Source organism: Ideonella sp. (assembly GCF_035254525.1).
GTDB lineage: Bacteria > Pseudomonadota > Gammaproteobacteria > Burkholderiales > Burkholderiaceae_C > Ideonella.
In genome coordinates this window covers 1-56,521 of sequence record NZ_DATFAN010000119.1, presented here as the reverse complement: position 1 = coordinate 56,521, position 56,521 = coordinate 1, and the positions used below count along the sequence as shown (strand labels likewise).

The following is a 56,521-nucleotide window of genomic DNA, read 5'->3' as shown; positions in this document are numbered from 1 at the left end:
CAGCGCGATCCCGATGATCAACGCGAGGCCCAGCGCCGCGCCTTCGCGCCCACCCCGCGCGCCGCGCGCCCAGCGCGCCAGCACGCCCAGCCCGTAGGCGCCCGCGAAGTACGCGGCGTAGGCGTCCAGCGAGGGCTCGAGGTTCCACCACAGCAGCGACAGCAGCACCAGCGCGACCAGCACCGCCGTCGCGGTCGACGCGCGCCGCGCCGTGTGGCCCGGCAGGCCGCGCAGTGCCGCGGCCAGCACCACCAGCAGCGCGAAGAGCTGGAAATCGACTGCCACGTACCAGAAGCCGGCCGACAGCGAATCGAAGCCCATCACGTCCTGCATCAGCGCAATGTGCGCCGCGAGCTGGCCCGGCTCGGGCGCGGCAGGGATCGTCGGGTGATCGATCAGGCCCCGCGCCGCCCAGGCCGCGACGATCACCGCCATCACCGCCAGCAGGTAGGGCCGCGCGAGCCGCTGGTAGCGCCGCCACACCTGGCCCGGCACGTCGCGCCAGCCGACCTTGGGTGGCAGCCCGGGCGACGGCCACAGCGAATTGGCGGCGAGGAAACCGCCGACGACGAGAAACACCTGCACGACCAGGCGCGCGTGTTGCGCCAGCAGATCGAGCAACTCGGGCGCGAGCGAGCGCGCCACGTCGCACATCGGGCCGTACAGGGCCAGGTGATGCCAGACGATCAACTGCGACGCCAGCGCCTTGGCCAGGTCGATCCAGGCCGACGGCAGCAGCGCATCGCGATGGCGCGGCAGCGTGGCCGGAATGAATTGGGGCCGGGCGCTGCCTTGCGCCGCGGCGTCGGTAATCGGTAATCTCACAACAGGGCTTTGGATGGGCGGGCAGGGCCGCTCGGCGGCGCGGAACATACCATCGTCACCGACGGACATCCGCAACTCCTTGCAACGGAGATCTCATGGACCAGCCTGTCCACTCGCTCGCGCAACTCTTCGCCCAGCTCGGGCTGCCGGACGATGCCGTGTCGATCGAGCGCTTCGTGGCTCACCATGCGCCCTTGCCAGGCGACGTGATTCTGCCTGACGCGCCGTTCTGGACCGAATCGCAGGCCGCCTTCCTGCGCAGCGCCTGGAAGAGCGATGCCGACTGGGTCGAACTGGTCGACACGCTGGACGCGATGCTGCGCCAGCCGCCACGCGCCGCGGCCTGAGTTCAACCCGGCGGAAGCGGCAAGGCGGTTTCGTACTTCACTTCCCGCAACACGACGTTGGTGCGGATGCTGGACACGCCCTTGAGCTTGAACAGGCGCTCCTGCAGGAAGCGATCGTAGGCCTTCATGTCGGGCACCACCACCTTGATCACGTAGTCGGCTTCGCCGGTGATGCTGGCGCACTCCATGATCTCCGGGCTCGCGAGCGCGAGGCGCTCGAAATCCTCCACCGCACCGTCGGTGTGGCGCACCAGCGAGACGTGGGCCCAGACGCAGATCGCCAGGCCGAGCTTCTCGCGGTCCATCAACACCACCTCGCGGCGGATCACCCCGCTTTGCTCCAGCTCCTTCAGCCGGCGCCAGACCGGCGTGGCCGACATGCCGACGGCCTCGGCCAGCTGCTGTGCACTCTGGTGGCCCTTGCGCTGCAGGACATCAATCAGCCGGCGCGTCGTGCGGTCGAGTTCGATCATTTCGATTTTCTGCTTTCGCGGAAACAAACAAGCTCAAGAATAGTCGAATCGGCGTCGATGGGGAACGACACGTTTCCAGTTGATGGGGAGAATCGACGCCACCATTTGCCCTTCATCAAGCGCCGCCATGAACACCGCTGCCGCCTTGCGCCAACCGCTGCGTGACTACGCGCTGACCGACAACCTGGCCGCTTCACGCGGCACCGTCTTCCTCACCGGCACCCAGGCGCTGGTGCGCCTGCCGCTGATGCAGAAGCGCCTGGACGAAGCAGCGGGCCTGCACACCGCCGGCTTCGTCTCGGGCTACCGCGGCAGCCCGCTGGGCATGGTCGACCAGCAGATGTGGAAGGCCAAGAAGTTTCTCGCCGCGGCCAGCGTGCAGTTCCTGCCCGCGATCAACGAGGACCTGGCCGCCACCGCCTGCCTGGGCACGCAGCGCGTGGCGCTGGACGCGCAGCGCACCGTCGACGGCGTGTTCGCGCTGTGGTACGGCAAGGGCCCGGGCGTGGACCGCTCGGGCGACGCGCTCAAGCACGGCAACGTCTATGGCTCGAGCGCCCAGGGCGGCGTGCTGGTGGTGGCCGGCGACGACCACGGCTGCGTGAGCTCGTCGATGCCGCACCAGAGCGACGTGGCGATGCAGGCCTGGAGCATGCCGGTGCTGCACCCGGCCAACGTGGCCGAGTACCTGGAGTTCGGCCTGTACGGTTGGGCGCTGTCGCGCTTCTCGGGCGCCTGGGTCGGCTTCAAGGCCATCTCCGAGGTCGTCGAGTCGGGCATGACGGTGGACCTCGACGACGTGCCGCTGGATTTCGTGATGCCGGTGGATGCCCAGCCGCCCGCCTCGGTGGGCAGCCTGCATGTGCGCGCGGTCGACCTGCCCTCGCTGGGGCTGGAGGAGCGCCTGGCCGCCAAGCTCGACGCGGTGCGCGCCTTCGCCCGCGTGAACTCGGTCGACAAGCACATCGTGTCCAGCCCGGCGGCGACGCTGGGCATCATCACCGTCGGCAAGGCGCACTACGACTTCATGGAAGTGCTGCGCCGGCTCGACCTGGACCCGAACGCACTGGCCGCCGCCGGCGTGCGCGTCTACAAGGTGGGGCTGGTGTTCCCGTTGGAGCCCACGCGCATGCTGGACTTCGCGCGCGGGCTCGAAGAGATCCTGGTGATCGAGGAGAAGGCGCCGGTGGTCGAGCGCCAGCTCAAGGAGCTGCTCTACGGCCTGCCCGACAGTCAGCGGCCGCGCATCGCCGGCAAGACCACCCCCGACGGCGAGCCGCTGCTCTCGGCGCTGGGCGAGCTGCGCCCGTCGCGCATCATGCCCACCGTGGCCGACTGGCTGGCCCGCTTGAACCCGGCGCTGGACCGGCGCGAGCGCGTGGTCGACTTCTTGATGCCCGCACTGCTGCACAACGAGGCCGACGCCGTGCGCCGCCAGCCCTACTTCTGCTCCGGCTGCCCGCACAACTCGAGCACCAAGGTGCCCGAAGGCTCGCGCGCGCTGGCCGGCATCGGCTGCCACTTCATGGCCAGCTGGATGGAGCGCGGCACCTCGGGCCTGATCCAGATGGGCGCCGAAGGCGTCGACTGGGCGGCGCACTCGCGCTTCACCAAGGAAAAGCACGTCTTCCAGAACCTGGGCGACGGCACCTACTTCCACTCCGGCCTGCTGGCCATCCGCCAGGCGATCGCCGCGGGCACCAACATCACCTACAAGCTGCTGTACAACGACGCGGTGGCGATGACCGGCGGCCAGCCGGTGGATGGCCACATCAGCGTGCCCGAGATCGCGCGCCAGGTCGAGGCCGAAGGCGCCAAGCGCGTGGTGATCGTCTCCGACGAGATCGACAAGTACGACGGCCACCACGGCGAGTTCCCAGCCGGCACCACCTTCCACGACCGCGGCGACATGGACGCCGTGCAGCGCGAGCTGCGCGAGGTCGAGGGCGTCACGCTGCTGATCTACGACCAGACCTGCGCGGCCGAGAAGCGCCGCAGGCGCAAGAAGGGCGAGTTCCCCGACCCGCCTCGGCGCGTGTTCATCAACGAGGCGGTGTGCGAAGGCTGTGGCGACTGCGGCCAGGCCTCCAACTGCCTGAGCGTGATTCCGGTGGAGACCGACTGGGGCCGCAAGCGCCAGATCGAGCAAAGCTCGTGCAACAAGGATTTCTCCTGCCTGAACGGCTTCTGCCCGAGCTTCGTGACCATCGAGGGCGCGGTGCTGAAGAAGAAGGCCGGCGCCAAGTTCACGGCCGAGGACCTGGCGCGTGAGATCGCACGCATCGGCTCACCCGCGCCGTGGGCCTGGACGGGCCCCTTCGACATGCTGGTCACCGGCGTGGGCGGCACGGGTGTCGTGACGGTCGGCGCGCTGATCACGATGGCCGCGCACCTGGAAGGCAAGCAAAGCTCGGTGCTGGACTTCATGGGCTTTGCGCAAAAAGGCGGTGCGGTGCTGAGCTTCGTGCGCGTGGCGCCGACGCCGGACCTGCTGAACCAGGTGCGCATCGATACCCAGCAGGCTGACGTGCTGCTGGCCTGCGACATGGTGGTGGGCGCCTCGGCCGATGCGCTGGGCACGGTCAAGCACGGCCGCACCGTCGTGCTGGCCAACACCCACGAGCTGGCCACCGCCGCCTTCGTGCGCAACCCCGACGCGAGCCTGCAGGCGCAGGCGCTGCTGGCCAAGCTGCGCCACGCCGCCGGTGACGAGCGCGTGAGCATGCTCGATGCCCAGGCGCTGGCCCAGGCGCTGATGGGCGACACGATGCCCAGCAACATCGTGATGCTCGGCGCCGCGTTCCAGCGCGGGCTGGTGCCGGTCAGCGAAGCAGCGCTGCTGCGCGCGATCGAGCTCAACGGCGTGGCGATCGAAGGCAACAAGATCGCCTTCGCGCTCGGGCGCATCGCGGCGGCGGACCCGGCGGCGATCGACCGGCTGGCGGGCAAGCCGGCGCAGGCCGCGCCGGTCAAGGAGCGGCTGTTCGGCCCCGGCGCACTGGTCGAGCGGCGCACGCAGTTCCTGACCGAGTACCAGAACGCCGCGCTGGCCCAGCGTTACCTGGAGCTTGTGCAGGCGGTGCACGTGCGCGAGGTGGCGATGGGCCACGTGGACGGCACGCCGCTGACCGAGGCCGTGGCGCGCCAGTTCGCGCGGCTGCTGGCGGTCAAGGACGAGTACGAGGTGGCGCGGCTGTACACCGACGGGCGTTTCCAGGCGGCGCTGGCCGAACAGTTCGAGAACGCCGGATCTTTGCGCTTCCACATGGCCCCGCCGCTGCTGGCGCGCCGTGGGCCGGACGGCAAGCCGCGCAAGATGAGCTTCGGGCCGTGGATGCTGACGGCGTTCAAGCTGCTGGCCAAGGCGCGCCGCGTGCGCGGCAGCTGGCTCGACCCCTTCGGCCACACCGAAGAGCGCCGCATGGAGCGCCAGCTGGCCGATGACTACGAGCAGCTCGTGCGCGACAAGCTGCTGCCGAGCTTGAGCCACGCCAACCACGCCGCCGCCGTGGCGCTGGCCAGGCTGCCCGAGCGCATCCGCGGGTATGGGCATGTGAAGCTGGCCAACGTGGTCACCGCGCGCGCTCAGGCGCAGGATCTGCTGGCGCGCTTCGCCGCCGGCCAAGCGCCCGCCGTCGCGGCGCCCGCCGAGCGCAAGGTGATCTCGATCGCGGCGCTGTGAAGCGACGCTAGAAAGGCCCGCTCGCGAGCCATTGCTCGATCTGCGGCTTGCGGTCGTTGCCCCAGAAGGGCTCGCCGTCGATCACGAAGTGCGGCGCGCCGAACACGCCGGCGGCAATGGCCTCGTCGTTGGCGCGCTTCAGGCGCTCCTTCCACATCGGGTTGTTCCAGGCCTGCTCGGCCGCCTCGGGGTCCAGCCCCGCCTCGCCGGCCAGTGCCTTCAGCGCAGCCGGTTCGTTCAGCGGCACGCCGCGGGTGAAGAAGGCACGGAAGCCCGCCCGCGCCCAGGCCGCGGCGGCCGTCTCACCCTCGCTGTCCTTCAGCCACCAGAACACGCGGGCCGCGTTCTGCGTCGGGATCGGGAAGGGATCGGGCTGCACATAGGGCACGCGCTCGAAGCGCGCCGAGCGCTGGAAGTCGCGCATCGCATAGTCGCGCTTGATCGGGTACGACACCGGGCTTTTCAGCTCGGCCGCCGAGAAGGTCACGCCGAGCAGGATCGCCCGACGCTGCACCGTGCGGCCGTGGCGCGCGGCCATCGCGTCGATCCATTCGTTGGCGATGTAGGAGTACGGCGAAGAGAAGTCGAAGTAGAAGTCGATCGGCGCTTTCATGCGGGCGACGATACGCTGAAACACTGGGCGCTGGCACCGGCTTGACCCCGATCACCCGGCCCCGGCGGCATAGCCCGTAGCATGCGCCGATGGCGTTGGAGACGATCGTGCTCGTGCTGGCATTGGCGGCGGCCGCCGCCACCCGGCCGTGGCGCGTGCTGGCCGGTGGCGCCCCCCCCTGGCCGTGGCTGGCCTGGTGGGCCGTGTTGCCCCTGCTGTGGTGTGCCGACACGCTGGTCCACATGCCGATCGCGCAGCCGCTGTCGGGCGCCTGCCTGCTGATGCTGATGGCCGGCTGGCCGCTCGCCATGCTGGCGCTGGTGCCGGTGGCGTTGATCGCGGCGGGGCTGGGCGATTTGGCGCCGGCCGAGGCGCTGCACCGCATGGTGTGGCTCGGCATCGTGCCCGCCACGCTGGCGCTGGGGCTGGGTGCTGCGATCCGGCGCTGGCTGCCGCACCATCTGTTCGTCTACATCCTCGGCCGCGGCTTCTTTGCAAGCCTGCTGGCGCTGGCCATCTCGGGCTGGCTGGCGCTGGCCTGGCACGGCTCACCGGCCGGCACGCTGGTCGCCGACCTCGCAGTCGGCCGCTGGCTGGCGGCCTGGGGCGACGCCTTCCTGACCGGCATGATGGTGGCCATCTTCGTCGCGCTGCGCCCCGAGTGGCTGGCCACCTACTCCGACCGGCTGTACCTGCCGCGCGACTGAGGTCGCCCCCTCCTCCCCGGCGATCTCGCGCATGCAATGATCCCGCCGCGGCGGCTTGCCACGCGGCGAAAATCGGCGCTTCGCCACTCGGCGCCCCAGCGCCTGCAGCCCATCCTCATGCCCGCGGACGACTTTGCGTCGCTGTTCGACTTCCTGCCGATCGGCGCCTACCGCGCAGCGCCGGGGCGCCGTCTCGTGCGCGCGAACCCCGCGCTGGTGAAGCTGAACGGCTGCGCCAGCGAGGCCGAGATGCTGGCCCTGGCCAACGACAGCGGCCAGGCCTGGTACGTGCAGCCGGGCCGCCGGGCCGAATTCGGCGCGCAGCTCGCGCACGACGGGCGCGTCGACGGCTTCGTCTCCGAGGTCGTCAGCCACAAGACCGGCGAGCGGCGCTGGGTCAGCGAGTGTGCACACGAGGTGCGGGCCGAGGACGGCACGCTGTGCTACTACGAAGGCACGATCGAGGACATCACCGAGCGCGTGCAGGCCGAGCAGGTGCTGGCCAGGAGCCGCGAGCGCGACGCGATGTGGAAGCTCGCGCTCGAAGCCACCGGCGACGGCGTGTGGGACTGGTACGTGCAGACCGGCGAGGAGATCTACTCGCGCCGGCTGCGCGAGATGTACGGCTGGGCCGACGACGAGATCGACGACCTGTCCATCGAACTGGACCGCCGCACCCACCCCGATGACATCGCCGGCATGCTGCAGGCGCGCGAAGACCATTTCAGCGGCCGCGCGCCGAGCTACACCAACGAGCACCGCGTGCAGTGCAAGGATGGCAGCTGGAAGTGGATCCTGACGCGCGGCATGGTGATCGCCCGCGACGAGGCCGGCCGGCCGCTGCGCATGATCGGCACCCACACCGATATCACCGAGCGCAAGCAGGCCGAGGCGCTGCGCCAGTCGCGCGACCGCGCCGAGGCCGCCAACCGCGCGCAGACCGAATTCCTCTCGCGCGTCAGCCACGAGCTGCGCACGCCGCTGAACGCGATCCTGGGCTTCTCGCAACTGCTCGAGATGGACAGCATGCTCGCGCCGCGGCACTTGGCCTGGACCCACGCCATCCTGCGAAGCGGCAACCACCTGCTGGCGCTGGTCGACGACGTGCTCGACCTGTCGAGCGTGCAGACGGGCCAGCTGCGCGTCGACGCGCGGCCGGTCGACCTGCTGGCGCTGATCGACGAATGCTGGGTGATGCTCGCCGGCCGCGCGGCCCAGGCCGGCCTGGTGTTCGAGCCCCACATCGACCGCACGCAGCCCTGGATGGTGCAGGCCGACCCGACGCGGCTGCGCCAGGTCCTGACCAACCTGCTGTCGAACGCGGTCAAGTACAACCGGCTGCACGGCACGCTGCGGCTCGAAGCCGAGCACCAGGCGGGCGACGGCGGCGCGATCGCCTTGCGGGTGATCGACACCGGCCGCGGCCTGGACCCCGACCAGCGTGCCCGCCTGTTCACCCCCTTCGATCGCCTGGGCGTGCAGCGCAGCGGCATCGAGGGCACGGGCCTGGGGCTGGCGCTGTCGCAGCAGTTGGCCCGGGCGATGGGTGGCGCGATCGAGGTCGAGAGCGAGCCGGGTCAGGGCTCTTGCTTCACGCTGGTGCTGCCGGCCGCCGATTGAGTGCCGGGCGGCCGCGTTCGTGCCAACGCTCAGGCCAGCGCGCGCCCGATCAGGATCTTCTGGACTTCCGAGGTGCCTTCGTAGATCTGGCACACCCGCACGTCGCGGTAGATGCGCTCGACCGGAAAGTCGCTGACGTAGCCGTAGCCGCCATGCACCTGGATCGCCGCCGAGCAGACCTTCTCGGCCATCTCGCTGGCGAACAGCTTGGCCATCGCGGCCTCCTTCAGGCAGGGCCGGCCTGCGTCCTTCAGGCTGGCGGCGTGCCAGATGAGCTGGCGCGCCGCCTCGATCTGCGTGGCCATGTCGGCCAGCTTGTGCTGCACCGCCTGGTGCTCGAAGATCGGCTGGCCGAAGGCCACGCGCTCCTTCGCGTACTTCAGCGCCGCCTCGAAGGCCGCGCGCGCCATGCCGACCGATTGGCTCGCGATGCCGATGCGCCCGCCCTCAAGCCCCGACAGCGCGATCTTCAGGCCCTGGCCTTCGTCGCCGAGACGGTTGGCGGCCGGGATGCGGCAGTTCTCGAACAGGATCTGCGCCGTGTCCGAGCTGTGCTGGCCCATCTTGTCCTCGATGCGGGCCACCGTGTAGCCGGGGGTGTCGGTCGGCACGACGAAGGCGCTGATGCCCTTCTTGCCGGCCGCCTTGTCGGTCACCGCCATCACGATCGCCACGTCACCGTTCTTGCCGCTGGTGATGAACTGCTTGACGCCGTTGAGCACGTAGTGGTCGCCATCGGGCACGGCTGTCGTGCGCAGGCCGCCGGCCTCCGAGCCGACGTGCGGCTCGGTCAGGCAGAAGGCGCCCAGCATCTCGCCGCGCGCCAGCGGCTTGAGGAAACGCTGCTTCTGATCCTCGTTGGCGAAGGCCATCAGGATCGAGCAGACGGGGCAGTTGTTGACGCTGACCACCGTCGAGGTGCCGCCGTCGCCGGCGGCGATCTCCTCGAGGATGAGGGCCAGCGCGAGGTAGTCCAGCCCCGCGCCGTCGTACTCGGTCGGCACCGCGACGCCATAGCAGCCGAGCTCGGCCAGGCCCTTCAATTCGGCCGCGGGAAAGTGGTGCTCCTTGTCCCAGCGCGCGGCATGCGGCGCGATCTGGTCTTGCACGAAGGCGCGCACGGCGTCCTGCACCGCGCGGTGGTCGTCGTTCAGCAGCATCGAAGGTCTCCGGTTCGAGTTCTCACCAGGCCAGCGCCTGGCCGTCGTAGTTCAGGAAGCGGCCGTTGTCGGCCGGGGTCAGGGCGGCGAGCGTCGCGCGCAAACCGCGCACGCTGTCGGCCACGTCGAGGTCGGCGCCGGTGCCGCCCATGTCGGTGCGCACCCAGCCCGGGTGCAGCGCGACGCAGATCGCTCTGCCGGCGAGCGCGATCGACGCATCCTTCAGCACCGAGTTGAGGGCCGCCTTCGACGCGCGGTAGAGCCAGCCGCTGGTGCTGGTGCGCAGCCCCATCGAGCCCATGCGCGACGAGATCACGCCGAGCCGGGCGCCCTCGGCCAGCGCATCGGCCAGCTGCGGGATCACGCGCATGGGGCCCAGCACGTTGGTGTGCATCACGCGGTCGAAGTCTTGCTCGGTCGGGGTCTGCAGCGCGCTGGTGCTCGGGCCGTAGACGCCGGCGCTGACGACGACCGTGTCGAGCGCCTCGCCGTCGAGCTGCCAGGCCAGGCCCGAGACGCTGGCCGTGTCGGCCACGTCCAGCCGCAGCACGCGCGCGCCGAGCGCGCGCAGGCGCGCCAGCGCCGCGTCGTCGCGAGCGGTGGCGAAGACACGGCCGCCCTCGTCGAGGCACTGCTTGGTCAGCTCGAATCCGATGCCGCGCGAGGCGCCGATGATCAGGGTGGTTGTCATGCCTGCACCTCGGCCTGCGCGAGCCGCGCCGCGAGCCCGACGAAGAGCAACCCGCCCGCGGCGTTGAGCGCGCGCGCCAGCCGCGGCGAGCCGCCGAGCCGCCGCAGGGATGCGGTCAGCGCGACAAGAACGACGAGGAAGAGCATGCCCTGCACGATCGACCAGGTACCCAGGGCCAGGAAGGCCAGCGTCTTGTGCTCGGCGTCCGGCACGATGAACTGCGGCAGGAAGGCGAGAAAGAACAACGCCACCTTCGGGTTCAGCACGTTGGTCAGCACGCCCTGGCGGTAGACCTGCGACCAGGAGGCCCGGGCCAGCGGCGGTGCGCTGGCGGGCGCCGCGGCGGTGCTGCGCAAGGCATCGCGCAGCATGCCCAAGCCGAGCCAGACGAGGTAGGCCGCGCCAGCCCACTTGACGAGCGAGAAGGCCCAGGCCGACACCGCCATCAGCGCCGCCAGGCCGAAGGCCGCCGCCAGCGTGTGCACGACGCAGCCCGAGCACACGCCCAACGTCGCCGCCAGCCCGGCCCGCCAGCCACCGGTCAGCGTGCGGCCCACGGTGTAGAGCATGTCCACGCCCGGCGTCGCGTTGAGCACGAACACCGTCAGCGTGAACAGCGCCAGGTCATGGATGCCAAGGCCGTCCATGCCGGGCCCTTACAGCAGTTCGACCGCCAGCGCGGTGGCTTCGCCGCCGCCGATGCACAGCGACGCGACACCGCGCTTCTTGCCTTGCTTGCGCAAGGCGCCCAGCAGCGTGACGACGATGCGCGCGCCCGAGGCGCCGATCGGGTGGCCCAGCGCGCACGCGCCGCCGTGCACGTTGACGATCTCGTGCGGCAGCTTGAACTCGGCCATCGCCGCCATCGTGACGGCGGCAAAGGCCTCATTGACCTCCCACAGGTCGACCTGGTTCGCGCTCCAGCCGGCCTTGGCCAGCGCCTTCTGGATCGCGCCGGCCGGCGCCGTGCTGAACCACTCGGGCGCCTGTGCGTGCACGGCGTGCGAGACGATGCGGGCGATCGGCTTGGCGCCGAACTTCGCCGCCGTGGACTCGCGCATCAGCATCAGCGCGGCCGCGCCGTCGGAGATGCTCGACGAGGTGGCGGCGGTGATCAGGCCATCCTTCTTGAACGCGGGCTTCAGGCCGGCGATCTTGTCGAGCTTGGCCTTGAAGGGCTGCTCGTCGAACTTGATCACGGTGTCGCCGGCCTTGCCGGCCAGCGTGACCGGCGCGGTCTCCCAGGCGAAGCTGCCGTCCTCGTTGGCCTGCTTGGCACGCTGCGTCGACGCGATCGCGAACTGGTCCATCGCCTCGCGGCTGAACTGGTACTTGGCGACGCAGGATTCGGCGAACACGCCCATCGCCTTGCCCCGCTCGTAGGCGTCTTCCAGGCCGTCCATGGCCATGTGGTCGTACATCTGCGTCGCACCGTACTTCACGCCCTTGCGCGCGAACATCAGGTGCGGCGCGTTGGTCATGCTCTCCATGCCGCCGGCGACCATCACCTCGGCCGAGCCGGCGGCGAGCATGTCGTGCGCGAACATCATCGAGCGCATGGCCGAGCCGCACATCTTGCTCATCGTGACGGCGCCGGTCGAATCCGGCAGGCCGGCGCGGCGCATGGCCTGGCGTGCCGGCGCCTGGCCCTGGCCGGCCATCAGGCAGTTGCCCATCAGCACCTCGTCGACCGCGTCGCCCGGCACGCCGGCACGCTCGACGGCCGCCTTGATCGCGACGCCGCCGAGTTCCCAGGCGGCCAGCGAGGAGAAGTCGCCGAGCAGGCCGCCGATGGGCGTGCGCGCGGCGGAAACGATGACGATGGATTCAGCCATGGTGGACTCCTTTGCAGTTCAACAAATCGCGCGGCAGCTCAGAAGTGCGCGCTGGGGAGGGCCGGGCCGCGGCGCTGCGCGGCGAAGCGCTTGGCCGGGTCGTACGGAAACACGTCGAGCACATGGCCGGCGGCGATGCGCTGCTTGTGGCTTTGCCAGAACTCGGGGTCCAGCAGGTCGGCGTGGTGCTTCATGAAGACCTCGCGCACCCCCGGGTTGCCGAGCAGGAAGGGGCCGAAGGTCTCGGGAAACACATCGTGCTTGCCCACCGAGTACCAGACCTCGCCCGACATCTCGTCTTCCTCGTTGCGCGGGGTCGGCACGCGGCGGAAGTTGCAGTCGGTGACGTACTCGATCTCGTCGTAGTCGTAGAACACGACCTTGCCGTGGCGGGTGACGCCGAAGTTCTTCCACAGCATGTCGCCGGGGAAGATGTTGGCGGCCACCAGGTCCTTGATCGCATTGCCGTACTCGATCACCGCATGCTCGGTCTGCTGCGGCGTTGCGTCCTGCAGGAAGATGTTCAGCGGGATCATGCGCCGCTCGATGTAGACATGGCTGAGGATCACCTCGGCGTGGCCGTCGCCGTCGCGGTCGGAGATCTCGAGCAGGCTCGGGCAGTACGTCCGAAGCTCGTCGATCAGCTCGTCCTCGAAGCGTGAGCGCGGGAAGGCGACGTTGCTGAACTCCAGCGTGTCGGCCATGCGCCCGACGCGGTCGTGCTGCTTGACGAGGAGGTACTTGCCCTGGATCTGCTCGCGCGAGGTGTCCTTCTGGGGAGGATAGTAGTCCTTGATGACCTTGAAGACGAACGGAAAGCTCGGCAGGTCGAACACCAGCATCACCATGCCCTTGATGCCCGGCGCGATGCGGAAGCGGTCCGAGCTGTGGCGCAGGTGATAGAGGAAATCGCGGTAGAAGATGTTCTTGCCCTGCTTCTGCAGCCCGATGGCGTTGTAGAGCTCCCAGCGGGGCTTGCGCGGCATCATCGAGCGCAGGAACTGCACATAGGCCGAGGGCACTTCCATCTCGACCAGGAAGTAGGCCCGCGCAAAGCTGAACAGCAGCAGCAGGTCGTCCTCGCCGAACAGCGCCGCGTCGATCGCGAGCTGGCCGGCGGGCGTGTGCAGGATCGGCAGCGCGAACGGCAGCTCGGAGAAGCCGTTGACGATCTTGCCGACCGCGTAGGCGCCCTTGTTGCGGTAAAAGAGGCTGGACAGCACCTGGATCTGGAAGTTCGCGCGCGGCCGGAAATCGCCCAGCGCCTTGAACACCGCCGCCAGCACCTGGTCGACATCACGCCCCAGGTCCTCGAACTCGCGCGCGAGCTGGAAGTTGGTGATCATGCGCAGCACGGCGTCGCGCAAGGTCTCGCGCGTCGGGTAGTAGCAGCGGTAGGTCGGCGTCGCGGCGGGCTCGTCGTTCTCGATGTACTCGGTCGAGACCGCCGGCCGCACGAAGATGAAGTCGTTGTGGAAGTAGCTGCGGTGCAGGATCTTCGTCGTCACCGAGTTGAAGAAGGTCTCGGCCAGCTCGGGCTGGTGGTGGTTGGTCAGCAGGCCGATGTAGTGCAGCTTGACCTGCTGCCAGACCTCCATCGACAGCGAGGACGCCTTGAACTCGGTCTGCAGCCGCTCGGCGTTCTCTTCGACACGGCGGTCGTAGAACTCGATGCGCTCGCGCTGCGCACGCTGCTGGCCGTGCCAGTCGGCCTGCTCGAAGCGCAGCTTGGCCGTGTGGCTGGCTTCGCGGAACAGGCGGTAGTGCTTGTTGAAGCCCTCGAGCATCGCCGTGGCGATGTCGAACGCGCGGGTGTCGGTGAGCTGCTGGGGAAACATCAGCGCGTCTCGGTCGCGTAGCGCGCATGGATGCCGGCCAGCGCGGCGGCATAGGCCTCGTCCACGTCGCCCGGGCCGGCCACCGTCATGCGCAGGTCGTCGATGAGGCCGTTGTGCAGGCCGTAGACCCAGCCGTGCACGACCACCGTCTGGCTGCGCGCCCAGGCGTCCTGCACGACCGTCGTCATGCAGACGTTGCGCGCCTGCTCGAGCACGTTCAGCTCGACCAGCGCATCGACTTGGGCGTCAGGCGCGACGCCATCGAGCCAGGCGCGGTGCTGGTGCCGCACGTCCTGCACGTGGCGAAGCCAGTTGTCGACCAGGCCCAGCCGGCTGTTGTGCAGCGCCGCCTTGACACCGCCGCAGTTCGAATGGCCGACGACGATGATGTGCTGCACCTTCAGCCCGTCGACCGCGAACTGGATCACCGACAGCGCGTTCAGATCGGAGTGCACCAGCACGTTGGCGACGTTGCGATGCACGAACAGCTCGCCCGGCAGCAGGCCGACCAGCTCGTTGGCCGGCACCCGGCTGTCGGCACAGCCGATCCACAGGTACTGCGGCGTCTGCTGGTTCAGCAGCCGGGTGAAGAAGCCCGGCTCGCGCGCCTCGGTGGCCTCGGCCCAGCGTCGGTTGTTGTCGAACAGTTCGTTCAGTTCAGTGGACATGGCAGGTCGGCAACGGCGGTGATGCGCCAGTGTAGGGAGCGGGTCGGGGGCTAGGCTGCGCGAGCAGGGCGACGCGGCCGGCTGCGCGGCGCCGGCGCGGCCTTGGCGCTGGCGCCAATCAGTGCGCGGCAGCGGGCCTCGTGCTGCTCGATCTCGGCCAGGGTGACCTGGATGTCGTCCAGCTGCTGCTCGAGCTGGCGGCGATGCTCCGCCAGCACAAGCAGGAAGGCCTCGAGTTGCGGCCGCTCGTCGCTGCCGGACTCGTACATGTCGACCAGCTGCTTGACCTCCTGCAGCGACAGGCCGAGCCGTTTGCCGCGCAGCGTCAGCTTGAGCCGGGTGCGGTCGCGGTGGGTGTAGACGCGGTTGCGGCCGGCGCGGGCGGGCTCGAGCAGGCCCACATCCTCATAGAAGCGGATCGCGCGCGGGGTGATGTCGAATTCCTGGGCGAGCTCGGTGATCGTGAATGTCGGCGCGGCGGGGTCCGCCGCTGCCAGGGCCGCCTTCGGGCGCGCAGGAGCACTCATGGGTAGACTTGACGTTAACGTAAACGTCAGTCTACGCGAGCCGCGGCCCGCCTCCCCCATGAGCAATCCCCACGAGAGCCAGTTGAACTACCCGCTGGGCGACCGGCTGCCCGCCTTCGGCGAGGTGATCGAGGTCGCGCCGGGCGTGCGCTGGCTGCGCACCGGCCTGCCCTTCGCGCTGGACCACATCAACCTGTGGCTGCTGCGCGACCGCGACGGGGCCGGCCGCGAGGGCTGGGCCATCGTCGACTGCGGCATCGCGGCCGACGCGACCCGCGCCGCGTGGGAGCAGGTCTTCGCCAGCGGGCTGGACGGCCTGCCGGTGCTGCGCGTGCTGGTGACCCACATGCACCCAGACCACATCGGGCTGGCCGACTGGCTGTGCGAGCGCTGGAACTGCCGTCTCTGGGTCAGCGCGACCGACTGGAACGCCGCGCGCATGGCCAGCCAGCAGACCACCGGCTACGGTGGCGACAGCGCCGCGCGCTTCTTCGCCAGCCACGGCCTGACCGACCCCGATGCGCTCGACAAGGTGCGTGCCCGGCGCAACTACTACGCCTCGATGGTGCCGTCGGTGCCGGGGGCGTTCCGCCGCCTGATGGACGGCCAGCGCATCCGCATCGGCGATGTCGAGTGGCAGGCCATCGCCGGCTACGGCCATGCGCCCGAGCACATCGCCCTGTTCGCGCCGTCGCTCGAGGTGCTGATTTCGGGCGACATGGTGCTGCCGCGCATCTCGACCAACGTCAGCGTGATCGACCTCGAACCCGAGGCCGACCCGCTGCCGCTGTACCTCGAATCGATTTCGCGCCTGACGGCCTTGCCCGCCGACACCCTGGTGCTGCCCTCGCACGGCAAGCCCTTCAAAGGCCTGCACGAGCGCATTGCGCAGTTGCTGGCCCACCACGACGAGCGGCTGGCCGAGGCGCTGGCCGCGTGTGCCGAGCGGCCGACGAGCGCGGCGGACCTGCTGCCGGTGCTGTTCAAGCGAACGCTTGACCTGCATCAGACGACCTTCGCGATGGGCGAGGCCATCGCCCACCTGCATGCGCTGCAAAGCCAGGGCCGCGTGCGCGCCGAGGCCGGCGCCGACGGGGTGTGGCGGTTCTCCCCCCTGGCCTGAACGCTGAACGCCGAGCGCCGAGCGCGCGGGCAAGGCACCAATAAGAAGGCCGGTCGGCATGACTGCCGACCGGCCCCACGGGTTTTGCGGCATCCCCGCCCGATCCTCCCTGGACCGTCCCTGCTCGCCTCGTGATGACAGCGAATAGCAGGACTGTGCCTGTGAAGCGGCGGTCAGACCATCCCCCTTTGGGGGGAACCACAGTGGAATCGATGCTGCCAGTGCCACGAATCGGCACCGTTTTGGGGCTCGCCCCGAGCCGCTCAGGCAAACACCGGCAGCACCGGGTCGCGCAGCGCGGCCTTGCGGTCTTCGAGGTCGGGGATGACCGAGCGGACCACGTCCCAGAACGCCGCGCTGTGGTTCATTTCGCGCAGGTGCGCCAACTCGTGCGCGACGACGTAGTCGATCACCGGCAGCCCGAAATGGACCAGGCGCCAGTTGAGGTGGATCGAGCCGTCCGCCGAGGCGCTGCCCCAGCGGGTCTGGGCGGAGCTCAGCCGCAGGCGCTTGACGCGCACGCCCAGGCGGCCGGCGAATTCGTTGCAGCGCTCCTCGAAGAGGCGGCGCGCCTGCCGCTGCAGCCAGCTCTGCACCACATCGCAGATCTGCGCCGGCGCCGCCGATTGCGGCAGGCCGATGTGCAGCGTGAGCTTCGGCACGCCAGGCAGGGCCTGGGCGTCGGTGTTCAGCACCGCGCCGGCCACCCGTGGGTCGAGCACCAGGATCACCGTCTCGCCGAGGAACGGCAGGCTCGCGCCGTCGCGCCACTCGACACGCGCCGCCTCGACACGGCGCTGGCGCTCGCGCTGCTCGGCCAGCTTGCGCAGGATCCAGCCCGACTTCTCGCGCAGCGCGGCTTCGATCTCGCCCTGGCCGACCCAACGTGGTGCACTGACCGCCAGCCCCTCCGGGCCAACGGTGAAGCCGATCGACTTGCGGCGTGCCCGGCGCAACAGGTAGGCGACCTGGCACTCGCCGAGGCGGATCTCACGGTCGGCGCGCGGGTGGCGGTGCATCAACGGGGCGGGCGGCGCGGCGGCAGGCGCCTCGGCCGGCGCGGCGTCTCGCGCGGGCGACGGTGGGCGCACGGCGGCGGACCCGGGAGGCTGCGCGGCGCCCCCGGATGGCGGAGGTGGCGGCGCGTCGAACAGCGACAGCTGTTCGGGTGGTGAGGCGTCGGGCCGGCGCGGCATGAGCGCGCATTTTAGGGGCGGCGCGGCGCCGCTTTCAGCACCGTCCGGAGCGCTCAGTACGCCTCGGGGTCGAGCCGGCGCATCTCGGCCTCGATCCAGGCCTCGACCTCACGCATCAATTCGTCGGGCTGGCGGCCCTGCACGGGGATCGGCTGGCCGATCGAGACGTCGATCACGCCCGGGCGCAGCAGAAAGCTCTTGCGCGGCCAGCAGCGCGCCGAGGTCACGGCGATCGGCACGATCGGCGTGCCGGCGCTGATCGCCAGGCGCGACGCGCCGGTCTTGTAGGTGCCCTGCTGGCCGCGCGGGGTGCGCGTGCCCTCGGGGAACATGATGACCCAGCTGCCCTGGGCCATGTAGCGCTTGCCCTGCTCGGCGACCTTGCTCCACGCTTCGGTGCGCCGGCTGCGGTCGATGTGGATCATGTCCAGGCTGCCGATCGCCCAGCCGAAAAACGGGATCCACAGCAGCTCGCGCTTGAACACGTAGCACAGCGGGTGGGGCATCAACATCGGGAAGGCAAAGGTCTCCCAGGTCGACTGGTGCTTCGGCGCGAGCAGCACCGCAGCGCGCGCGTCGGCCGCGGTGGGCACGTTGTCCATGCCGTGGACCTGCCAACACACGCCGCAGATCACGCGCGCGCCCCAGATGGCGACGGCGAGCCAGCGGGCGCAGACCCAGTACAGCGGCGTGCCGCGCACGAAGACCGACATCAGCACGACGAAGCTCGCCCAGGGCACCACCGTCACGGCCAACCAGAGGAAGAACAGCGCCGAGCGCAGGATCCAGCCGAGGCGTTGCATGGACAAGCAGAACCGGGGCGTCAGACGGCGAAGCGCGCGGCCAGTTCCTGGTGCAGCAGATAGCTGGCGAAGGCGGGCAGGTCGTCGTGCACGACGGTGCCCGGCACGCTGGCGAGCCACTGCGCCAGCTCGCCGTCACCCACCAGGCTCGCGCGGCCGGTGCGCACGAGGTGCGGCGGGCAGCCCGCCGCGCGCGCGGCCTGCAGATCGCGCAGCGTGTCGGCCACCATCGGCACCTGGGCCAGGGAGGTGCCATAGCGCTCGGCGATGTCGAGCATCATGCCCGGCAGCGGCTTGCGGCAGTCGCAGTTCTCTTCCCGCGTGTGCGGGCAGAAGAACACCGCGTCGAGCCGGCCACCCTTGGCCGCCAGCATCTTCATCATCTGCAGGTGCACGGCATTGACCGCGGCCATGTCGATCATGCCGCGGCCGATGCCGGCCTGGTTGGTCGCGACCACGACGTGCCAGCCGGCGTGGTTGAGCCTGGCCACCGCCTCCAGCGCGCCGGGGATCGGCTCCCACTCGGCCGGCTCCTTGACGTGGTCCTCTCGGAACCGGTTCAGGATGCCGTCGCGGCCGAGGATGACGAGCTTGGGGGCTTGCATGGCCTTGGGCACCGGGTCAGGCCGCCAGGCGCGACAGGTCGGCCACGCGGTTCATCGCCGCGTGCAGCCGGCCCAGCAGCGCCAGGCGGTTGGCGCGCAGCGCGGGGTCGTCGGCGTTGACCATCACGCCGTCGAAGAAGGCATCGACCGGGGACTTCAGCGCAGCGAGCTCGCGCAGCGAGCCGGTGTAGTCGCCGCGGGCGAACAGCGCGTCCGAGCCTGGCTGCACGGCCCCGAGCGCATCGGCCAGCGCGCGTTCGGCGGCTTCGCCGAGCAGGCGGTCCTGCACCTCGGTGGGCAGCTCGCCCTCGACCTTTTTCAGGATGTTGCCCACGCGCTTGTTGGCCGCGGCCAGCGAGGCCGCTTCCGGCAGCGAGGCGAAGGCGCGCACGGCCTCGAGCCGCTTCTTCACGTCGGCCAGGCGCTGGGGCGCGAGCGCCAGCACCGCGTCGACCTCCTGTGCCGAGTAGCCCTGCTCGCGCAACTGGCCGCCCAGGCGCTCGGCGAAGAAGGCCTGCAGCGCGGCGCTCGGATCCTGGATCAGCGGGCCGAAGACCGGCACCGCGGCGGCGATCAGCGCATCGAGCGACAGCGGCAGCTCGCGCTCGACCAGCATGCGGATCACGCCCAGCGCGTGGCGGCGCAGCGCGAACGGGTCCTTGTCGCCGGTGGGCAGCTGGCCGATGCCGAACAGGCCGACCAGCGTTTCCAGCTTGTCGGCCAGCGCGACCACCAGGCCGACGTCGTTGCGCGGCAGCTCGTCGCCGGCGAAGCGCGGCTTGTAGTGGTCTTCGATCGCGAAGGCGATCGCCTCCGGCTCGCCGTCGTGGCGGGCGTAGTAGCCGCCCATGATGCCCTGCAGCTCGGGGAACTCGCCGACCATGTCGGTCAGCAGGTCGGCCTTGGCCAGCAGGGCGGCGCGGTCGGCCTGCGCCGCAAGCGCCTCGCCACCGAGTTGCCCCGCGATCGCACGCGCGATCGCCATCACCCGCTGCACGCGCTCGCCCTGCGAACCGAGCTTGCCGTGGTAGACCACCTTGGCCAGCCCCAGCACGCGCGACTCGAGCGACTTCTTGCGGTCCTGGTCGAAGAAGAACTTCGCGTCGGCCAGGCGCGGGCGCACCACACGCTCGTTGCCGCCGACCACCGCGCTCGCGTCGGCCGGCCGGATGTTGCTGACGACGAGGAACTTATGGGTCAGCCTGCCTTGCGCGTCGAGCAGCGGGAAGTACTTCTGGTTTGCCTTCATCGTCAGGATGAGGCACTCCTGCGGCACGCCGAGGAACTCGGGCTCGAAGCGGCAGGTCAGCACGTTCGGCCGCTCGACCAGCGCGGTGACCTCGTCCAGCAGCGCCTCGTCGGCGATCGGTTGCAGGCCTTCGGCGGCGGCCGCGGCGTTCAGCTGGCGCACGATCTCGGCGCGGCGCTCGGCAAAACCGGCGATCACCGCGCCCTGCTCGGCCAGCTGCTCGGCGTAGCGCTCAGCGTGGGTGATCTCGACCTCCGGCACCGCCGCCTCGAAACGGTGGCCCAGCGTGCTGCGGCCGGCATTGAGGCCGAGCGCGTAGACACGCACGACCGCGTCGCCATGCAGTGCAACCAGCCCGTGCGCGGGGCGGACGAACTTCACGTCGCTCCAGCCATCGGCCAGCTGGTAGGTCATGACCTTGGGGATCGGCAGCTTGGCAATCGTCTCGTCGAGCGCCTTCTGCAGGCCTTCCTCCAGCGTCACGCCCTCGACCACGATGTCGAGGAACAGCGCCTCGGCCTTGCCGTCGGGCTGGCGCCTGAGCTGCGGCAGCACCTCGGCGCCCAGGCCCAGCCCGAGCAGCTTCTTCAGCAGCGCGGGCGTCGGCTCACCGGCGGCTGTCAGCGCCACCGACACCGGCATCAGCTTCTGCTGCACGGCGCGGTCGGCCGCCTTGGTGGCGACAGTCTTGACCTGCACGCCCAGGCGGCGCGGCGAGGCGAAGGGCGTCACCACCGCGTCGGACGGGGCCAGGCCTTGCGCCTGCAGGCTCGCGGCCAGCGTGCCGGCGAAGGCCTCGCCCAGCTTCTTCAGCGCCTTGGGCGGCAGCTCTTCGACGAAAAGTTCAACGAGGAGGGTTCGTGCGGTCATGGTTCAGGCCGCCTTCTTCTGCGCCGACTTCTCGGCAAGCTGGGCGGCGACCTCGTCGGCCCAGGCGCGCGGCGCGAGCGGGAAGCCCAGCCGGGCGCGGCTGTCGAGGTAGGCCTGCGCCACCGCGCGGGCCAGGTTGCGGATGCGGCCGATGTAGGCGGCGCGCTCGGTCACGCTGATCGCGCCGCGCGCGTCCAGCAGGTTGAAGGTGTGCGCGGCCTTCAGCAGCTGTTCGTAAGCCGGCAGCGCGAGTTGCTGGCTCATCAGGTACTGGCTCTGCTTCTCGTGCGCCCCGAAGGCGTGCAGCAGGAACTCCACATCGGAGTGCTCGAAGTTGTAGGTGCTCTGCTCGATCTCGTTCTGCAGGAACACGTCGCCGTACTTGATGCCGGGCGCGTACTGCAGGTCGTAGACGTTCTCGACGCCCTGCAGGTACATCGCCAGCCGCTCCAGGCCGTAGGTGATCTCGCCGGTGGCGGGCTTGCAGTCGATGCCGCCGACCTGCTGGAAGTAGGTGAACTGCGTGACCTCCATGCCGTTGAGCCAGACCTCCCAGCCCAGGCCCCAGCAGCCGAGCGTGGGGTTCTCCCAGTCGTCCTCGACGAAACGCACGTCGTTCTTCTTGAGGTCGAAGCCAAGCGCCTCGAGCGAGCCGAGGTAGAGCTCGAGGATGTTCGCCGGCGCGGGCTTGAGCACCACCTGGTACTGGTAGTAGTGCTGCAGGCGGTTCGGGTTCTGGCCATAGCGGCCGTCCTTGGGCCGGCGGCTGGGCTGCACGTAGGCGGCCTTCCAGGGCTCGGGGCCGAGCGCGCGCAGGAAGGTGGCGGTGTGGCTGGTGCCGGCGCCCACCTCCATGTCGTAGGGCTGCAGCAGCGCGCAGCCCTGGGCGTCCCAGTAGTCCTGCAGGCGAAGGATGAGTTGCTGAAAGGTGAGCATGGTGCGAAGGGGGGGCGCGCGCAGCGGGCGGCGCCCCGGGGGTCGACCGACGATTCTACGGTTGCAGGGGCGGTTCACCCCCTCGATCGCAGCCCCACGACTGCAGGGCCGCAGCACCCAGTGAGCGGGATGCACGGCGCAGGGCGGCTTTCCGATCATCGGCTCACCCTGCGGCCCGCTGCCGCAGGGGCCTACCCACCGCTTCATCACCCAGAGGAGATCCCCTCATGAAACTCGCACATGCCCTGATCCCCGCGCTGCTGCTGTCGCTGGCCGCCGGTGCCGCGTCGGCCAAGGTCCTGGCCAGCGCCACGCGCTCGAACAACTTCACCTACAACGTCGACAACACGCCGGTGCCGCTGAACGACGGCGGCAGCACCTCGATCGTGTTCAACGTCGCCAAGGCCGGCACCTACGCGCTGACCTACTCGGCCGAGTGCTCGGCCGACAACGGCGCGGCGACGAACTCCGGCTGGGTCCACCTGGACATCGAGGTCAACGCCGCGATCGTCGCGCCGACGGTCGGCAGCTCCGACGCGTTCTGCTCGCCCGACAACGTGGCCGGCTCCAGCGGCTGGGTACGGCCGTCGATCACCGTGCCGGTGCGGCTGGTGGCCGGCAACAACACGGTGCGCATCCTGGGCCGCTTCGTCGCGCCGGTGACCCTCGGCTGGCTGGGCGATTCGGCGCTGGTGATCCAGTAAGGGCGCGCTGTCAGCCGCCCGGGCCGCGCCGGCGCCACGGCGCGGCCCGCGCGGCGACCGCGGCCATCACGCAGGCGAGTGCGACCGCCCACAGCGGCCACAACCCGGCGGCCCCGAGCCAGCGGGCGTACGGCGTGGCGCCTCGCCGTCCCTCGACCGCGACGTCGAGCGTGGCCTGCGTCTCGGCCGGCAGCCGGGCCGTGACCACGCCGCGGTGGTCGACCACCGCGGTCGAGCCGGTGTTGGTCGCCCGCACCAGCGGCCGCTGGAACTCGAGCGCGCGCAGGCGCGAGAACTGCAGGTCCTGGTCCTGCACCATCCAGCGGCCGAACCAGGCCAGGTTGCTGACATTGACGAGGATGGTCGCCGCCTGCGGCCCTTCGCCGACGCTGGCCGCCATGTCTTCGCCGAACAGGTTCTCGTAGCAGACCAGCGGACGCAGCCGCTGTGCGCCGACCGTGAACGGCGCTTCGCGGTGACCGCGCGCCTGGTCGCCCAGCGGGATCTGCATCAGGTCGACGAACCAGCGAAAGCCCGGCGGCACGAACTCGCCGAAGGGCAGCAGGTGGCGCTTGCCATAGGTGTAGCCGTCGCCGCCGGCGGGCGAAACGCCGACCACCGAATTGACGTAGCCGTCGTTGTCGTTGCCGAGAAAGGTGCCGATCAGCGCCGCGCGGCCGCCCGCGCGAAACGGCGCGGTGAGCTGCTGCCAGTAGCCTTCGTCGAGCCGGTCCCTGGGCACCGGCAGCACCGACTCGGGCGTGACGACCAGCTGGCCGCGGGCGGCATGCAGCTGCACCTGCAGCGCGGCCATGTCGGCGGCGATCCGGTCCGGGTCGAATTTCAGATCCTGCGGCACGTTGGGCTGCAGCAGGCTCATGTGCAGCGTGCCGGTGGACACGGTGAACTCGCGCGGCGCCAGCGCCGGCAGACCGGGCAGCAACAGCGCCAGAGCCAGCAGCGCCCAGGGGCGGCCCGCCCCGGCCACCGGGCGCAGGCAGGCGGCCAGCGTGGCGGCCAGCAGCGCGGCGACCGCGCCGATGCCGTAGACGCCGATCCACGGCGCCAGCCCGGCCAGCGGGCCGCTGCTGTGCGCGTAACCCGAGGCGATCCACGGAAAGCCGGTCAGCCACTGCGCACGTGCCAGCTCGGCCAACAGCCAGGCCCCTGTGAACGCGAGCGCCGTCGCCGTCGGCGAGGTGGGCCGGCACCAGGCGACCAGGGCCATCGCCCCGGCCAGGTACAGCGACAGCGCGGCAGCCAGCAGCGCCACCGCCGGCGCCGCCAGCAGCGCCGGCATGCCGCCGTATTCGTGCATGCTGATGTAGAGCCACCACAGGCCCGAACTCAGCCACGCGAAGCCGAACACGAAGCCGCGCCAGGCGGCCAGGCGCGGCGCGGCGCCCTGCACGCCGGCCGCCAGCAGCGCGACCGCCAGGATCTGCAAGGGCCACCATTCGAGCGGCGCGAACGACGCCGTGTGCAGCGCGCCACCGGCCAGCAGTGCCGGCGTCCAGAACCCCAGCCGCTTCACGCTTCGGTGTCGGAGGCAGCCAACGGCTTCGGCAGTCGCTGGACCTTGAACCAGCGCACCGCGCCACCGCGCGTCAGCATCACCGAGAAGCGCAGGTTGGCCACCTCGACCGACTCGCCGCGGCGCGGCACCCGGCCCAGCTCATGGGCGATCAGGCCGCCGATGGTGTCGAAGTCCTGGTCGGGCAGGGCAATGCCGAAGGCCTCGTTGACCGAGCCGATCGAGGCGTCACCGGCCACGCGGTGCGTGCCGTCGGCCAGCGTGTAGACGGCGTCGGCGGCGTCGGCCACGTCGAATTCGTCCTCGATCTCGCCGACGATCTCTTCCAGCACATCCTCGATCGTCAGCAGCCCTGCCGTGTTGCCGAACTCGTCGATCACGATCGCGAGGTGGTTGCGGTTGGTGCGGAAATCGCGCAGCAGCTCGTTCAGGCCCTTGCTCTCGGGCACGAAGACCGCCGGGCGCAGCAGCGTGCGCAGGTTGAGCTCGGGTGCACGCTGCAGCTTGAGCAGGTCCTTCGCGAGCAGGATGCCGATGATGTTGTCGCGCGAGCCCTCGGTGACCGGAAAGCGCGAGTGGCCGGTGTCGATCACCAGGGCCAGCAGCTCGTCGTAGGGGGCGTCGATGTCGAGCAGGTCCATCCGCGGCGCGGCGACCATCACGTCGCCGGCCACCATGTCGGCCATGCGCAGCACGCCTTCGAGCATCGCGCGCGACTGCGGCTCGATCAGCTCGCGATGCTCGGCCTCGGCGAGCGTCTCGATCAGCTCGTCCTTGGAATCCGGGCCGGGCGAGATGAACTCGACCAGGCGCTCGAACAGCGTTCGCCTCTCCGACCGCTCGTGCGTGTCGCCGGGGTCGCCCCGGTGGGCATGGGCGCTTCTTCTCGGCGCCGCGGGGGGGCGGGGTGGCTGGGGTTCGGACACGAGGGTGCCGGCAATGATGGGGAAACAAGGATACCCGAAGCCCCCGGCCCCGGACCCCTGGCACGCCCGCCCGGCCGGCGCGGACGGCCAGATCTTGAATGCGGCGGGCACACCCCCATATCGCGCCCATGGCAGCCCATGCCCTGGCGCTTGACAGGCTATGGTCGCTGCGACAGAGTCCATGCCCCGACCGCCGGCCCCGGCGGCCGCGGCGCTTTCAAGCCGCCCTTGCCTGCCCCACCATGTCCCTGATCCCCGCCACCATCCTCACCGGCTTCCTCGGTTCCGGCAAAACCACCCTGCTCAAGCGGGTGCTGACCGAAGCCCATGGCCAGAAGATCGCCGTCATCGAGAACGAATTCGGCGAAGAGAACATCGATACCGACATCCTGGTCACCGAGAGCAAGGAGCAGGTGATCCAGATGAGCAACGGCTGCGTCTGCTGCACGATCCGCGAGGATCTGCGCTCGACGCTGGCCGACCTGGCCGCCCGCCGCCGCAAGGGCGAGCTCGACTTCGAGCGGGTGGTCATCGAGACCACGGGCCTGGCCGACCCCGGCCCGGTCGCGCAGACCTTCTTCATGGACGACGAGGTGGCCGAAAGCTACCTGCTCGATTCCATCCTGACGCTGGTCGACGCCAAGCACGCCGACGACCAGCTCGACACCCGCCAGGAAGCCCGCCGCCAGGTGGGCTTCGCCGACCAGATCTTCATCAGCAAGACCGACCTGGTCGACGAGGTGGTGGTGGACGACCTGGTGCACCGCCTGAAGCACATGAACCCGCGCGCGCCCCAGCGCCGGGTCAACTTCGGCGACGTGCCGCTGTCGTCGGTGTTCGACCTGAAGGGCTTCAACCTCAACGCCAAGCTCGACATCGACCCCGAGTTCCTCAGCGAGCAGGGGCACGATCATGATCATGACCACGATCACGATCACGAGCATGGCGAGCACTGCGACCACCCGCACCACCACCATCACGACGACGATGTGAAATCGTTCGTCTTTCGTGCCGACAAGCCCCTGAACCCGGCCAAGCTGGAGGATTTTCTCGGCGCGATCGTGCAGGTCTACGGGCCCAAGATGCTGCGCTACAAAGGCGTGCTGCACCTCAAGGGCAGCGACCGCAAGGTCATCTTCCAGGGCGTGCACCAGCTGATGGGCAGCGATCTGGGCCCGAAATGGGCACCTGGCGAGAAAAAGACCAGCAAGATGGTCTTCATCGGCATCGATCTGCCGAAAGACATCCTGCTGCAGGGCCTGGAGGGCTGCCTCGCCTGAAAAAGACGGGCTTGCGAAGGCATCGCATGGCTACAATCCGCGCGCCCGAAACGTGGCGGTTGCACCACAAGCAGCCCCTCTCAAGGGGTATAACCGCCATATCCCATGCCATGTGGTGAGGAGACGGACCGTGAGCAAGACACCGGCGAAAAGCGCCGCCCCCGAGAAGGAGAGCGCGAAAAAGCCCGCCGCTGCATCCAAGCCTGCCGCCAAGGCGGCTCCGACCAAGGCCCCGACCGTGAAATCCGCCGCTGACGCACCCGCCAAGCCCGCCCCCAGCAAGGCGGCGCAGTCCAAGATAGCCGCTGAGGCCCCCGTCCCGGTTCGAGCGCACGCCCCGACCCCCTCCACCGCCAGCTTTACCGACCGCTTCGCCCCGGCGAAGCCGACGACCAAGACCTACCCCGAACCGATGAATGCTGTGAAGACCGCCGCCAAGGCGGACCCGAAGCTCGCCAACGCCTGGAAGACCAAGGCGGGGCGCGACCTGACCGAGGCCGAGCTGCTGGCGATGCCGGAGTCCGAGTACATGAACGAGAAGCAGCTGGAGTTCTTCCGCAGCCGCCTGCAGGAGCAGAAGGACGCGCTGCTGTCGAACGCCGGCGAGACGACCGAGCACCTGCGCGAAGACACCTCCATCGTGCCCGACCCGGCCGACCGCGCGACGATCGAGGAAGAGCATGCGCTGGAGCTGCGCACCCGCGACCGCGAGCGCAAGCTGCTGAAGAAGATCTCCCAGTCGCTCGCCCGCATCGAGGCCGGCGACTACGGCTATTGCGACGAGACCGGCGAGCCGATCGGTCTGGGCCGCTTGCTGGCCCGCCCGACCGCCACGCTTTCGCTCGAGGCGCAGCAGCGCCGCGAGATGAAGCAGAAGATGTTCGGCGACTGAAGTCGCGAGCCCCCACGCCCATGTCGAACGGCAACGACGGCGGTGAAGGCATCCTGCGCCGCGTCGTGCGCACGATCGCCGGGCCCGCGCGCGAGTTGATCCAGCGCGCCGAGGACAGCCGCCTCAGCCAGTTCGCCGATTCCGATCGGGCCGAACTGAAGGCGATGATCGAGCGCAAGCGGCGCAACGATTTCGTGCGCAAGCGCGAGCTCGACATGCTGCGCCGCATCCGGCGCGAGGGTCTGACGCCCGAGCAGGCCGCGGCGCTGGCCAACTCCAACCTCGACGATGTCGATGGGCGTTCGAGCCGCCCGTCCGCGCTGGCCGAAGGCACGGTCAAGGCCAAGATCGACGCGATCGAAAAGCAGATGGTCGGTATCGCGCCGCCGTCTTCGCGGCCGCTGTCGCTGCCGCCCGTCCCGGCGGCCGTGTCGAGCCGGCCGGCACGCCTGCGTGTGCCGCCCCCGGTGCTGACCCAGTCGCTCGATTCGGGCGCGACGGTGCCGCTGGATCTTCGCCCCGATGCGCCGGCGGCCACCAAGGCGCCACCGGCCGCGGTCGTGGTGGAGCCCGCAGCGGCGCCCGCCGTGCCGGCCGCCCCCTTGCCGGCGCCCGCGCCCGTTCCCGCACCGCCTGCGGCGCGCGAGCTGCCGCCACTGGCCTTCGACCTCGAGCCCTTCACGCCCGCGCCGGCCCCCGGCCCCGCACCGAGCGTCCCGAAGGCATCGGCGGCGGCCGTCCCGACCGCGCCGGCGCCGGCCGCTTCCCCCGCTGTGCGCCCGGCGGCGGCGCGTTTGCCGGCCGCCGACCTGCCCGAGGTCGAGGTGCTGGAGATCCAGCACGACCCCGAGTTGGATGAAGCGGTCATCGCGTTCGCCAACGCCGATTTCACGCACAGCGAACGGGTGTTGGTGCAGATGACCGGCGCGGGCGGTCCGCGACAGCATCACGAGGACACCTGGCTCGTGCTGTTCGACCTGTACCGTGCCACCGGCCAGCAGCAGCGCTTCGAGGCGCTGTCGCTCGCCTTCGCCGAGCAGTGCGGGCGCTCGCCGCCGCAGTGGTATTCGCTGCCGCGGCTGCTGTCCGATGCGACCGCGCCGCAGCGCGCCGCCGGCGCCGACAACGGCCAGGTCGGCTGGGTCTGCCCGGCACGGCTGGACAGCGACGGCCTGTCGTTACTCGCTTCCCAGTTGCTGCAACTGCCGCAGCCATGGGTGCTCGACTGGACGCAGCTGAAGCGCATCGAACCCGACGCCGCGGCCGCGCTGCGCGACCAGTTCCAGCGCTGGGCCAGCGAAAAGCTCGCGATGCGCTGGCTGGCCGCGGACAAGCTGTTCGAGGTGCTGCAGGAGGCGGCGCCGGTCGGCGTGCGCGATGCCGACCCGGCGTTCTGGCTGGCGCGGCTCGATGCACTTCGCCTGGTCAACCGGCCCGACCAGTTCGACGACGTGGCGATCGACTACTGCGTCACCTACGAGGTCTCGCCGCCGAGCTGGGAAGCCACCCGCTGCACGGTGCGCGTCAGCGGCCCGTCGGCCAACACCCGCTCGGCGATCCTGTCCTCGGTCGGCGATGCGGTCACCTCGCTGATGGACGACGGCCACGGCGAGGTCGAGGTCACGACGCTCGAGATCTCCGGCCAGCTCGCCGGCGACCAGGGCCCGCTGATCAGGCACCTCGACCAGCGGCTGGGCGACTCCAAGGTGCTGCGCATTTCCTGTGCGCTGCTGATCCGCGTCGATTTCGTCGCCGCCGGCGACCTGCTGAACTGGGTGATCGCCAAGCGCGCCGAAGGCCGCCAGATCACCTTCTTCGACGTGAACCGCCTGGTCGCGCTGATGTTCGGTGCGATGGGCATCAACGAGCACGTGTCGACCCAGCTCCGACAGAGCTGACGCGGCCGCGGGCCGTGGCATGCTGCGGCCTTTCTCGTCTCTCTTGCTTTTCCCGATGGACTCCTACCACGGCACGACGATCATCAGCGTGCGCCGCCAATTGCCCGACGGCCGCTGGCAGGTCGCGCTCGGCGGCGACGGCCAGGTGACGCTGGGCAACACCGTCGTCAAGGCCAGCGCGCGCAAGGTGCGCCGGCTGCATCACGACAAGGTGCTGGCCGGCTTCGCCGGGGCGACGGCCGACGCCTTCACCCTCTTCGAACGATTCGAGTCGAAGCTCGAGAAGCACTCGGGGCACCTGGTGCGCGCGGCGATCGAGCTGACACGCGACTGGCGCACCGACAAGGTCTTGCGCAACCTCGAGGCCATGCTGGCCGTGGCCGACCGTGACGCGTCCTTGATCATCACCGGCAACGGCGACGTGCTCGAGCCCGAGTACGGCCTGGTCGCCATCGGCTCCGGCGGCCCCTACGCCCAGGCGGCCGCCCGCGCGCTGCTGGCGCACAGCGAGATGAGCGCGCCCGACATCGTCAAGCGCTCGCTGGAAATCGCCGGCGACATCTGCATCTACACGAACCAGAACCACACGATCGAGGTATTGGAATGAGCATGACCCCGAGAGAGATCGTCTCGGAGCTCGACCGCCACATCGTCGGCCAGAACGAGGCCAAGCGCGCCGTCGCGATCGCGCTGCGCAACCGCTGGCGGCGCCAGCAGGTCGAACCCGGCCTGCGGGCCGAGATCACGCCGAAGAACATCCTGATGATCGGGCCGACCGGCGTCGGCAAGACCGAGATCGCGCGCCGCCTGGCCCGCCTGGTCGACGCGCCGTTCATCAAGGTCGAGGCCACCAAGTTCACCGAGGTGGGCTACGTGGGCAAGGATGTCGACTCGATCGTGCGCGACCTGGTCGAGGTCGCTATCAAGCAAGAGCGGGCGGCGGCGCTGGCCCGGGGCCGGCTGCGCGCCGAGGAGGCCGCCGAGGAGCGTGTGCTCGACGTGCTGGTGCCGCCGCCACGCCACGGCGAGGCCGCCGGGGTCGACAACACCGCGCGCCAGGTGATGCGCAAGCGCCTGCGCGAAGGCGCGCTGGCCGACCGGGAGATCGAGCTGGAGATTGCCGAGGGCCGGCCCGGCATGGAGATCATGACCCCGCCCGGCATGGAGGAGATGGCCGAGCAGTTGAAGGGCCTGTTCTCGCAGATGGGCCAGCCGCGCAAGGCCACGCGCAAGCTGCGCATCGCCGAGGCCTTGAAGGTGCTGACCGACGAGGAAGCGGCCAAGCTCGTCAACGACGAGGACCTGCGCACCACGGCGCTGGCCAACGCCGAACAGAACGGCATCGTCTTCATCGACGAGATCGACAAGGTCGCCACCCGGGCCAACACCCAGGGCGCCGATGTCTCGCGCCAGGGCGTGCAGCGCGACCTGCTGCCGCTGGTCGAGGGCACGACGGTCAACACCAAGCACGGCCTGGTCAAGACCGACCACATCCTGTTCATCGCCTCGGGCGCGTTCCACCTGTCCAAGCCCAGCGACCTGATCCCCGAGCTGCAGGGGCGCTTCCCGATCCGCGTCGAGCTGCAGGCGCTGTCGGTGGGTGATTTCGAAGCCATCCTCGGCAGCACGCAGGCCAACCTGATCCAGCAGTACCAGGCGTTGCTGGCCACCGAAGGCGTCACGTTGACGATCGCGCCCGATGCGGTGCACCGCCTGGCCGAGATCGCCTACGAGGTCAACGAGCGCACCGAGAACATCGGGGCGCGCCGGCTGGCCACGGTGCTAGAGCGCCTGCTCGACGAGCTGAGCTTCGATGCGCCGCAACGCAGCGGCGAGACCGTGACGATCGACGCCGCGGCGGTGTCAGCCAAGCTCGGCGAGCTCGCCCGCAACGAGGATCTGTCGCGCTACATCCTGTGACAACCGGCGCTCCGCAGGAGCCGCCGCTTCAAGTGGCGTGCGCGGACCCGGCTTCGCCGGTCCGCTGCGCGAGCCCCCTCGGGGGGCAGCGACCGGAAGGGAGCGTGGGGGCCCTATAACGCCAGCCGATGCGACTGGATCTGCAGCAGGCCGTCGAAGATCAGCGAGTCGATCAGCTCGTGCGGGTGGTCGATGTAGGGCGCGACCTTCCAGCCTGCGCCGCCGGTCACCAACACCACGGGCTCTTCGGCGCAGTGCTCGGCCAGGTGGCGGTACATGCGCTCGATGGCGCCGGTGATCGCGTAGGTGCCGCCGCTGGTCAGCGCGTCCGAGGTGTTGGCCGGGAAGCGCCGCACCTCGCCGGTGGGCACGCGCAGGCCGGCGGTGCCGCTTTCGAGGGCGCGCAGCATGATGCCGTGGCCGGGCAGGATCAGGCCGCCGAGAAACTTGCCGTCGGCGTCGAGGGCATCCACCGTCACCGCCGTGCCGATCATCACGACCAGCACCGGCCGCGCCGGCCCGCGCGCCATCGCATGGCCGCGCGCGCCGATCATCGCGACCCAGCGGTCGGCGCCGAGCCGGGCCGGGTGGTCGTAGCCATTGGTCACCCCGGCCTCATGCGGCGACGAGACCACCCAGCGCGGCGTCAGATCCCACAGCTCGAGCTGCTCCTCGACGCGGCGGCGCACGGCCTCGCCGGCGACCACGCAGCCCAGCATGCTGCGCGGCGCCGGGATCGCCTTCCAGTCCTTCTCGGCCAGTTCGTCGATCGTCTCGAGGAACACCGCGCCATGCGCCAGCAAGGCCGCACCCGGCTGTGGCGAGCCGTACAGCGCCCACTTCAGCCGCGTGTTGCCGATGTCGATGGCCAGGAAGCTCATGGGGGCGCAGCGTAACAGCCGCTTCATCACGCGGCCGCACAACCCGGGGGAAAACCCCGATCCCTGTCGAAGCCAGGCTGGCAGACTGCCCCAGGTCAAACGCTGGCATCATGCACAATTGACGTTTACGTAAACGTCAATCAATCCACCCTCCCGCTGCCCCGAGCCTTGCCATGACCGACCTGTCTGCCGAGTACAAAGCCCTGGCCGCCTACCGCCCGACGAACAAGGTGCGCTTCGTCACCGCCGCTTCGCTGTTCGACGGCCACGACGCCGCGATCAACATCATGCGGCGCATCCTGCAGGGCATGGGCGCGGAGGTGATCCACCTCGGCCACAACCGCTCGGTCGACGAGGTGGTGACCGCCGCGCTGCAGGAGGATGCGCAAGGCATCGCGGTGTCCAGCTACCAGGGCGGGCACAACGAATACTTCGGCTACATGGTCGAGCTGCTGCGCGCCCGCGGCGGCGCGCACATCCAGGTCTTCGGCGGCGGCGGCGGCGTGATCGTGCCGGCCGAGATCCGCGCGCTGGCCGACCAGGGCGTGCGCATCTACAGCCCCGAGGACGGCCAGCGCATGGGGTTGCAGGGCATGATCGGCGAGATGCTGATGCGCGCCGACGCCGACCTGTCGGTGCACGCGCCGAAGACCGTGGAAGCGCTGCAGGGCCACTCGGAAGCCGCCTGGCGCGCGCTGGCCCAGGCGATCACCGCGCTGGAGAACGGCCGCGCCGACGCAGGCTTCGTCGCCTCGCTGCACGAGGCCGCGAAGGCCCGCCCGGCCCCGGTGCTGGGCATCACCGGCACGGGCGGCGCCGGCAAGTCCAGCCTGACCGACGAGCTGATCCGCCGCTTCCGCCTCGACCAGGATGATGCCCTGCGCATCGCCGTGATCTCGATCGACCCGTCGCGGCGCAAGAGCGGCGGCGCGTTGCTCGGCGACCGCATCCGCATGAACGCCATCGGGCCATGGGCCCGCCCTTCCGATTCTGGCCGTGGCGACACGGGGATGCGCGTCTACATGCGCTCGCTTGCCACGCGCGACACCGGCAGCGAGGTCAGCGCCGCGCTGCCCGACGTGATCGCTGCCGCGCGCGCGGCCGGCTTCGACCTGGTGATCGTCGAGACCTCCGGCATCGGCCAGGGCGATGCCGCCATCGTGCCGCTGGTCGACGTGCCGATGTACGTGATGACGCCCGAGTTCGGCGCCGCCAGCCAGCTTGAGAAGATCGACATGCTGGACTTCGCCGAGTTCGTCGCGATCAACAAGTTCGACCGCAAGGGCGCGGCGGACGCGCTGCGCGACGTCGCCAAGCAGGTGCAGCGCAACCGAGAGGCCTTCACGGTGCCGGCCGACCAGATGCCTGTCTACGGCACCATGGCCAGCCGCTTCAACGACGACGGCGTGACCGCGCTGTACCAGGCGCTGAAGGTTCGCCTGGCGGCCGCCGGCCTGTCGTTGGGCGAAGGCCGGCTGCCCGCGGTGAGCACGCGCCACAGCACGCACCAGACGCCGATCGTGCCGTCGGGGCGGGTGCGCTACCTGGCCGAGATCGCCGACACAGTGCGCGGCTACAAGGCCCGCGCCCGGGCGCAGGCCAAGCTGGCGCGCGAGATCCAGCAATTGCGCGAATCGAGCCGCATGCTGTTCGAGGCCATTCCCGACAAGCACCGCGCACGCGATGCGCTGGCCGAGCAGGCCGAAGTGCGCGAGGCGAAGCTGGGCAGCGACGCGAAGCACCTGCTCGCCCAGTGGCCCGACATGGTCAAGGCCTACGCCGGCGACGACTACGTGGTGAAGATCCGCGACAAGGAGATCCGCACCCGGCTCGTCCACACGACGCTGTCGGGCTCGAAGATCCGCAAGGTGGTGCTGCCGCGCTATGAGGACCATGGCGAGATCCTGGCGTGGCTGATGCTCGACAACGTGCCGGGCAGCTTCCCCTACACGGCCGGCGTGTTCGCGTTCAAGCGCGAGGGCGAGGACCCGACCCGCATGTTCGCCGGCGAGGGCGACGCCTTCCGCACCAACCGGCGCTTCAAGCTGGTCAGCGAAGGCCTGCCGGCCAAGCGCCTGTCGACCGCCTTCGACTCGGTCACGCTCTACGGCGCCGACCCGGCCCCGCGGCCCGACATCTACGGCAAGGTCGGCAACTCGGGCGTGTCGATCGCCACGCTCGACGACATGAAGGTGCTGTACTCGGGCTTCGACCTGTGCAGCCCGACGACCTCGGTGTCGATGACGATCAACGGGCCGGCGCCGAGCATCCTCGCGATGTTCATGAACACCGCGGTCGACCAGCAACTCGACAAGTTCCGCGCCGACAACCAGCGCGAGCCGACCGACACCGAGGCGGCCAAGATCAAGGAATGGGTGCTGGCCAACGTGCGTGGCACGGTGCAGGCCGACATCCTGAAGGAGGACCAGGGGCAGAACACCTGCATCTTCTCGACCGAGTTCTCGCTCAAGGTCATGGGCGACATCGCCGAGTATTTCGTGCACCACGACGTGCGCAACTTCTACTCGGTGTCGATCAGCGGCTACCACATCGCCGAAGCCGGCGCGAACCCGATCAGCCAGCTCGCCTTCACGCTGAGCAACGGCTTCACCTTCGTCGAAGCCTATCTCGCGCGCGGGATGCACATCGACGACTTCGCGCCCAACCTGAGCTTCTTCTTCAGCAACGGCATGGACCCGGAGTACACCGTGCTGGGCCGCGTCGCGCGCCGCATCTGGGCGGTGGCGATGCGCGACCGCTACGGCGCCAACGAGCGCAGTCAGAAGCTGAAGTACCACGTCCAGACCTCGGGGCGCAGCCTGCACGCGCAGGAGATCGCCTTCAACGACATCCGCACCACGCTGCAGGCGTTGATCGCGATCTACGACAACTGCAACTCGCTGCACACCAACGCCTACGACGAGGCGATCACGACGCCCACCGAGGAGTCGGTGCGCCGCGCGATGGCGATCCAGCTGATCATCAACCGCGAGTGGGGCCTGGCGAAGAACGAGAACCCGAACCAGGGCGCGTTCATCATCGACGAGCTGACCGAACTGGTCGAGGAAGCCGTGCTGGCCGAGTTCGAGAAGATCGCCGAGCGCGGCGGCGTGCTGGGCGCGATGGAAACCGGCTACCAGCGCTCGAAGATCCAGGAAGAGTCGATGCACTACGAGATGCAGAAGCACACCGGTGAGTACCCCATCATCGGCGTCAACACCTTCCGCAACCCGCATGGCGACCCGGTGCCCGACCACATCGAGCTGGCCCGCTCGACCGAGGAAGAAAAGCGCAGCCAACTGCAACGCCTGGGCGAGTTCCACAGCCGCCACGCGGCCGACGCCCCGGCGATGCTGCAACGCCTGAAGGATGCGGTGATCGCCAACCGCAATGTCTTCGAGGTGCTGATGGATGCCGTGCGCGTGTGCTCGCTGGGCCAGATCACCAGCGCGCTGTTCGAGGTCGGCGGGCAGTACCGGCGCAGCATGTAAGCGCCGCAACAGGCCGGGTTTCCCCCGGCGCTTCGACCGATCCGCCGGCCACGGGCGGGCCGAAAATCGACACGCGCCGGCCTGGCGACAAGCTGGCGTGCCCCTCGACATGCCGCTTGCCCAGTCCCGTGACCCCCTGCCGGCGCCAACGCGCCGTGCCGCGCCCTTGAGCCGTGAGCACGCGATGCTGCGCGGCCTGCTGCTGGCCGGCTGCGTTGCCATCGTGCTGATCTGGCTGATGGAGGCACTCAGAGGCGAACTGGCGCCATGGGATCGCTGGGCCTACCCCGCGCTGCTGGGCGCGCTCGCGCTGTGCGCCGGTCTGCTGACCTGGGCGCCGCGCCACGCCGACCTGGCGCGGGTCATCGCCGTCGCAGCCTTCAACGCCTACCCGCCGCTGGCGCTGTTCCAGGTTCTGTTCGGCACCGACGGGCCGCCCGACGAGTACCAGCTGCTGAGCAACCTGTACTGGCTGCCGATGGCCTACGGCACCGCCTTCATCTTCCTGACGATGCGGGCGGCCCTGGCGCTGTCGGCGCTCGTCTACGCCGCCACCTTCGGCGTGATCCTTTGGCACCTGGGCCGCAGCGAGGCGGCGCACTGGCCGGCCTACCTCGCGCCGATGATGAGCAACCTCGCGGTGGCGCAGGTGGTCTACGTCGTCGTGCTGCTGTCGGTGTCCCGCCTGCGGGCCGATTTCTACCGCAGCCAGGCCAAGGTGGAGGCGATGCACCAGGTCGCCTCGACCGATCCCTTGACCGGCCTGTTGAACCGAAGGGCCCTGTCGGACCATCTCGCGGCCGCCCGCTCGCTGGTGCAGCGCGGCGCGCAGCCGATGTCCGTCATCCTGATCGACGTGGACCACTTCAAGCAGATCAACGACCAGGGAGGCCACGCACTGGGCGACCAGGTCCTGATCGACCTGGCCGCCGGACTGCAGGCGCAGCTGCGGGCGTCGGACCGGCTCGGCCGCTGGGGCGGCGAGGAATTCCTGGTCATGGCGCCGGCCACCCCGCGGGCCCCGGCCGGCGAGCTGGCCGAACGCATCCGGCGCGCCATCGCCGAGACACCTTGCGCGGACGGCCGGCGCGTCACCCTGAGCCTGGGCGTCGCCGAATGCCGGCCCGACGACACGATCGACGCCTTGGTGCGGCGCGCCGACCGGGCGCTGTACGCCGCCAAGGCCGGCGGGCGCAACCGCGCCTGCATCGAGGGGGAGCTCAGCCCCAGCGCGTCGTCGGCGTGACCTCGATGTAGTCGTCGTCGCCCGGCGGCGGCTCGGCCCGGCCGCGCGTGGTGAGCACCTGCTCCATCATCTCGTTCCAGGCGTCGCGCGGATTGCTGTGCAGCTGCTCCTCACGCTGGCGCATCAGCTCGGCGAATTCCTCCGACGACTTGTCGGGGTAGCGGTCGGTCGCGCGGGCCGGCGCGTTGCCGAAGTGGATGGCCACGCGCCGCACGACCGAGTGATAGATCTGCGAGACCCGCGACGGCGTGACCTTCAGCGACTTGGCCACCTCCATCGGCGTCAGGCCGACGCCGAGGTAGGCATCGATCACCATGCGCTCGCGCTCGGGCAGGTCGGCGAAGAAGCTCTCGAGCCGGCGCATCACGATGCCGGTGTCGACCCGCGCCTCAACTTCTTCCTGCGGCGTGGCCGGGTGGAAGCGGTGGCTGTGGTCGCCGCCCTCCTCGCTGTCTTCGCCGTCGAGGTTGACCTGGTGGCGGCCCATCTGATCGGCCTGCATCAAGGCATGGATCTCGTCGGACGGCAGGCCCGTGGCCGCGGCAAGCTGGGTGTTGTTCGGCTCGACGCCATGCTGTTGGCGGTACCGCTCGCGGGCGATCTGGATGACCTTGATCTTGCGCCGCTCGCCGCGGCTGAGGTAGTCCATCTGGCGCAGTTCGTCGAGCATCGCGCCCTTCACGCGCATGCGCGCATAGCGCACGAAGGCCTCCTGCGCCTCCGGGCTGTCGCGATCGCCCGTCCACTCGAAGCTGACCGCCGCCTGGGCCACCGCAATCAGGCCGACCTGGATCAGGTCGGCGCGCTCGACATTGGCCGGCAGGTGCCGTACCAGCGCCTGTGCCTGCTTGCGAACCCAGGACTGGTTTTTGGCGATCAGGACCGAGGGAACTCCCTGCATCGAGATCATGGTGCTTGCATCATAGGGCGCGGCCCACTCCGGCTGGCCCACAAAAGTGGGGGGATATGCCGTCGATGCAGCACTTGCCGGCCACGGGGCAAGCGGTGTGCCACCGGCCGTCCCGCTGACGCATCGCGCCAGACCGCGGCCGGCCGGGCCGGTCAGCGGGTCCGGCCGGCCTGCGCTTCCTCGGCGGTGACGCGGCCGTCGCGGTCGGCGTCGGCAGCCTCGAAGCGCTTCAAGGCCCTCGGGTTGGCGGCCACCTCGTCGCGCGTGATCACGCCGTCGTGGTTGGTGTCCATGCTGTCGAAGTTCTTGCCCACCTTGCCGGCCTTGCCGGCCTTGCCGCCGCGGTGCGTCTTGGCGTAGGCCTTGAGCTCGGCGGGCATCACGCGGCCGTCGTGGTCGGTGTCGATCTCGTCGAAGCTGCCCGCCAGCTTCGGCGCTGCGGCCGCCTCTTCGCGGCTGATCGCACCATCGTGGTTGGCGTCGACCTGGCTGAACTTCTCGCTCGACAGCCGCTGGGGCTTCTCGGCCGGGCCCATCGGCGGCATCGGCGCGACCGGAGAAGGCTGCGCCGGCTGGGATGGGGGGGTCACCGGGGCCGGCGCGGTCTGGGCCAGAGCGAACGGAGCAAGCAGGGTCAGGGCGGTGGCGGCCAGCAAGGCCTGGGCAGGGCGTTTCAAAGTGATCTCCTTGAATGGCATGGCGGCGCAGCGCGCCTTCTTTCGCCAACGCGCGAGGCTGGCACACCGGGCGACCACCCCGGCGGGCCTTTACGCGAATTTACCCGCGGCGCCGGGCATGCGACTGCCCGGCCGCCGGGGCGAGAATGACGCCATGACCGAAGCCCCGTTCACCCCGCGCCAGTCCTTCGACAACCCTGAAGCTGCACTGGCGCAGGTGGTCGCGCTCTACCAGGGCCAGGTGCAGCACCTGCGGCAGCACCTTCAGGCCTTCGTTGCCGGCGTCGAGCCGCCCAGCCGCGTGCGTGCCTGGTACCCGAGCGTGCGGGTCCAGACCGACACGGTGGCCCGCGCCGACACCCGCCTGAGCTTCGGCTTCGTCGCCGGCCCGGGCGTGTACGAGACCACGCTGACCCGGCCCGACCTGTTCGCCGACTACTACCGCGAGCAGTTCCGCCTGTTGCTGCGCAACCACGGCGTGGCGCTCGACATCGGGCTGGGCACCCAACCGATCCCGGTGCATTTCTCGCTCGCCGAGGCCGACCACCTGGAAGGCACCTTGACGCCCGAGGCGCGGGTGCGTCTGCGCGACCTGTTCGACCTGCCCGACCTCGCCGCGATGGACGACGGCATCGCCAACGGCACGCACGAGCCGGCGCCGCGCGAGCCGCACCCGCTGGCGCTGTTCACCGCCCCGCGGGTGGACTATTCGCTGCACCGCATGCGGCACTACACGGGCACCGCGCCCGAGCATTTCCAGAACTTCGTGCTGTTCACGAACTACCAGTTCTACATCGACGAATTCATCCGCCTGGGCCACCTGTGGATGAACGACCCGGCAAGCGAGTACCGGGCCTTCGTCGAGCCCGGCAACCTTGTGACGCCGCGGGTCGGCTCCGGCGGGACGCCCAACGGCACCGCACCCGCCCGGCTGCCGCAGATGCCGGCCTACCACCTGGTGCGTGAGGGCCACGGCGGCATCACGATGGTCAACATCGGCGTCGGCCCGGCGAACGCGAAGAACATCACCGACCACGTCGCGGTGCTGCGGCCGCATGCCTGGATCATGCTGGGCCACTGCGCCGGCCTGCGCAACACGCAGCGGCTGGGCGACTACGTGCTCGCCCACGGTTATGTGCGCGAAGACCATGTGCTCGACGAGGAGCTGCCGCTGTGGGTGCCCATCCCGCCGCTGGCCGAAGTGCAGCTCGCGCTCGAGCACGCCGTGGCCGAAGTCACCCAGCTCTCGGGCTACGAGCTGAAGAAGATCATGCGCACCGGCACGGTCGCCTCGACCGACAACCGCAACTGGGAGCTGCTGCCGCACCCGGGCCCCGAGCGCCGCTTCAGCCAGAGCCGGGCGATCGCGCTCGACATGGAGTCAGCCACCATCGCCGCCAACGGCTTTCGCTTCCGCGTGCCCTACGGCACCTTGCTGTGCGTGAGCGACAAGCCATTGCACGGCGAGATCAAGTTGCCCGGCATGGCCAACCACTTCTACCGCGAGCGGGTCGATCAGCACCTGCGCATCGGCGTGCGCGCCCTCGAGCTGCTGCGCGAGTCGAGCGTCGGTCAATTGCACAGCCGCAAGCTGCGCGGCTTCGCCGAGGTGGCCTTCCAGTAGCCACCATGGTGGACAGCCCGCCGCCGGCCACCGGACTGACCCAGGCCGAAGCGGCGCGCCGGCTGGCCGCCGACGGGCCGAACGAGCTGCCCGCGGCCGCCACCCGCGGCTGGTGGCACATCGCGATGGATCTGCTGCGCGAGCCGATGCTGGCGCTGCTGGCCGGTTGCGCCGCGCTGTACCTGGCGATCGGCGCGTTGCGGGATGCGCTGATGCTGCTGGTGGCGGTCGCCGTGGTGATCGGCATCACGCTGCTGCAGGAGCACCGCACCGAGCAGGCGCTGGCCGCACTGCGCCGGCTGGCGGGCCCGCGCGCGCTGGTCTGGCGCGACGGCGAGCGCCGCCGCATCCCGGCACGCGAAGTCGTCGCCGGCGATCTGGCCTTCGTGGCCGAGGGCGAGCGCGTGCCTGCCGATGGCGCCCTGCTCCAAGCCGAGCTGCTGGAAGTCGACGAGTCGCTGCTCAGTGGCGAGTCGGTGCCGGTGGGCAAGGCCGTGGGCACCGGGTCCGGCATGGCGGCCGAGGCTGGCGGCGACATGGGACGCCTGTTCGCCGGCACGCTGGTCACCCGCGGCCGCGGCGCGATGCGCGTCGAGGCGACCGGCCCGCGCAGCCAGATGGGCCTGATCGGCGAAGCGCTCGGCACGATCACCGAGGCCGCCACGCCCTTGCAGCACGAAATCGCCCGCCTGGTGCGCCGCATGGCCCTGCTGGCGCTCGTGGTCTGCCTGACCGTCGTGGTCGTCTACGGCACGGGCCGGGGCGACTGGCTCGGTGCCTTGTTGGCCGGCATGGCGCTCGCGATGGGCATGCTGCCCGAGGAGTTCCCGGTCGTGCTGACGGTGTTCATGGCGCTGGGCGCCTGGCGCATGAGCCGGCACCAGGTGCTGACGCGCCGCATCGCCGCGCTGGAGACGCTGGGCGCCGCGACCGTGCTGTGCGTCGACAAGACCGGCACCCTGACCGAGAACCGCATGCGGGTGCAGGCCCTGGTGCCGGCCGAGCTCGACGCCGACGGCAGCCTGCGCCTGCCGCGTCATGCGCCGGGCGCCGCCGACCCGGCGACCGCGCGCCTGGTCGACACGGCCCTGCAGGCCACGCCGGTGGACTCGGCCGACCCGATGGAGCGCGCCATCCGGGCGCTGGCGGGCGCGCCCGGCGAGCCTGGCATGGATCGTCGCTCGCTGCGCCGGGAGTACGCACTGGCGCCGCAGCTGCTCGCGATGTCACGCGTCTGGCAATCGACCGATGGCCGCTGCGTGGTCATGGCCAAGGGCGCGCCGGAGGCGATCGCCGAGCTGTGCCACCTGGATGCAGCGCCGCGCTCGGCACTGGCGGCCGCGGTCGCCGAGCTGGCCGCCGATGGCCTGCGCGTGCTGGGCGTGGCCGAGGCCGAGGCGCTGCACGGCGAGCAGCCCGTGCCACCCGACACCGCGGCGGCCGGCGGCCAGCACGCCTATGCCTACCGTTTCCTCGGCCTGATCGCGCTGGCCGACCCGGTGCGCGAGAACGTGCCGGCCGCGCTGGCCGAGTGCCGCAGCGCCGGCCTGCGGGTGGTGATGATCACCGGCGACCACCCCGCGACGGCGCGCTCGATCGGCGCGCAGGCCGGCTTCGATGCCGATGTCGCCGTGCTGACCGGCGCCGAGATCGACCTCCTCGACGACGTGGCGCTGGCCGAGCGCCTGCGCGGCAGCACGATCGTCGCCCGCGCCGTGCCGGGCCACAAGCTGCGCATCGTGCGCGCGCTTCAAGCCGGCGGCGAGGTGGTGGCGATGAGCGGCGACGGCGTCAACGACGCCCCGGCGCTGAAGGCCGCCGACATCGGCGTGGCCATGGGCGGCCGCGGAACCGACGTGGCGCGCGAGGCGGCCGACATCGTGATCGCCGATGACGACTTCGGCTCGATCGTGCGTGCCGTGCGCATGGGCCGCCGGCTCGACGACAACCTGCGGCGCGCCCTCGGTTTCGTGGTCGCGGTGCACGTGCCGGTGGCGGGGCTTGCGCTGCTGGCGGTGCTGGCCGGCTGGCCCCTGCTGTTGCTGCCGGCGCACATCGCGCTGCTGGAATTGCTGATCGACCCGACCTGTTCGGTCGTCTTCGAGCTGGAGCCGGAGGACCCGCGCATCATGCAGCGCCCGCCACGGCCCGCGCGCTCCGCGCTGCTGGGGCGCCGTCTGCTCTTCGGCAGCATGGGCCTGGGCGTGATGGTCTTCGCCACCGTCGCCGCTGCTGCCCTGTGGGCGCATCAGGCGGGCTGGAGCGAGCCGGCCACCCGCGGCCTGGCCTTCGGCCTGCTGCTGGCCGGCAACCTGGCGCTGATCGCCGCCTCGCTGCGGCCCGGTGCCTCCTCGTTGCGTACGCTGCTCGGTGGCGACAACCGGGCCTGGCAGGTCGCGCTGGCCGCCGTGCTGCTGGGCCTCGTGCTGCTGCTGGGCGTGCCGCCGGTGTCGGCGCTGTTCCACATGGCCCCTGCGAGCCCCGCGCAGGCCGGCGCGATGGCGCTCATCGCGCTCGGCCTGTGGGTCGCGCTGCGCGGCCTCGCCCGGCGCATCGGCCCCGCTTGATCGCGGGGCTTGCGGCGGGCCGGACGCAGGCGTAGGCTGGCTTTACTGAACGGCCCGCCCCACCTGCGGTGCCTTCGTGCGGCGACAGGTGAACCGTGGGCCTCCTGACCTGCCGCTTCGCGCAGGCCCCCCGAGGGGGTTGAGTCGACTCGGGAGCGGCCCTTCGTCGACTCAAGAGGAGAGCCACCATGTCAAGCCCAGATCTTCCGGCGGCCGGGGCCTCGGCCGCCGGTGCCGCGGTGATAGCCGGCATCCGAACCCTTGCGCTGGTCGGGCCGGCCGCCGCGGGAAAGACATCGCTCGCCGAGGCGATGCTCGTCAAGGCCGGCATGATCGGCACCGCGGGCACCCTCGAGCGCGGCACCACGGTCAGCGACCACGATCCGCTCGAACGCCGGCTGCAGCACTCGCTGAACTCCTCGGTGATGCACCTGGTGCACGCCGACACCCGCATCCACTTCATCGACACGCCGGGCGCGCCCGATTTCGTCGGCCAGTCGCTGCCGGCGCTCGAGGCGGTCGAGACCGCGGCGGTCGTGATCAACGCCGCGACCGGCATCGAGCCGATGGCGCTGCGCATGATGCAGCACGCTGCCGAGCGCCACCTCGATCGCCTCATCATCGTCAACAAGATTGACGCGCCGGGGGTGGATCTGGCCGGCCTGCTGGCGCAGATCCAGGCCGCCTTCGGCAAGGAATGCCTGCCGCTGAACCTGCCCGCGGCCGGGGGCACCGCGGTGGTCGATTGTTTCTACAACCGCGAAGGGGCGGCCGATTTCTCGTCGGTCGAGGCGGCGCACCGGGCGCTGGTCGAGCAGGTGGTCGAGGTCGACGCCGACTTCGTCGAGCGCTACTTGAACGACGGCGATGTCGATGCCAGCGAACTGCACGCCCCGCTCGAAGAAGCACTGCGCCAGGGCCACCTGATCCCGGTGTGCTTCGTCTCCGCGCGCTCGGGCGCCGGCGTGAAGGAACTGCTCGACGTGATCGTGCGGCTGCTGCCCAACCCGACGGAGGGCAACCCGCCCGATTTCCTGCGCGGGGAAGGCGCCGATGCGCAGCCCATGCACGCCAGGCCCGACCCCGACCTGCACGTGCTGGCCCACGTCTTCAAGGTCACGGTCGATCCCTACGTCGGCAAGATGGGCGTGTTCCGCGTGCACCAGGGCACGGTGACACCGAACAGCCTGCTGTACGTCGGCGATGGCCGCAAGCCGTTCAAGGTGGGGCACCTGTTCATGCTGCAGGGCAAGGACCACGTCGAGATCCAGCGCGCGGTGCCGGGCGACATCTGCGCCGTCGCGAAGGTCGACGCACTGCACTTCGACGCGGTGCTGCACGACGCCGCCGAGGACGACCACATCCACCTCGCGCCGCTGAACTTCCCGGTGCCGGTGCACGGCCTGGCGATCGAGCCCAAGCGGCACGGCGACGAGCAGCGCATGTGGGAGATCCTGCAGAAGCTGGTCGACGAAGACCCCTGTCTGAAGGTCGAGCACGTCGCCGCCACCAACGAGACCATCGTCAACGGCCTGGGCGACCTGCACCTGCGCATCCTGCTGGACCGGCTGCGCGACGTGCACCGCTTCGAGGTCAACACCCGCCCGCCGCGCGTGGCCTATCGCGAGACGATCACCGGCAAGGCCGAAGGGCATCACCGCCACAAGAAGCAGACCGGCGGCGCCGGCCAGTTCGGCGAGGTGTTCCTGCGCGTCGAGCCGCTGCCGCGCGGCAGCGGCTTCCAGTTCGCCGACGAGGTCAAGGGCGGCGCGATCCCGAACACCTTCATCCCGGCGGTCGAGAAAGGCGTGCGCGAGGCCCTGGCGGCCGGCGTGATCGCCGGCTACTCGGTGGTCGACATCAAGGTCACCGTGCACGACGGCAAGAGCCACAGCGTGGACAGCAAGGAAATCGCCTTCGTCACCGCCGGCCGCAAGGCGGTCGTCAATGCGGTCCTGGAAGCGCGGCCGATCGTGCTGGAGCCGATCGTCAACGTCGAGATCACCGCGCCCGAGTCCTCGACCGGCGACATCACCGGCGACCTGTCGTCACGCCGCGCCCAGGTGGCCGGCACCGACGCGCAGATGGCCGGCCAGATGCTGGTGCGGGCGCAGGCGCCGCTGGCCGAGCTGATGAGCTACCAGAGCCGGCTCAATGCACTGACCAGCGGCCAGGGGCGCTACACGCTGAGCCTGTCGCACTACGAGGCCGTCCCGCCCACCGTGCAGCAGCAGCTGATGAGCCAGCACAAGGTCACGCCGACCGAAGAATAGCGGGGCCGGGGACGGCGGGCCGGCCAGTCCAGCCCGCCGGGTGGGCAACGGGGCTTTATCATCGGGGCCATGGAGTTTCCCCGCGACGTGGCGGCGGTTCGGCTCGACAACGCCTTGTTGTTGTTCGACGAATTCGTTCGCGCCACCGTCAAGCACCCGGACGCCGCCACGCTGCGCGGCCTCGAACGGCGATTCGCCGAACGCCTGCAGATCCAACCCAGCTATTGGAGCCAGATCAAGGGTCGCTCGCGCCAGATCGGCGAGCGCCTGGCGCGCCAGTTCGAGCAGTGTTGCCACAAGCCCTATGGCTGGATGGACCAGCCGCAAGGCGGCGGCCGGGCCGCCCTGGGCGCCGCCGCCCCCGAGGCGAACGCCGACGCGCCGCTGCCACAGGACGACGACGAGCGCTTCATCGTCGGCCTGGTACTGACCTACTACCGGCGCCACCCGCAGCGCGCGCGCACCCGCTTGCTCGACCTGCTGGGCGAGGTGCTGATGCCGCCCGTGGCCGGCGTCACACCGGCCCTGCCCGCGGCCGCACGCGCGCCGGCCCTGCCCCCCGGCCAGCCAAGCGCGACCAAGCCGGCCCCGGCCGACGATCTGCGCACCCTGTGGCTGCAGAGCCAGAGCGGCGTCGCCCCGCTGAAGAAAAAGCGTTGAGATCGCCGGGCCGGGCCGGGCGTCCCCTGCCTTGGGGATGCTCAAGTGATAAAAAGTACTTGCGCAAGATAATCACTCGTTTATCATTGCGCCACCCCGCCCCGGTCACCCTGCTGTTCGACCGGTCCCCAACCCCACCAGGACTGTTGATGCTGCTGTACACGAAGGCGATCCCCGCCCGCCGAGTCGGCCTGCCGGCCGCTTCCCAGGCTGGGGTCGAGCGCCCACCCGCCCACCGCCGCCGCTCACGCTGAAGGTTCACCGCCTTCGGCGGCAGCAGCACCCCACGGCCCGGGTTGGTTCACACCCCCGGGCCGTTTGCATTGGCCGTCCCGAAAACCGTTGCCCCAGGAGTTCTTCATGAAGCTCGTCGTCACCTCGCCCAAGCCGCGCAATCCGATCGTGGTTCCGTCGCGGCTACGCCGCGCCGGCAGCCACCAGGCCGGCCGAAAGGCCCAGCGCCAGCAAGGCCGCCAGGCCCTGCGACGCGAGTTGTTCCACGCCGGCGCCGAACAACACGGCCCCTGAACCGCCCCCACCAGCACCGCCTGCCTCGACCGCGCGGTGCCTGACCCGGAGATCACGACCATGTACCGCCCGCTCTACGTTCCCCAGGCCGCCCGCGGCCCCGTGCCCTGGCGCCCCGCCGCCGCGCAACACCCCGCCCGCCGCCTGGCCGCCCGCCAGTTGCGCCGTGCCGGCGCCTGGCTCGCCTGGGCCGCACGCCAGCTCGCCGCCCCCGCGGCCCGCCCGGCCGAGCCCGGCCCGCTGCCCGAGGTGGAGTACTGCGCCGAGGCCGGCGCGCCCGAAGGCGCGCTGTTCGTCAACGGCGAATACGTCGGCCGCCTCGACGTCGGCCGGCTGTGACCGATGCCGCTGGTGGCGGCTCAAGCCCGCCACCGGATGGCCGATATACCGAAGGCCGGCAGGCCCCGAGCCGCCGGCCTTCGGCCCATGAACGCACCCGACACGCCCCTGTTCCCCCCTCGCCGCACCCCGATGGATGTGGTTGGCTGGGTGCGCTACTTCCAGTTGGCCGAGATCCCGGTGCAGGCCCCCACCGCTGCCGCGATCGAAGACCTGCGGGCGAACGAGGATGCCGTCGACGCGCGCATGCTGGCCGAGATCATCGCGGCCGACCCGCTGATGACGCTCAAGCTCCTGGCCTATACGGCCGCGCTGCCGCGTCACCGTCACGCCACCGACGTCGAAACCGCGCAGCAGGCCTTGGTGCTGATCGGCATCACCCCGTTCTTCCGTGATTTCGGCCCGCAGCCGACGATCGAAGCGCACCTGCAGGGCCAGCCCGAGGCGCTGGAGGGCCTGCGCGAGGTGATCCGGCGCGCCCACCGCGCCGCCAAGTTCGCGCTCGGCTTCGCCGTGCACCGCTTCGACCACGACGCGCCCGTGATCCACGAGGCGACGCTGCTGCACGATTTCGCCGAGATGTTGCTGTGGCTGCACGCGCCGCACCTGGCGCTGGACATCACCTACCGCCAGAAGGCCGACCCGACCTTGCGTAGCAGCGTGGCCCAGCGCGCGCTGCTGGGCGTGCCGCTGGCCGACATCCAGCATGCGCTGATGCTGGCCTGGCGCCTGCCCGAGTTGCTGGTGCGCATCACCGACGACCGGCAGGAAAGCGCGAGCCAGGTCCGCAACGTGATGCTGGCGATCCGGCTGGCGCGTCACACGGCGCGCAGCTGGGACAACGCGGCCCTGCCTGACGACGTGCGCGACATCGCACAGCTGCTCAACATGGGCGTCGCGCCCACCGAGGCGCTGCTGCACGAGCTCGACAGCTAGCGGCCCAGCGCCTGCCACAGCGGCGCCATCACCTCGGGGCGGTGCACGAGCTCGATATGGGCCGTCGCCGCCACGTGCTGCCGCCGCGCGCCGGGCAGCAGCGCATTCGAGGCCGGAAACACGATGTTGTCGGTGTGGCTGTACAGGCACAGCAGGCGCGCACGGCGCGCCGCCGGCTCGGCCGCTTCGAGGGCGCGCAGCCAATCGCTGCCCGGGCGCATCTGCTGCGCATTGATGCCAAGGTGCGCCAGGCTCGCCAGCCAGGTGCCCCGGTGCGGCGTGCCGATCGTGATCACGCCGGCCACCCGCGCATCGGCGTCGTACCGGGCCAGCCAGGCCCGGATCGCCAGCCCGCCCATGCTGTGGCCGACAAGAATCGGCCGCTCGCCGGTCGTCTGCTCGAGGCGCCGCACCGCCGCCTCGACGATCGGCACGTAGTCGTCGATCGACCCGAACACCGGCTCGAGGTTCACCGCGACAAAGGGAACGCCGGCCACGCGCAACCGCGTCAGCCAGGGCGTCCACAACCCGCGGTTGCAGACGAAGCCATGGACCAGCACGACGCCGCGGCGGCCGGGCGCCTCGGCCGGCACGAAATCCGGCTCGGCCCACGAACGAAACGGCTGTCGCCAGCCGAAGACGCGCGGTGCGGCGCGCACCTCGCCCCACCAGGCCGCGAGCCACTGTGCCCGACTCGCGGGCGGCGCCGGGTCGCGGCGGTTGCGCCAGCGCATCAGCGCGAAAGTCACACCCAGCCACAAGGCGTGGCTGACCAGCACCAGCGCGACAGCGGCGACCGCCCAGCCCGGGTGGCCTGCGCGCCACGGCCACACGCCGGCCGCCACCAGCGCCACGAGCCAGCCGAGCACCAGCGCCTGCTGCAGTCGCGCGAGCATGGTCAGGCGGTCACGGTGGCCGGGAGCATCGGGCCAGTGTGGCACCGAAATCGCCGCCCTCTTCAGGCCGGTGCTAGAGCCGAGCCACTAGCCGCAGCGCGGAAACGGCGCCGGCATGCGCTAGTCTCGACCCATCATGGCCCATCGCTCCTCCGCCGAGCCGGATCCGGCCGCCAGCATCCTCGGCCACCTGCAGCAGGTCGAGGCCGAGCGGCGCTCGCGTGGCGCCGACCCCGCCTGGGCCGCCAGGGTCCTCGCGCTGAAGGCCTACCAGGGCGAGCGCTTCGCGCGCAGCCATGCCGATCTTCTGGCTGACGCGCGTTATGCGTCCGCGGCCCGCTTCTTTCTCGACGACCTCTACGGCCCGCAGGATTTCGCCGAGCGCGACGCCCAGTTCGCCCGCATCGTGCCGGCTCTGGTGCGGTTGTTCCCGGCGGAAGTCATCAGCACCGTCGACGCATTGGCGGAACTGCACGCGCTGTCCGAATCGATGGACGGCCAGATGGCGCGCGCGCTGCCGAGCGAGCGCATCGATGCGCTGGCGTACCGCCGCGCCTGGCAGGCCACGGGCCGGCCGGCCGACCGCGCGCGCCAGATCGACCTCGTGCTGGCGCTCGGCCGGCAGCTCGAGCACTACACCCGCAACCGTCTGCTGCGCCACAGCCTGCGCCTGATGCGTGGCCCGGCCCGGGCGGCGGGCCTCGCGTCGTTGCAGGCCTTTCTCGAGCGCGGCTTCGACACCTTCGGCGAGATGAGCCGCGCCCCCGGCGGTGCCAACGAGTTCCTGGGCCTGATCGAACGCCGTGAGCGCGCCCTGATGCAAGCCCTGTTCGACACGCCGCCCGTCACCGGCGCGACAGCCGAGCCCGCGACGCTAGGACAACTACCATAGCCGCAGGCGGCCCGGCGCCCGCAGCATCGGGCGGCCCCTTCTCTTGCGCAACGCCACTTCTGCACCTGGAACACCCGTGACCGAATTCGCCATGGCCCGCGCCGTCGACACCGCTCCCGGCCTTGCCCACCCCCCGTCGGCCGATCTGCCCCGCCCCTGGTTGGCGCACTACCCGGCCGGCGTTCCGGCGCGTGTGGACGTCGCGCGCTATCCGTCGCTGGTCGCGCTGCTCGATGAGGCCTGGCGCCTGCATGCCTCGCGCGATGCGGCCGTCTGCCTGGGCAGCCGGCTGCGCTATCGCGAAATCGACGAGCTCTCGCACGCGCTCGCCGCCTGGCTGCAGGCCAAGGGCCTGGCCAAGGGTGACCGGGTCGCGCTGATGATGCCGAACCTGCCGCAGTACATGGTCGCGATCGGCGCGGTGCTGCGCGCGGGCTGTGTGGTGGTCAACGTCAACCCGCTCTACACCGCCCGCGAGCTGACGCACCAGCTCAAGGACAGCGGCGCGCGCGCCATCATCGTGCTCGAGAACTTCGCCCACACGCTGGAAGAAGCCATCGCGGGCACCGACGTGCGCCACGTCGTGCTCGCCAGCATGGGCGACCTGCTCGGCTTCTGGAAAGGCCAGTTCGTCAACTTCGCGGTACGCCACCTGAAAAAGATGGTGCCCGAGTACGAGCTGCCGATGGGCGAAGGCCGCAGCGTGACCCGCTTCAACATGGCGATCGCCGATGGCACGCGCATGAGCCTGAGGCCGGTCGCGATCGGGCCGGACGACGTGGCCTTCCTGCAATACACCGGCGGCACCACCGGGGTGTCCAAGGGAGCGACCTTGCTGCACCGCAATGTCGTGGCCAACATCCTGCAGTCCGAGGCTTGGTTCGCCCCGATGCTCGGCAAGCTCGGCGACCGTCCACTGACCATCGTCTGCGCGCTGCCGCTGTACCACATCTTCGCGCTGACGATCTGCTACATGTTCGGCGCCCGCATGGGCATGGCCAACCTGCTGATCCCCAACCCGCGCGACATCCCGGGGCTCATCAAGACGCTCGGCGAACACCGGGTCAACATGTTCCCGGCCGTCAACACGCTGTTCAACGCACTGGTCAACGAGCCCGAGTTCGCGCGGCTGGATTTCTCCGAGCTGGTCGTCAGCAACGGCGGTGGCATGGCGGTGCAGCAGGCCACTGCCGAGAGGTGGTTGAAGATCACCGGCTGCCCGGTGGTCGAGGGCTACGGCCTGTCCGAGACCTCGCCGGTGGCCACCAGCAACCGGCTGGACGTGCGCGAGTTCAGCGGCACGATCGGCATGCCGGTGCCGTCGACCGACATCGTGATCCGCGACGACGAGGGGCGCGACCTGCCCTTCGGCACCCCGGGCGAGATCTGCATCCGCGGGCCGCAGGTGATGGCCGGCTACTGGAAACGGCCCGACGAAACCGCGCTGGTCATGTACCCCGACGGCTTCTTCCGCAGCGGCGACATCGGCATCATGGACGAGCGCGGGCAGGTGCGCATCGTCGACCGCAAGAAGGACATGATCCTGGTGTCCGGCTTCAACGTCTATCCGACCGAGATCGAGCAGGTCGTCAACCTGCACCCCGGTGTGCTCGAATGCGCGGCGGTCGGCATCCCCGACGCACGCTCGGGCGAGGCGGTCAAGCTGTTCGTCGTGAAGAAGGACCTGACCCTGAATGAAGAGGATGTCGCCGCCTGGTGCCGCGACAACTTCACCGCCTACAAGCGCCCCAAGGTGATCGAGTTCCGCGAAGAGCTGCCCAAGTCCAACGTCGGCAAGGTGTTGCGGCGCGAGCTGCGCTCGCCCGGGGCATGACCGGCGAGTTCGCAGGCATCCTGCGTGGCCTGGGCGCACAGTTCCTGCAACGCGACTGGCTCTCGGCCAACCAGATCGTCTTCGGCGCGGCGGGGCCGCAGGCGCCGGCCACCGTCGTCGACACGGGCTATTCACGCCACGCCGAGATGACGCTGGCGCTGGTCGAGCGCGCGCTGGCCGGCCAGCCGCTGGCCCGCATCGTCAACACCCACTTGCACTCCGACCACTGCGGCGGCAACCGGGCGCTGCAGGCGCATCACCCGGCAGAGACCTTCGTGCCCGTGCCCTCGCTCGACGCCGCGCGGGCCTGGGACGAGGCGCGTCTGAGCTACCGCGCAACGGGCCAGCGCTGCGAGCGCTTTCGCGTCGACGGCGCGATCGCCCCCGGCTCGACGATTCACCTCGGGGCGGCCGAGTGGCAGGTGCATGCCGCGCCAGGCCACGACCCCGAGGCGGTGCTGCTGTTCGAGCCGCAGACCCGCACGCTGATCTCCGGCGACGCACTGTGGGAGGACCGGTTGGCGATCATCTTCCCGGAACTGTTCGGCCAGGACGGTTTCGGCCCGACCCGGCGCACGCTGGCCCTGATCGAGTCGCTCGCCCCCCGGATCGTGATCCCGGGCCATGGTGCGGTGTTCGGCGACGCCACCGCCGCGCTCGCCGCGAGCCGGCGCCGGCTCGATGCCTTCGAGAAGGATCCGGCTCGCCACGCCCAGCACGCGGCCCGCGCGCTGGTGATGTTCCACATGATGGAGCATCGGCAACGCGAGCGCGCCGAACTCGAGCGCTGGCTGGCCGCGACACCGATCTTCGCGCTGACCGCCCGTGCGGGCCGCAGCCCGCTGCCGCCGGAGCGCTGGGCCCGGACGCTGGTCGAGGGACTGGTTGATGACGGTCTCCTGCAGGCCGACGGTGCCCTCGTGCGGCTCGCCACCGCGAACCGCTGATCGCCCCGGCCACAATCAGCGCATGCACTTGCATCGGCGCGTGTTCTTCATCGCGGGCTTCGACCCGAAGACCCCACGCTACTACCACCACCTCTACCGAGCCCTCGCCCGCCACCGCCCGCCCGGCGCGCAGGGGGCGGGCGGCGCACCGGTCGAGGTCGGCCCGCGCCGGCACCTGTCCGACTGGGCCGACGAATGGGACGTGCATTGGCCGCGCGACGGCGGCCGACCGGCGCTGCACACCCGCTACACCCTGCTGCGCTGGGACGATATCGTGCGAGCGCACTGGGCCCGCAGTGTGCGCACCGTCTGGCGCGACCACTGGCTCTTCTACGTCGACGGCTTCCTCCAGGGCTTCTTCGGCCGGGTCTGGCGCGGTTCGCGCGAGAACTGGATGTTCGTCACGTTTCCGCTGGCCGTGCTCTGCGCCTGGACCCTGCTGTGGGCCGTGCTGGCAGGCGGGGCGATCGGCATGCTGCCGGCTGCGTGGCCGGCGGTGGCGCCGGCCGGCGTAGGGCTGGCCGCGGTCGCCGGCGGCGCATGGAGCTGGGCACATCTGTCGCACCGGCTGGGCACCGACTGGCTGACGCGCCTGTACGGCTTCTCCCACGCGCAGGCACAGGGCCGCATTGGGGGGCTCGATGCACGCATCGACGCGATGGCGGCGCTGATCCTGCAGGCGGCGCAAGAGTCACCAGAAGCGAGCGAGCTGCTTGTCGTGGGCCACAGCACGGGTGCGACGCTCGCCGCCAGCGCCGTCGCCCGCGCACTGGCGCAGAGCCCGTCGCTGGGCCGACAGGGCCCGCAGATCGCGTTGCTGACGCTGGGGCACTGCACGCCGCTGGTGTACTTCTTCCGTACCGCGCAGCCCCTGCGCGACGAGCTCGACGCCTTGACTGCGCACGAGCAACTCGTCTGGGTCGACTACACCGCGCCGGCGGACTGGGCGGCCTGCGGCCGCATCACGCCCTGGCTTCGCCCTGGCCGCGCGCTGCTGCACCGCCTGTCGCCGCGTTTTCCGAAGATTCTCGACCCGGCGCGCTACCGCGCGCTGCGCCGCAACCGCCTGGCCTTGCACATGCAGTACCTCAAGCCTGCCGACCGGGCTGGCCGCTACGATCTGCTCGCGCTGACCGCCGGGCCGCAGACCTTGCGCGAAGCCCATCCGCCCGCCCCGGAAGCCCACCCATGAGCGAGCCCCGCTTCTGTCCGCACTACCCGAAGCCCCAGGCGCGCCGTCCATCGCCCTGGCAGATGTTTCTCAGCAAGCGCCGCTCGTGGCTCGACGCGCTGTACGAGCGCAGCTACCACATGAAGCTGGGCGAGGTGCACCTGCCCGGCGTCGACCTGTACATGGTCAACGAGCCATCGCTGGTGCGCCGCGTGATGGTCGACGAGGCGGCGGCGTTCCCGAAGCATGCGATGCTCGGCGATGCCCTGCGGCCGCTGCTTGGCGACAGCATCTTCACGACCAACGGCGAGGTCTGGCGGCGTCAACGCGCGTTGATGGAGCCGTCGTTCGAAGCGGCTCGCATCCGGCACGTGTTCGGCCGCATGCGCGAGGCAGCCGAGGCGATGGCCGAGCGCCTGAAGCGCGTGCCCGACGGTGCCGAGCACGACGTCGAGATCGAGATGACCCACGTCGCGGCCGACATCATCCTGCGCACGATCCTGTCGCAGCCGCTGGACAGCGCCGCGGCTCACCAGATCTTCGAGGCGTTCGCGCGCTACCAGGCCCTGGCACCGCGGCTGATGATGCCGGCCTTCTTCGGCTTGCGTTGGCTTCGGCCCTGGTGGCAGATCCGGCGCAGCCGCCACGCGGCGGCCGAGATCCGCACGCTGCTGGCGGCGCTGATCCGCCCGCGCTTCGATGCCGCGCGCGCCGGGGCGGCCGCGCAGGAAGGCGACATCCTCGCCACCCTGCTGCGCGTGCGCGACGAACGCAGCGGCGAAGGCTTCTCCTTCGACGAACTGGTCGACCAGGTCGCGATGCTCTTCCTGGCCGGCCACGAGACCTCGGCCAGCGCGCTGTCCTGGGCCCTGCACCTGCTGGCGAACGCGCAAGACGTGCAGCAGCGCCTGCACGAAGAAGCGCGCGAGCGGTTCGACCCGCAGTGCGGTGATCCCGGGGCCTTGAAGGAGCTGACACTCGCGCGCAACGTTTTCCGCGAGGCATTGCGGCTGTTCCCACCGGTCGGCTTCCTCGCCCGCGAGTCGTCGGCCGCCTGCACGATGCGCGACAAGCGGCTGGCGGCGCACGCCTCGGTGGTCGTGTCGCCTTGGCTGATTCACCGGCACCGCGCCCTGTGGGCCCGGCCCGACGAGTTCGACCCGGACCGCTATGACGAGTCGACCGGCGCGATCGGGCCGGCCGACGATGCGCTGCCGGCGCGCGAGTCGCTGCGCCGCGCCTATCTGCCCTTCGGCATGGGGCCGCGCGTGTGCATCGGCGCGGCGTTCGCCCAACAGGAGGCCGCGCTGATCCTCGCGACCCTGGCGCGCGATTTCCGGTTCGAGCCCGTGCCCGGGCATGTTCCCGAGCCCGTCGGCCGCCTCACCATTCGGGCCGAGAATGGCATCCGGCTGCGGGTGTTCCAGCGTCACGGTGGTGAGGGCCGATGAAGGAGCGGATGGCGGGTTTCCTGGTGATGACGGCAATCGTGCCCATGGCCATTGCCGGCTACCTGTTGCTGGTGGTGATCGGTCTGGGCGGCCCGACTGCGCGCGGCCGCGCGGGCGTGCGCGCACTCGACCATTTCGTCAATGCCACGATCTTCAACGGCTACGCCTGGGAGTCGGTCTCGTCGCACGCCTGGCGCGCGCGTGAGCGCAGCCGCTGGGCACGCAGCGTGATCTGGCTGACCGACCGCTTTCAGCCTGGCCATTGCCGCCGCGCGAACAAGCGCGAGCAACCGATCGTCGACCTGATGCTGGCCAAGGGGCTGCACAAGCAGACCATCTTCTGATGGCGCCGCTGCCGAACGCCGCCCCGCCAGCCGGGCGCCCCGCACGTGGCCCGGTACGACGCCGGCATGTGCTCTATCTCAGCGGCTTCGATCCCCAGGGGCCTTCTCACTACCACGCGCTGTATGCCGAGCAGGCCGCGCTGCAGGCACAGGTGAGCCGCTATCGCCTCACCGTCGGGCCGCGCGAGCGGGCGGGCCCCAATGCCGCGTGGGACATCGAGTGGTGCGCGGCCGATGACGGCGCATCCGTCCACACGCGCTACGAGTTCTTGCGCTGGGACGACATCGTGCGTGCACACTGGCCGCGGGGCCAGTGGCGCCTGCTCGGTGTGACACTTGCGACGACCGCGCGGCTGCTGGTCAATGGGTCGCTGTGGCGCATCCTGCAGACGAGTTGGCCGGCGTTCCTGGCGTTGACGCTGCCTGCCGCGCTGCTGCTGGCATGCGTCGGCGGCGTTTTCGTGCTGGGCGCAGCCGGCACCCTGCTCGCCGGCGTCGCGGGCACGTGGGTCGGCGGGGCCGTCTTCGTGCTCGGCTGCGCCGGCCTGGCAGCCTGGGCCCGGCGCGCCCAGGCGCGCGTGCAGATGGCCTGGCTCATGCGCAGTGCCAGCGTGGTCTTGCGGCAGGCTCGCGACGGCCTGCCAGAACTGCAGGCGCGGCTCGACAGCTTCGCCGCCCAGCTATGCGAGTGCGCAGCAAGGCCGGACGTGGATGAGGTGCTGGTGGTCGGCCACAGCTCCGGCGCGATGCTGGCGGCCAGCGTCGTCGCCCGAGCGCTCGAGCTCGACGCGGCACTGCTCAGGCACCGGGCGTCGGTCGCACTGTTGACACTTGGCCAGTGCATTCCTCTGCTGAGTTACCAAGCCGAGGCGGTCGGCTTCCGGCGCGAGCTCGCCCGCCTGCGCGGCACCGCCGAGCTCACCTGGATCGACGTCACCGCGCCACCGGACGGATGCTGCTTCGCGCTGGTCGACCCGACCGAAGTGTGTGAGGACGGCCGGCCCGACACCGAGAGAACCCTTGCCGGCCCCAAGCGGGTGTCCCCGCGATTCGCGCGTTGCTTCAGTCCCGAGACCTACCGTGCCGTGCGCCGCGACAAATACCGTTGCCACTTCCAGTACCTGATGGCAGTCGAACGGCCCGGCAACTACGACTACTTCGAAATCAGTGCCGGCCCGCAGCGCTTGTCCGAGCGCTTCGCGGCCCAACCCGGGGTCGCCAGCTTCACCGACTTCCAGTGTCTTGGCGGACCACGGCGATGAGGTTCGCCGTCGTAGCCCTGGGCAGTACGGGCGATCTGTACCCATTTCTTGCGATCGCCAAGGCGCTTGTCGCTCGGGGGCACCATGTCACGCTACTCAGCCAGGCACCGTACGAAGCCCAGGTGAGGGCTGAAGGGGTCGACTTCCGGGCCGTGGTGGGTGGCGTGGAGCACCGCAAGACGCTGGAACATCCGCTGTTGTGGCACTCGTTGCACGGTTTCGGCGTGCTGTGGCGCCATTTGGCCGTCCCAGCGATAGAGGCCACCTGCGAGGCGCTTGGCGAGTTGGCTTCCGGCAGCGAAAACGATGCCCGCCTGACCGTGCTGGCCACCCCCATGGCCGCCGGCGCCCGCTTCGCCCGCGAGCGCTGGCCGGATCGGATCCGGCTCGTGTCGGGCTATACCGCGCCAATGGGTCTTCGCAGCACCGAGGACCCCATGTTTGTTGGGCCGTGGCGTGTGCCGCACTGGACGCCCCAAGCATGGCGCCCGATGTTCTGGAACATGCTTGATCGCTGGAAGCTCGAACCCATGGCGCGCCCCGGCCTGGAACGCTGGCGCGCGCGTTGGGGGACGCCCGAGCTGCCGGCCTCCCTCTTCGGTGAGTGGCTGCATTCCCCCGACCAGGGCCTGGCGCTCTACCCTGAATGGTTCGCCCGCGTTCCCAGGCA

Annotated in this window: 49 protein-coding genes (1 of these 49 cut by a window edge); 28 read left to right on the top strand and 21 right to left on the bottom strand. The window is 70.4% G+C overall.

The window, feature by feature from the left end; genetic code table 11:
• Positions 1–825, bottom strand: partial view of an acyltransferase family protein gene (locus VJ693_RS11965; protein WP_324154385.1) — the 5' portion only. Its footprint begins 300 nt before the window's first position; 825 of the gene's 1,125 nt are visible here — the first part of the coding sequence; its start codon is at positions 823–825; its stop codon lies off the left edge, out of view.
• 95 nt (positions 826–920) lie between these two features.
• On the opposite strand from VJ693_RS11965, the gene VJ693_RS11960 reads away from it, so the two are divergent.
• On the top strand, positions 921–1,172 hold the full coding sequence (locus tag VJ693_RS11960; RefSeq protein ID WP_324154383.1) for a DUF2789 domain-containing protein: 252 nt from the start codon (positions 921–923) through the stop codon (positions 1,170–1,172).
• A gap of 2 nt (positions 1,173–1,174) precedes the next feature.
• Here VJ693_RS11960 and VJ693_RS11955 read toward each other — a convergent pair whose 3' ends face one another.
• A complete protein-coding gene (locus VJ693_RS11955; RefSeq protein ID WP_414652266.1) occupies positions 1,175–1,645 on the bottom strand; it encodes an Lrp/AsnC family transcriptional regulator in 471 nt (156 codons plus the stop codon).
• A gap of 127 nt (positions 1,646–1,772) precedes the next feature.
• Between VJ693_RS11955 and VJ693_RS11950 the strand changes: the two genes are divergently transcribed.
• Positions 1,773–5,327 carry an indolepyruvate ferredoxin oxidoreductase family protein gene (locus VJ693_RS11950; RefSeq protein WP_324154382.1) on the top strand — a complete coding sequence of 1,185 codons (3,555 nt, stop codon included), beginning with the start codon at positions 1,773–1,775 and terminating at the stop codon, positions 5,325–5,327.
• Between the two features lie 7 nt (positions 5,328–5,334).
• Here VJ693_RS11950 and VJ693_RS11945 read toward each other — a convergent pair whose 3' ends face one another.
• Positions 5,335–5,940, bottom strand: coding sequence for a 2-hydroxychromene-2-carboxylate isomerase (locus VJ693_RS11945; protein WP_324154381.1), 606 nt, complete (start codon positions 5,938–5,940; stop codon positions 5,335–5,337).
• A gap of 89 nt (positions 5,941–6,029) precedes the next feature.
• On the opposite strand from VJ693_RS11945, the gene VJ693_RS11940 reads away from it, so the two are divergent.
• Together VJ693_RS11940 and VJ693_RS11935 are read left to right on the top strand one after the other, a co-directional pair.
• Complete coding sequence (locus tag VJ693_RS11940; protein WP_324154379.1) at positions 6,030–6,647, top strand: hypothetical protein; 618 nt, start codon at positions 6,030–6,032, stop codon at positions 6,645–6,647.
• 117 nt (positions 6,648–6,764) lie between these two features.
• The gene (locus VJ693_RS11935; protein ID WP_324154377.1) at positions 6,765–8,267 is read left to right on the top strand and encodes a PAS domain-containing sensor histidine kinase; all 1,503 of its coding nucleotides are present in this window, start codon (positions 6,765–6,767) and stop codon (positions 8,265–8,267) included.
• Between the two features lie 29 nt (positions 8,268–8,296).
• Here the strand turns inward: VJ693_RS11935 and VJ693_RS11930 are convergent, their stop codons facing one another.
• Genes VJ693_RS11930 through VJ693_RS11900 form a run of 7 tightly spaced genes read right to left on the bottom strand, consistent with a single transcriptional unit; the run spans position 8,297 to position 14,986 of the window.
• Positions 8,297–9,427, bottom strand: a complete 1,131-nt coding sequence (locus tag VJ693_RS11930; protein WP_324154375.1) for an acyl-CoA dehydrogenase family protein — start codon at positions 9,425–9,427, stop codon at positions 8,297–8,299.
• Positions 9,428–9,449: 22 nt separating this feature from the next.
• A complete protein-coding gene (locus tag VJ693_RS11925) occupies positions 9,450–10,118 on the bottom strand; it encodes an SDR family oxidoreductase (protein ID WP_324154373.1) in 669 nt (222 codons plus the stop codon).
• Entirely contained in the window at positions 10,115–10,765 is a 651-nt protein-coding gene (locus VJ693_RS11920; RefSeq protein WP_324154371.1) for a LysE family translocator, read from the bottom strand. Before VJ693_RS11920 ends, VJ693_RS11925 begins: the two co-directional genes overlap by 4 nt.
• 9 nt (positions 10,766–10,774) lie before the next feature.
• Complete coding sequence (locus VJ693_RS11915) at positions 10,775–11,953, bottom strand: acetyl-CoA C-acyltransferase (protein ID WP_324154369.1); 1,179 nt, start codon at positions 11,951–11,953, stop codon at positions 10,775–10,777.
• Positions 11,954–11,991: 38 nt separating this feature from the next.
• Entirely contained in the window at positions 11,992–13,791 is a 1,800-nt protein-coding gene (aceK, locus tag VJ693_RS11910; protein ID WP_324154367.1) for a bifunctional isocitrate dehydrogenase kinase/phosphatase, read from the bottom strand.
• Positions 13,791–14,459, bottom strand: a complete 669-nt coding sequence (can, locus tag VJ693_RS11905) for a carbonate dehydratase (protein ID WP_324154366.1) — start codon at positions 14,457–14,459, stop codon at positions 13,791–13,793. Before can ends, aceK begins: the two co-directional genes overlap by 1 nt.
• Positions 14,460–14,509: 50 nt before the next feature.
• Positions 14,510–14,986, bottom strand: coding sequence for a MerR family DNA-binding transcriptional regulator (locus VJ693_RS11900; protein WP_324154365.1), 477 nt, complete (start codon positions 14,984–14,986; stop codon positions 14,510–14,512).
• 58 nt (positions 14,987–15,044) lie between these two features.
• Between VJ693_RS11900 and VJ693_RS11895 the strand changes: the two genes are divergently transcribed.
• Positions 15,045–16,109, top strand: coding sequence for an MBL fold metallo-hydrolase (locus tag VJ693_RS11895; protein ID WP_324154363.1), 1,065 nt, complete (start codon positions 15,045–15,047; stop codon positions 16,107–16,109).
• 263 nt (positions 16,110–16,372) lie between these two features.
• Here the strand turns inward: VJ693_RS11895 and VJ693_RS11890 are convergent, their stop codons facing one another.
• From VJ693_RS11890 to glyQ, 5 genes are read right to left on the bottom strand one after another with little or no spacing between them, the layout of a single operon-like run.
• Positions 16,373–17,305, bottom strand: coding sequence for a SprT family zinc-dependent metalloprotease (locus VJ693_RS11890; protein ID WP_324154362.1), 933 nt, complete (start codon positions 17,303–17,305; stop codon positions 16,373–16,375).
• Positions 17,306–17,358: 53 nt separating this feature from the next.
• On the bottom strand, positions 17,359–18,108 hold the full coding sequence (locus VJ693_RS11885) for a lysophospholipid acyltransferase family protein (protein ID WP_324154360.1): 750 nt from the start codon (positions 18,106–18,108) through the stop codon (positions 17,359–17,361).
• 20 nt (positions 18,109–18,128) lie between these two features.
• The gene (gmhB, locus tag VJ693_RS11880; RefSeq protein WP_324154358.1) at positions 18,129–18,713 is read right to left on the bottom strand and encodes a D-glycero-beta-D-manno-heptose 1,7-bisphosphate 7-phosphatase; all 585 of its coding nucleotides are present in this window, start codon (positions 18,711–18,713) and stop codon (positions 18,129–18,131) included.
• A 16-nt stretch (positions 18,714–18,729) separates the two neighbouring features.
• Positions 18,730–20,832 (bottom strand): glycine--tRNA ligase subunit beta, encoded by a 2,103-nt coding sequence (gene glyS, locus VJ693_RS11875; RefSeq protein WP_324154356.1) that lies wholly within the window; start codon positions 20,830–20,832, stop codon positions 18,730–18,732.
• Positions 20,833–20,835: 3 nt separating this feature from the next.
• Positions 20,836–21,768: a glycine--tRNA ligase subunit alpha gene (gene glyQ, locus VJ693_RS11870; RefSeq protein WP_324154354.1), complete on the bottom strand. Its 933-nt coding sequence runs from the start codon at positions 21,766–21,768 to the stop codon at positions 20,836–20,838.
• A 227-nt stretch (positions 21,769–21,995) separates the two neighbouring features.
• Here glyQ and VJ693_RS11865 point away from each other — a divergent pair, with 227 nt between their 5' ends.
• Entirely contained in the window at positions 21,996–22,472 is a 477-nt protein-coding gene (locus tag VJ693_RS11865; protein WP_324154352.1) for a hypothetical protein, read from the top strand.
• Between the two features lie 10 nt (positions 22,473–22,482).
• Here VJ693_RS11865 and lnt read toward each other — a convergent pair whose 3' ends face one another.
• Together lnt and VJ693_RS11855 are read right to left on the bottom strand one after the other, a co-directional pair.
• Entirely contained in the window at positions 22,483–24,006 is a 1,524-nt protein-coding gene (lnt, locus tag VJ693_RS11860) for an apolipoprotein N-acyltransferase (RefSeq protein ID WP_324154351.1), read from the bottom strand.
• Positions 24,003–24,932, bottom strand: a complete 930-nt coding sequence (locus tag VJ693_RS11855; protein ID WP_414652265.1) for an HlyC/CorC family transporter — start codon at positions 24,930–24,932, stop codon at positions 24,003–24,005. Before VJ693_RS11855 ends, lnt begins: the two co-directional genes overlap by 4 nt.
• Before the next feature lie 242 nt (positions 24,933–25,174).
• On the opposite strand from VJ693_RS11855, the gene VJ693_RS11850 reads away from it, so the two are divergent.
• The 5 genes from VJ693_RS11850 (at position 25,175) to hslU (ending at position 30,922) form a co-directional block, all read left to right on the top strand.
• A complete protein-coding gene (locus VJ693_RS11850) occupies positions 25,175–26,212 on the top strand; it encodes a GTP-binding protein (RefSeq protein ID WP_324154350.1) in 1,038 nt (345 codons plus the stop codon).
• Positions 26,213–26,624: 412 nt separating this feature from the next.
• Positions 26,625–27,104, top strand: a complete 480-nt coding sequence (gene dksA / locus VJ693_RS11845; RefSeq protein WP_324154349.1) for an RNA polymerase-binding protein DksA — start codon at positions 26,625–26,627, stop codon at positions 27,102–27,104.
• Between the two features lie 20 nt (positions 27,105–27,124).
• On the top strand, positions 27,125–29,002 hold the full coding sequence (locus VJ693_RS11840) for an STAS domain-containing protein (protein WP_324154347.1): 1,878 nt from the start codon (positions 27,125–27,127) through the stop codon (positions 29,000–29,002).
• Positions 29,003–29,057: 55 nt separating this feature from the next.
• Entirely contained in the window at positions 29,058–29,609 is a 552-nt protein-coding gene (gene hslV / locus VJ693_RS11835; protein ID WP_324154346.1) for an ATP-dependent protease subunit HslV, read from the top strand.
• Complete coding sequence (hslU, locus tag VJ693_RS11830) at positions 29,606–30,922, top strand: ATP-dependent protease ATPase subunit HslU (protein WP_324154344.1); 1,317 nt, start codon at positions 29,606–29,608, stop codon at positions 30,920–30,922. The genes hslV and hslU overlap by 4 nt, the downstream gene beginning before the upstream one ends.
• A 113-nt stretch (positions 30,923–31,035) precedes the next feature.
• Here hslU and VJ693_RS11825 read toward each other — a convergent pair whose 3' ends face one another.
• Positions 31,036–31,803, bottom strand: coding sequence for a type III pantothenate kinase (locus tag VJ693_RS11825; RefSeq protein WP_324154342.1), 768 nt, complete (start codon positions 31,801–31,803; stop codon positions 31,036–31,038).
• Positions 31,804–31,976: 173 nt separating this feature from the next.
• Between VJ693_RS11825 and icmF the strand changes: the two genes are divergently transcribed.
• Both icmF and VJ693_RS11815 read left to right on the top strand, forming a co-directional pair.
• Positions 31,977–35,294, top strand: coding sequence for a fused isobutyryl-CoA mutase/GTPase IcmF (gene icmF, locus VJ693_RS11820; protein WP_324154341.1), 3,318 nt, complete (start codon positions 31,977–31,979; stop codon positions 35,292–35,294).
• 166 nt (positions 35,295–35,460) lie between these two features.
• Positions 35,461–36,540 carry a GGDEF domain-containing protein gene (locus tag VJ693_RS11815; protein WP_324154339.1) on the top strand — a complete coding sequence of 360 codons (1,080 nt, stop codon included), beginning with the start codon at positions 35,461–35,463 and terminating at the stop codon, positions 36,538–36,540.
• On the opposite strand, the gene VJ693_RS11810 is transcribed toward VJ693_RS11815, so the two are convergent.
• A complete protein-coding gene (locus VJ693_RS11810) occupies positions 36,515–37,450 on the bottom strand; it encodes a sigma-70 family RNA polymerase sigma factor (protein WP_324154337.1) in 936 nt (311 codons plus the stop codon). The genes VJ693_RS11815 and VJ693_RS11810 overlap by 26 nt on opposite strands.
• A 152-nt stretch (positions 37,451–37,602) precedes the next feature.
• Complete coding sequence (locus tag VJ693_RS11805) at positions 37,603–38,127, bottom strand: EF-hand domain-containing protein (RefSeq protein ID WP_324154336.1); 525 nt, start codon at positions 38,125–38,127, stop codon at positions 37,603–37,605.
• 154 nt (positions 38,128–38,281) lie between these two features.
• Between VJ693_RS11805 and VJ693_RS11800 the strand changes: the two genes are divergently transcribed.
• The 7 genes from VJ693_RS11800 (at position 38,282) to VJ693_RS11770 (ending at position 47,054) form a co-directional block, all read left to right on the top strand.
• Entirely contained in the window at positions 38,282–39,751 is a 1,470-nt protein-coding gene (locus tag VJ693_RS11800) for an AMP nucleosidase (protein WP_324154334.1), read from the top strand.
• A gap of 5 nt (positions 39,752–39,756) precedes the next feature.
• On the top strand, positions 39,757–42,318 hold the full coding sequence (locus tag VJ693_RS11795) for a cation-translocating P-type ATPase (protein ID WP_414652264.1): 2,562 nt from the start codon (positions 39,757–39,759) through the stop codon (positions 42,316–42,318).
• 188 nt (positions 42,319–42,506) lie between these two features.
• Complete coding sequence (fusA, locus tag VJ693_RS11790; RefSeq protein ID WP_324154330.1) at positions 42,507–44,591, top strand: elongation factor G; 2,085 nt, start codon at positions 42,507–42,509, stop codon at positions 44,589–44,591.
• A 69-nt stretch (positions 44,592–44,660) separates the two neighbouring features.
• Positions 44,661–45,251 (top strand): hypothetical protein, encoded by a 591-nt coding sequence (locus VJ693_RS11785; protein WP_324154329.1) that lies wholly within the window; start codon positions 44,661–44,663, stop codon positions 45,249–45,251.
• A 360-nt stretch (positions 45,252–45,611) separates the two neighbouring features.
• Positions 45,612–45,779 carry a hypothetical protein gene (locus tag VJ693_RS11780; RefSeq protein WP_324154327.1) on the top strand — a complete coding sequence of 56 codons (168 nt, stop codon included), beginning with the start codon at positions 45,612–45,614 and terminating at the stop codon, positions 45,777–45,779.
• Between the two features lie 60 nt (positions 45,780–45,839).
• Positions 45,840–46,118, top strand: coding sequence for a hypothetical protein (locus VJ693_RS11775; RefSeq protein ID WP_324154325.1), 279 nt, complete (start codon positions 45,840–45,842; stop codon positions 46,116–46,118).
• Between the two features lie 87 nt (positions 46,119–46,205).
• The gene (locus VJ693_RS11770) at positions 46,206–47,054 is read left to right on the top strand and encodes an HDOD domain-containing protein (RefSeq protein ID WP_324154323.1); all 849 of its coding nucleotides are present in this window, start codon (positions 46,206–46,208) and stop codon (positions 47,052–47,054) included.
• Here the strand turns inward: VJ693_RS11770 and VJ693_RS11765 are convergent.
• Positions 47,051–47,950 (bottom strand): esterase/lipase family protein, encoded by a 900-nt coding sequence (locus tag VJ693_RS11765; RefSeq protein WP_324154321.1) that lies wholly within the window; start codon positions 47,948–47,950, stop codon positions 47,051–47,053. The genes VJ693_RS11770 and VJ693_RS11765 overlap by 4 nt on opposite strands.
• A gap of 136 nt (positions 47,951–48,086) precedes the next feature.
• Between VJ693_RS11765 and VJ693_RS11760 the strand changes: the two genes are divergently transcribed.
• The 8 genes from VJ693_RS11760 to VJ693_RS11725 form a co-directional block, all read left to right on the top strand.
• On the top strand, positions 48,087–48,842 hold the full coding sequence (locus VJ693_RS11760) for an FFLEELY motif protein (protein WP_324154319.1): 756 nt from the start codon (positions 48,087–48,089) through the stop codon (positions 48,840–48,842).
• Positions 48,843–48,987: 145 nt separating this feature from the next.
• The gene (locus tag VJ693_RS11755) at positions 48,988–50,676 is read left to right on the top strand and encodes a long-chain-fatty-acid--CoA ligase (RefSeq protein ID WP_324154408.1); all 1,689 of its coding nucleotides are present in this window, start codon (positions 48,988–48,990) and stop codon (positions 50,674–50,676) included.
• Positions 50,673–51,623, top strand: a complete 951-nt coding sequence (locus VJ693_RS11750) for an MBL fold metallo-hydrolase (protein ID WP_324154317.1) — start codon at positions 50,673–50,675, stop codon at positions 51,621–51,623. The genes VJ693_RS11755 and VJ693_RS11750 overlap by 4 nt, the downstream gene beginning before the upstream one ends.
• Before the next feature lie 22 nt (positions 51,624–51,645).
• Positions 51,646–52,815 (top strand): hypothetical protein, encoded by a 1,170-nt coding sequence (locus tag VJ693_RS11745; protein WP_324154315.1) that lies wholly within the window; start codon positions 51,646–51,648, stop codon positions 52,813–52,815.
• A complete protein-coding gene (locus VJ693_RS11740; RefSeq protein ID WP_324154313.1) occupies positions 52,812–54,245 on the top strand; it encodes a cytochrome P450 in 1,434 nt (477 codons plus the stop codon). The genes VJ693_RS11745 and VJ693_RS11740 overlap by 4 nt, the downstream gene beginning before the upstream one ends.
• Positions 54,246–54,253: 8 nt before the next feature.
• Positions 54,254–54,589, top strand: a complete 336-nt coding sequence (locus tag VJ693_RS11735) for a hypothetical protein (protein ID WP_324154312.1) — start codon at positions 54,254–54,256, stop codon at positions 54,587–54,589.
• Positions 54,589–55,851 (top strand): hypothetical protein, encoded by a 1,263-nt coding sequence (locus tag VJ693_RS11730; RefSeq protein ID WP_324154310.1) that lies wholly within the window; start codon positions 54,589–54,591, stop codon positions 55,849–55,851. The genes VJ693_RS11735 and VJ693_RS11730 overlap by 1 nt, the downstream gene beginning before the upstream one ends.
• A partial coding sequence (locus VJ693_RS11725) for a glycosyltransferase (RefSeq protein ID WP_324154308.1) occupies positions 55,848–56,521 on the top strand: 674 nt, incomplete at its 3' end. The genes VJ693_RS11730 and VJ693_RS11725, both read left to right, overlap by 4 nt.

Bases quoted from the DNA above. Each gene is read 5' to 3' on its own strand.
- VJ693_RS11750 (WP_324154317.1), top strand. From the start codon at position 50,673: ATGACCGGCGAGTTCGCAGGCATCCTGCGTGGCCTGGGCGCACAGTTC.
- VJ693_RS11810 (WP_324154337.1), bottom strand. From the start codon at position 37,450: ATGATCTCGATGCAGGGAGTTCCCTCGGTCCTGATCGCCAAAAACCAG.
- icmF (WP_324154341.1), top strand. From the start codon at position 31,977: ATGACCGACCTGTCTGCCGAGTACAAAGCCCTGGCCGCCTACCGCCCG.
- VJ693_RS11960 (WP_324154383.1), top strand. From the start codon at position 921: ATGGACCAGCCTGTCCACTCGCTCGCGCAACTCTTCGCCCAGCTCGGG.
- hslU (WP_324154344.1), top strand. From the start codon at position 29,606: ATGAGCATGACCCCGAGAGAGATCGTCTCGGAGCTCGACCGCCACATC.
- VJ693_RS11930 (WP_324154375.1), bottom strand. From the start codon at position 9,427: ATGCTGCTGAACGACGACCACCGCGCGGTGCAGGACGCCGTGCGCGCC.
- glyQ (WP_324154354.1), bottom strand. From the start codon at position 21,768: ATGCTCACCTTTCAGCAACTCATCCTTCGCCTGCAGGACTACTGGGAC.
- VJ693_RS11760 (WP_324154319.1), top strand. From the start codon at position 48,087: ATGGCCCATCGCTCCTCCGCCGAGCCGGATCCGGCCGCCAGCATCCTC.
- VJ693_RS11740 (WP_324154313.1), top strand. From the start codon at position 52,812: ATGAGCGAGCCCCGCTTCTGTCCGCACTACCCGAAGCCCCAGGCGCGC.
- VJ693_RS11895 (WP_324154363.1), top strand. From the start codon at position 15,045: ATGAGCAATCCCCACGAGAGCCAGTTGAACTACCCGCTGGGCGACCGG.
- VJ693_RS11950 (WP_324154382.1), top strand. From the start codon at position 1,773: ATGAACACCGCTGCCGCCTTGCGCCAACCGCTGCGTGACTACGCGCTG.
- VJ693_RS11865 (WP_324154352.1), top strand. From the start codon at position 21,996: ATGAAACTCGCACATGCCCTGATCCCCGCGCTGCTGCTGTCGCTGGCC.
- VJ693_RS11840 (WP_324154347.1), top strand. From the start codon at position 27,125: ATGTCGAACGGCAACGACGGCGGTGAAGGCATCCTGCGCCGCGTCGTG.
- VJ693_RS11915 (WP_324154369.1), bottom strand. From the start codon at position 11,953: ATGGCTGAATCCATCGTCATCGTTTCCGCCGCGCGCACGCCCATCGGC.
- VJ693_RS11885 (WP_324154360.1), bottom strand. From the start codon at position 18,108: ATGCAACGCCTCGGCTGGATCCTGCGCTCGGCGCTGTTCTTCCTCTGG.
- VJ693_RS11925 (WP_324154373.1), bottom strand. From the start codon at position 10,118: ATGACAACCACCCTGATCATCGGCGCCTCGCGCGGCATCGGATTCGAG.
- VJ693_RS11745 (WP_324154315.1), top strand. From the start codon at position 51,646: ATGCACTTGCATCGGCGCGTGTTCTTCATCGCGGGCTTCGACCCGAAG.
- VJ693_RS11940 (WP_324154379.1), top strand. From the start codon at position 6,030: ATGGCGTTGGAGACGATCGTGCTCGTGCTGGCATTGGCGGCGGCCGCC.
- VJ693_RS11890 (WP_324154362.1), bottom strand. From the start codon at position 17,305: ATGCCGCGCCGGCCCGACGCCTCACCACCCGAACAGCTGTCGCTGTTC.
- VJ693_RS11900 (WP_324154365.1), bottom strand. From the start codon at position 14,986: ATGAGTGCTCCTGCGCGCCCGAAGGCGGCCCTGGCAGCGGCGGACCCC.
- VJ693_RS11945 (WP_324154381.1), bottom strand. From the start codon at position 5,940: ATGAAAGCGCCGATCGACTTCTACTTCGACTTCTCTTCGCCGTACTCC.
- gmhB (WP_324154358.1), bottom strand. From the start codon at position 18,713: ATGCAAGCCCCCAAGCTCGTCATCCTCGGCCGCGACGGCATCCTGAAC.
- VJ693_RS11935 (WP_324154377.1), top strand. From the start codon at position 6,765: ATGCCCGCGGACGACTTTGCGTCGCTGTTCGACTTCCTGCCGATCGGC.
- hslV (WP_324154346.1), top strand. From the start codon at position 29,058: ATGGACTCCTACCACGGCACGACGATCATCAGCGTGCGCCGCCAATTG.
- VJ693_RS11735 (WP_324154312.1), top strand. From the start codon at position 54,254: ATGGCGGGTTTCCTGGTGATGACGGCAATCGTGCCCATGGCCATTGCC.
- glyS (WP_324154356.1), bottom strand. From the start codon at position 20,832: ATGACCGCACGAACCCTCCTCGTTGAACTTTTCGTCGAAGAGCTGCCG.
- VJ693_RS11765 (WP_324154321.1), bottom strand. From the start codon at position 47,950: ATGCTCGCGCGACTGCAGCAGGCGCTGGTGCTCGGCTGGCTCGTGGCG.
- can (WP_324154366.1), bottom strand. From the start codon at position 14,459: ATGTCCACTGAACTGAACGAACTGTTCGACAACAACCGACGCTGGGCC.
- VJ693_RS11785 (WP_324154329.1), top strand. From the start codon at position 44,661: ATGGAGTTTCCCCGCGACGTGGCGGCGGTTCGGCTCGACAACGCCTTG.
- VJ693_RS11730 (WP_324154310.1), top strand. From the start codon at position 54,589: ATGGCGCCGCTGCCGAACGCCGCCCCGCCAGCCGGGCGCCCCGCACGT.
- VJ693_RS11825 (WP_324154342.1), bottom strand. From the start codon at position 31,803: ATGAGCTTCCTGGCCATCGACATCGGCAACACGCGGCTGAAGTGGGCG.
- dksA (WP_324154349.1), top strand. From the start codon at position 26,625: ATGAATGCTGTGAAGACCGCCGCCAAGGCGGACCCGAAGCTCGCCAAC.
- VJ693_RS11800 (WP_324154334.1), top strand. From the start codon at position 38,282: ATGACCGAAGCCCCGTTCACCCCGCGCCAGTCCTTCGACAACCCTGAA.
- VJ693_RS11770 (WP_324154323.1), top strand. From the start codon at position 46,206: ATGAACGCACCCGACACGCCCCTGTTCCCCCCTCGCCGCACCCCGATG.
- aceK (WP_324154367.1), bottom strand. From the start codon at position 13,791: ATGTTTCCCCAGCAGCTCACCGACACCCGCGCGTTCGACATCGCCACG.
- VJ693_RS11850 (WP_324154350.1), top strand. From the start codon at position 25,175: ATGTCCCTGATCCCCGCCACCATCCTCACCGGCTTCCTCGGTTCCGGC.
- VJ693_RS11795 (WP_414652264.1), top strand. From the start codon at position 39,757: ATGGTGGACAGCCCGCCGCCGGCCACCGGACTGACCCAGGCCGAAGCG.
- VJ693_RS11780 (WP_324154327.1), top strand. From the start codon at position 45,612: ATGAAGCTCGTCGTCACCTCGCCCAAGCCGCGCAATCCGATCGTGGTT.
- VJ693_RS11955 (WP_414652266.1), bottom strand. From the start codon at position 1,645: ATGATCGAACTCGACCGCACGACGCGCCGGCTGATTGATGTCCTGCAG.
- fusA (WP_324154330.1), top strand. From the start codon at position 42,507: ATGTCAAGCCCAGATCTTCCGGCGGCCGGGGCCTCGGCCGCCGGTGCC.
- VJ693_RS11775 (WP_324154325.1), top strand. From the start codon at position 45,840: ATGTACCGCCCGCTCTACGTTCCCCAGGCCGCCCGCGGCCCCGTGCCC.
- VJ693_RS11920 (WP_324154371.1), bottom strand. From the start codon at position 10,765: ATGGACGGCCTTGGCATCCATGACCTGGCGCTGTTCACGCTGACGGTG.